At 64.0% G+C, this 56299-nt stretch carries 53 protein-coding genes, 1 other RNA gene and 2 pseudogenes (1 of these 56 running past the window's edge); 34 read left to right on the forward strand and 22 right to left on the reverse strand.

The annotated features are described in order from the left end of the window. Window positions 1-32: 32 nt before the first annotated feature. Together K426_RS32485 and K426_RS31215 are read right to left on the reverse strand one after the other, a co-directional pair. A complete protein-coding gene (locus tag K426_RS32485; RefSeq protein WP_237230042.1) occupies window positions 33-278 on the reverse strand; it encodes a NepR family anti-sigma factor in 246 nt (81 codons plus the stop codon). A gap of 70 nt (window positions 279-348) precedes the next feature. Then, window positions 349-543, reverse strand: coding sequence for a hypothetical protein (locus K426_RS31215; protein WP_140404534.1), 195 nt, complete (start codon window positions 541-543; stop codon window positions 349-351). An 82-nt stretch (window positions 544-625) separates the two neighbouring features. Here K426_RS31215 and K426_RS07985 point away from each other — a divergent pair, with 82 nt between their 5' ends. The 7 genes from K426_RS07985 to prsR all read left to right on the forward strand — a co-directional run bounded on the left by K426_RS07985 (window position 626) and on the right by prsR (window position 7724). Continuing rightward, window positions 626-1420, forward strand: a complete 795-nt coding sequence (locus tag K426_RS07985) for a response regulator (protein WP_066561517.1) — start codon at window positions 626-628, stop codon at window positions 1418-1420. Between the two features lie 94 nt (window positions 1421-1514). Next, window positions 1515-1649, forward strand: a complete 135-nt coding sequence (locus K426_RS32835) for a hypothetical protein (RefSeq protein ID WP_254911450.1) — start codon at window positions 1515-1517, stop codon at window positions 1647-1649. A gap of 113 nt (window positions 1650-1762) precedes the next feature. Then, window positions 1763-2419, forward strand: coding sequence for a sigma-70 family RNA polymerase sigma factor (locus K426_RS07990; protein ID WP_066555776.1), 657 nt, complete (start codon window positions 1763-1765; stop codon window positions 2417-2419). A gap of 48 nt (window positions 2420-2467) precedes the next feature. Further along, window positions 2468-2719, forward strand: a complete 252-nt coding sequence (locus tag K426_RS07995; RefSeq protein WP_066555778.1) for a hypothetical protein — start codon at window positions 2468-2470, stop codon at window positions 2717-2719. 183 nt (window positions 2720-2902) lie between these two features. After that, the gene (locus tag K426_RS08000) at window positions 2903-4291 is read left to right on the forward strand and encodes a TIGR03013 family XrtA/PEP-CTERM system glycosyltransferase (RefSeq protein WP_066555779.1); all 1389 of its coding nucleotides are present in this window, start codon (window positions 2903-2905) and stop codon (window positions 4289-4291) included. Continuing rightward, a complete protein-coding gene (prsK, locus tag K426_RS08005; RefSeq protein WP_066555780.1) occupies window positions 4288-6360 on the forward strand; it encodes an XrtA/PEP-CTERM system histidine kinase PrsK in 2073 nt (690 codons plus the stop codon). Before K426_RS08000 ends, prsK begins: the two co-directional genes overlap by 4 nt. Continuing rightward, window positions 6360-7724 carry a PEP-CTERM-box response regulator transcription factor gene (prsR, locus tag K426_RS08010; protein ID WP_066555781.1) on the forward strand — a complete coding sequence of 455 codons (1365 nt, stop codon included), beginning with the start codon at window positions 6360-6362 and terminating at the stop codon, window positions 7722-7724. Before prsK ends, prsR begins: the two co-directional genes overlap by 1 nt. Before the next feature lie 127 nt (window positions 7725-7851). Here prsR and K426_RS08015 read toward each other — a convergent pair whose 3' ends face one another. Both K426_RS08015 and K426_RS08020 read right to left on the reverse strand, forming a co-directional pair. Beyond that, the gene (locus K426_RS08015) at window positions 7852-8196 is read right to left on the reverse strand and encodes a GntR family transcriptional regulator (protein ID WP_066555782.1); all 345 of its coding nucleotides are present in this window, start codon (window positions 8194-8196) and stop codon (window positions 7852-7854) included. A gap of 72 nt (window positions 8197-8268) precedes the next feature. Next, window positions 8269-8847 carry a nitroreductase family protein gene (locus K426_RS08020; protein WP_066561519.1) on the reverse strand — a complete coding sequence of 193 codons (579 nt, stop codon included), beginning with the start codon at window positions 8845-8847 and terminating at the stop codon, window positions 8269-8271. A gap of 138 nt (window positions 8848-8985) precedes the next feature. On the opposite strand from K426_RS08020, the gene K426_RS08025 reads away from it, so the two are divergent. Continuing rightward, window positions 8986-10512: a peptide MFS transporter gene (locus K426_RS08025; protein WP_066555785.1), complete on the forward strand. Its 1527-nt coding sequence runs from the start codon at window positions 8986-8988 to the stop codon at window positions 10510-10512. A gap of 7 nt (window positions 10513-10519) precedes the next feature. Here K426_RS08025 and K426_RS08030 read toward each other — a convergent pair whose 3' ends face one another. Beyond that, on the reverse strand, window positions 10520-10990 hold the full coding sequence (locus tag K426_RS08030; RefSeq protein WP_066561521.1) for an SH3 domain-containing protein: 471 nt from the start codon (window positions 10988-10990) through the stop codon (window positions 10520-10522). Between the two features lie 119 nt (window positions 10991-11109). Between K426_RS08030 and K426_RS08035 the strand changes: the two genes are divergently transcribed. After that, window positions 11110-12108 (forward strand): 2-hydroxyacid dehydrogenase, encoded by a 999-nt coding sequence (locus tag K426_RS08035; RefSeq protein ID WP_066555786.1) that lies wholly within the window; start codon window positions 11110-11112, stop codon window positions 12106-12108. A gap of 200 nt (window positions 12109-12308) precedes the next feature. Here K426_RS08035 and K426_RS08040 read toward each other — a convergent pair whose 3' ends face one another. Continuing rightward, on the reverse strand, window positions 12309-14981 hold the full coding sequence (locus K426_RS08040; protein ID WP_066555788.1) for a hypothetical protein: 2673 nt from the start codon (window positions 14979-14981) through the stop codon (window positions 12309-12311). Window positions 14982-15061: 80 nt separating this feature from the next. Between K426_RS08040 and K426_RS08045 the strand changes: the two genes are divergently transcribed. From K426_RS08045 to K426_RS08060, 4 genes are all read left to right on the forward strand, one after another. Continuing rightward, on the forward strand, window positions 15062-15364 hold the full coding sequence (locus K426_RS08045) for an Hpt domain-containing protein (RefSeq protein WP_066555790.1): 303 nt from the start codon (window positions 15062-15064) through the stop codon (window positions 15362-15364). A gap of 77 nt (window positions 15365-15441) precedes the next feature. Then, window positions 15442-16608, forward strand: a complete 1167-nt coding sequence (locus tag K426_RS08050) for a hypothetical protein (protein ID WP_066555791.1) — start codon at window positions 15442-15444, stop codon at window positions 16606-16608. A 46-nt stretch (window positions 16609-16654) separates the two neighbouring features. Continuing rightward, a complete protein-coding gene (locus K426_RS08055) occupies window positions 16655-17752 on the forward strand; it encodes a DUF2336 domain-containing protein (RefSeq protein ID WP_082748474.1) in 1098 nt (365 codons plus the stop codon). Continuing rightward, window positions 17752-19134 (forward strand): sensor histidine kinase, encoded by a 1383-nt coding sequence (locus tag K426_RS08060; RefSeq protein WP_066555792.1) that lies wholly within the window; start codon window positions 17752-17754, stop codon window positions 19132-19134. The genes K426_RS08055 and K426_RS08060 overlap by 1 nt, the downstream gene beginning before the upstream one ends. A 255-nt stretch (window positions 19135-19389) precedes the next feature. Here K426_RS08060 and K426_RS08065 read toward each other — a convergent pair whose 3' ends face one another. Together K426_RS08065 and gltX are read right to left on the reverse strand one after the other, a co-directional pair. Continuing rightward, the gene (locus K426_RS08065) at window positions 19390-20676 is read right to left on the reverse strand and encodes a citrate synthase (protein WP_066561525.1); all 1287 of its coding nucleotides are present in this window, start codon (window positions 20674-20676) and stop codon (window positions 19390-19392) included. A 17-nt stretch (window positions 20677-20693) separates the two neighbouring features. Next, window positions 20694-22148 (reverse strand): glutamate--tRNA ligase, encoded by a 1455-nt coding sequence (gltX, locus tag K426_RS08070; protein ID WP_066555793.1) that lies wholly within the window; start codon window positions 22146-22148, stop codon window positions 20694-20696. A gap of 246 nt (window positions 22149-22394) precedes the next feature. Between gltX and K426_RS08075 the strand changes: the two genes are divergently transcribed. After that, complete coding sequence (locus tag K426_RS08075) at window positions 22395-24341, forward strand: ComEC/Rec2 family competence protein (protein WP_443018222.1); 1947 nt, start codon at window positions 22395-22397, stop codon at window positions 24339-24341. Here K426_RS08075 and lexA read toward each other — a convergent pair. Next, window positions 24332-25015, reverse strand: coding sequence for a transcriptional repressor LexA (gene lexA / locus K426_RS08080; protein WP_066555803.1), 684 nt, complete (start codon window positions 25013-25015; stop codon window positions 24332-24334). The genes K426_RS08075 and lexA overlap by 10 nt on opposite strands. Before the next feature lie 150 nt (window positions 25016-25165). Between lexA and K426_RS08085 the strand changes: the two genes are divergently transcribed. Beyond that, complete coding sequence (locus K426_RS08085; protein ID WP_145907217.1) at window positions 25166-25834, forward strand: hypothetical protein; 669 nt, start codon at window positions 25166-25168, stop codon at window positions 25832-25834. Between the two features lie 50 nt (window positions 25835-25884). Here K426_RS08085 and K426_RS30245 read toward each other — a convergent pair. Continuing rightward, window positions 25885-26770: pseudogene (locus K426_RS30245) on the reverse strand (IS1595 family transposase). Between the two features lie 143 nt (window positions 26771-26913). On the opposite strand from K426_RS30245, the gene K426_RS32100 reads away from it, so the two are divergent. Then, the gene (locus K426_RS32100) at window positions 26914-27072 is read left to right on the forward strand and encodes a hypothetical protein (RefSeq protein WP_169576135.1); all 159 of its coding nucleotides are present in this window, start codon (window positions 26914-26916) and stop codon (window positions 27070-27072) included. Window positions 27073-27180: 108 nt separating this feature from the next. Here the strand turns inward: K426_RS32100 and K426_RS08100 are convergent, their stop codons facing one another. From K426_RS08100 to K426_RS08130, 7 genes are all read right to left on the reverse strand, one after another. Further along, window positions 27181-28362 (reverse strand): molybdopterin molybdotransferase MoeA, encoded by a 1182-nt coding sequence (locus K426_RS08100; RefSeq protein WP_066555811.1) that lies wholly within the window; start codon window positions 28360-28362, stop codon window positions 27181-27183. Beyond that, entirely contained in the window at window positions 28359-28844 is a 486-nt protein-coding gene (gene moaC / locus K426_RS08105; RefSeq protein WP_066555813.1) for a cyclic pyranopterin monophosphate synthase MoaC, read from the reverse strand. The genes K426_RS08100 and moaC overlap by 4 nt, the downstream gene beginning before the upstream one ends. After that, window positions 28841-29632, reverse strand: a complete 792-nt coding sequence (gene trpC / locus K426_RS08110) for an indole-3-glycerol phosphate synthase TrpC (RefSeq protein ID WP_066555814.1) — start codon at window positions 29630-29632, stop codon at window positions 28841-28843. The genes moaC and trpC overlap by 4 nt, the downstream gene beginning before the upstream one ends. Further along, the gene (trpD, locus tag K426_RS08115) at window positions 29629-30621 is read right to left on the reverse strand and encodes an anthranilate phosphoribosyltransferase (protein ID WP_066561528.1); all 993 of its coding nucleotides are present in this window, start codon (window positions 30619-30621) and stop codon (window positions 29629-29631) included. Before trpD ends, trpC begins: the two co-directional genes overlap by 4 nt. Before the next feature lie 93 nt (window positions 30622-30714). Then, window positions 30715-31311, reverse strand: coding sequence for an anthranilate synthase component II (locus K426_RS08120; RefSeq protein ID WP_066555816.1), 597 nt, complete (start codon window positions 31309-31311; stop codon window positions 30715-30717). A gap of 212 nt (window positions 31312-31523) precedes the next feature. Then, complete coding sequence (gene wrbA, locus K426_RS08125; RefSeq protein ID WP_066555818.1) at window positions 31524-32123, reverse strand: NAD(P)H:quinone oxidoreductase; 600 nt, start codon at window positions 32121-32123, stop codon at window positions 31524-31526. A gap of 113 nt (window positions 32124-32236) precedes the next feature. After that, on the reverse strand, window positions 32237-32956 hold the full coding sequence (locus tag K426_RS08130) for a pirin family protein (protein WP_066555819.1): 720 nt from the start codon (window positions 32954-32956) through the stop codon (window positions 32237-32239). A 122-nt stretch (window positions 32957-33078) separates the two neighbouring features. Between K426_RS08130 and K426_RS08135 the strand changes: the two genes are divergently transcribed. Together K426_RS08135 and ctrA are read left to right on the forward strand one after the other, a co-directional pair. Then, window positions 33079-33972 carry a LysR family transcriptional regulator gene (locus tag K426_RS08135; RefSeq protein ID WP_066555821.1) on the forward strand — a complete coding sequence of 298 codons (894 nt, stop codon included), beginning with the start codon at window positions 33079-33081 and terminating at the stop codon, window positions 33970-33972. Between the two features lie 209 nt (window positions 33973-34181). Next, window positions 34182-34889: a response regulator transcription factor CtrA gene (ctrA, locus tag K426_RS08140; protein WP_007688543.1), complete on the forward strand. Its 708-nt coding sequence runs from the start codon at window positions 34182-34184 to the stop codon at window positions 34887-34889. Window positions 34890-34976: 87 nt separating this feature from the next. Here ctrA and K426_RS08145 read toward each other — a convergent pair whose 3' ends face one another. The 3 genes from K426_RS08145 to K426_RS08155 form a co-directional block, all read right to left on the reverse strand. Then, window positions 34977-35396, reverse strand: a complete 420-nt coding sequence (locus K426_RS08145) for a hypothetical protein (RefSeq protein WP_066561532.1) — start codon at window positions 35394-35396, stop codon at window positions 34977-34979. A 275-nt stretch (window positions 35397-35671) separates the two neighbouring features. Continuing rightward, window positions 35672-36334, reverse strand: coding sequence for a hypothetical protein (locus K426_RS08150; RefSeq protein ID WP_066555822.1), 663 nt, complete (start codon window positions 36332-36334; stop codon window positions 35672-35674). A 100-nt stretch (window positions 36335-36434) separates the two neighbouring features. Continuing rightward, window positions 36435-37727, reverse strand: coding sequence for a S8 family serine peptidase (locus K426_RS08155; RefSeq protein ID WP_066555823.1), 1293 nt, complete (start codon window positions 37725-37727; stop codon window positions 36435-36437). A gap of 91 nt (window positions 37728-37818) precedes the next feature. Here K426_RS08155 and K426_RS08160 point away from each other — a divergent pair, with 91 nt between their 5' ends. Continuing rightward, window positions 37819-38307: an RNA polymerase sigma factor gene (locus K426_RS08160; protein ID WP_066555825.1), complete on the forward strand. Its 489-nt coding sequence runs from the start codon at window positions 37819-37821 to the stop codon at window positions 38305-38307. After that, complete coding sequence (locus K426_RS08165; RefSeq protein WP_066555830.1) at window positions 38304-38999, forward strand: anti-sigma factor family protein; 696 nt, start codon at window positions 38304-38306, stop codon at window positions 38997-38999. Before K426_RS08160 ends, K426_RS08165 begins: the two co-directional genes overlap by 4 nt. 417 nt (window positions 39000-39416) lie before the next feature. Here K426_RS08165 and K426_RS08170 read toward each other — a convergent pair whose 3' ends face one another. Then, window positions 39417-40169, reverse strand: a complete 753-nt coding sequence (locus K426_RS08170) for an NRDE family protein (RefSeq protein ID WP_066561534.1) — start codon at window positions 40167-40169, stop codon at window positions 39417-39419. A gap of 23 nt (window positions 40170-40192) precedes the next feature. Between K426_RS08170 and ssrA the strand changes: the two genes are divergently transcribed. From ssrA to K426_RS08195, 5 genes are all read left to right on the forward strand, one after another. Then, window positions 40193-40539: a transfer-messenger RNA gene (gene ssrA, locus K426_RS08175) on the forward strand. A gap of 289 nt (window positions 40540-40828) precedes the next feature. Beyond that, window positions 40829-41212: a hypothetical protein gene (locus K426_RS08180; RefSeq protein ID WP_066555834.1), complete on the forward strand. Its 384-nt coding sequence runs from the start codon at window positions 40829-40831 to the stop codon at window positions 41210-41212. A 281-nt stretch (window positions 41213-41493) separates the two neighbouring features. Then, window positions 41494-43086 carry a hypothetical protein gene (locus K426_RS08185; protein ID WP_066555836.1) on the forward strand — a complete coding sequence of 531 codons (1593 nt, stop codon included), beginning with the start codon at window positions 41494-41496 and terminating at the stop codon, window positions 43084-43086. 89 nt (window positions 43087-43175) lie between these two features. After that, entirely contained in the window at window positions 43176-45860 is a 2685-nt protein-coding gene (locus tag K426_RS08190) for a TonB-dependent receptor domain-containing protein (RefSeq protein WP_066555839.1), read from the forward strand. Between the two features lie 156 nt (window positions 45861-46016). Beyond that, window positions 46017-47456, forward strand: coding sequence for a CYTH and CHAD domain-containing protein (locus K426_RS08195; RefSeq protein ID WP_066555841.1), 1440 nt, complete (start codon window positions 46017-46019; stop codon window positions 47454-47456). A 2-nt stretch (window positions 47457-47458) separates the two neighbouring features. On the opposite strand, the pseudogene K426_RS08200 reads toward K426_RS08195, so the two are convergent. Further along, window positions 47459-48194: pseudogene (locus K426_RS08200) on the reverse strand (prolyl hydroxylase family protein). Window positions 48195-48274: 80 nt separating this feature from the next. On the opposite strand from K426_RS08200, the gene K426_RS08205 reads away from it, so the two are divergent. The 9 genes from K426_RS08205 to gspK form a co-directional block, all read left to right on the forward strand. Next, window positions 48275-49105, forward strand: coding sequence for a type II secretion system protein N (locus tag K426_RS08205; RefSeq protein ID WP_066555842.1), 831 nt, complete (start codon window positions 48275-48277; stop codon window positions 49103-49105). Continuing rightward, window positions 49102-51288 (forward strand): type II secretion system secretin GspD, encoded by a 2187-nt coding sequence (gene gspD / locus K426_RS08210; RefSeq protein WP_066555844.1) that lies wholly within the window; start codon window positions 49102-49104, stop codon window positions 51286-51288. The genes K426_RS08205 and gspD overlap by 4 nt, the downstream gene beginning before the upstream one ends. After that, window positions 51288-52832 carry a type II secretion system ATPase GspE gene (gene gspE / locus K426_RS08215; protein ID WP_257721815.1) on the forward strand — a complete coding sequence of 515 codons (1545 nt, stop codon included), beginning with the start codon at window positions 51288-51290 and terminating at the stop codon, window positions 52830-52832. Before gspD ends, gspE begins: the two co-directional genes overlap by 1 nt. Continuing rightward, window positions 52825-54042: a type II secretion system inner membrane protein GspF gene (gene gspF / locus K426_RS08220; RefSeq protein ID WP_066555848.1), complete on the forward strand. Its 1218-nt coding sequence runs from the start codon at window positions 52825-52827 to the stop codon at window positions 54040-54042. Before gspE ends, gspF begins: the two co-directional genes overlap by 8 nt. Before the next feature lie 10 nt (window positions 54043-54052). After that, a complete protein-coding gene (gspG, locus tag K426_RS08225) occupies window positions 54053-54526 on the forward strand; it encodes a type II secretion system major pseudopilin GspG (RefSeq protein WP_066555850.1) in 474 nt (157 codons plus the stop codon). Window positions 54527-54617: 91 nt separating this feature from the next. Continuing rightward, window positions 54618-55067: a GspH/FimT family pseudopilin gene (locus tag K426_RS08230; protein WP_335339801.1), complete on the forward strand. Its 450-nt coding sequence runs from the start codon at window positions 54618-54620 to the stop codon at window positions 55065-55067. After that, on the forward strand, window positions 55060-55422 hold the full coding sequence (gspI, locus tag K426_RS08235) for a type II secretion system minor pseudopilin GspI (protein WP_082748478.1): 363 nt from the start codon (window positions 55060-55062) through the stop codon (window positions 55420-55422). Before K426_RS08230 ends, gspI begins: the two co-directional genes overlap by 8 nt. After that, window positions 55422-56060 carry a type II secretion system minor pseudopilin GspJ gene (gspJ, locus tag K426_RS08240; RefSeq protein ID WP_066555852.1) on the forward strand — a complete coding sequence of 213 codons (639 nt, stop codon included), beginning with the start codon at window positions 55422-55424 and terminating at the stop codon, window positions 56058-56060. The genes gspI and gspJ overlap by 1 nt, the downstream gene beginning before the upstream one ends. Beyond that, window positions 56053-56299: the start of a type II secretion system minor pseudopilin GspK gene (gene gspK / locus K426_RS08245; protein WP_066555854.1), read on the forward strand. 743 nt of this gene lie beyond the right edge of the window; 247 of the gene's 990 nt are visible here — the first part of the coding sequence; the start codon lies at window positions 56053-56055; its stop codon lies beyond the right edge, outside the window. Before gspJ ends, gspK begins: the two co-directional genes overlap by 8 nt.

Consider the following 56299-nt stretch of genomic DNA (forward strand, 5'->3'; position numbering starts at 1 on the left):
CCGGTTGTTCTGGTCCGGCTGATCAGGGAGAGTCAGTCCAGCTTGCTGAGAAGGTCGAGCATTTCGGCGGGAATATCCTCATCCACCGCCCGCTGGTAAACGGAACGCAGGGCGTTGGCGACCTGGCCGTCATCTTTCGCCGCGGATGCGCGTTTCTTGCGGGCGACGCCGCCCTTCACGCCAGAACCCGGAGTGCTGGTGCCGACATCTTTCTTGTCCCCTCCCGTCACATCCCGTTCCGTCGTTGAAGCAACCAAAACACGCCCCTCTGCAGCCATCAATATCATGCCAGCCTGCTCTTCTTGCGGCTTTCCCCTATGACGTCAATTCAACGTCTGGGAAATCAAATCACAAAATTCCAAAGATTTCGAAAAAACCGAACGGCAGTGAAACAAATCCCCCGGTTGTTGGTTCCCTTGGCGAAGCATTTTTTGCCCGCTGGGCAGGCCGGTGCAGGAATGGGGGAGCGATTTCGGCAAGCCTGCCGAAAGCCTTTCCGTTCTGAAAGGGGGAAGGGGGGCTTGCCACATCGGCATCGTCCATCCATCCTTCCGATCCGGCGAATGTTTCGACGCATATGTTAAGCCATGACAAGGCGCCCGATGGGCTGGGAGATTTTTTACAGATGTCGCTTGGTCAGCAACTCCACCCCCACCTTCCTTTCCTGCGTCGTTATGCGCGCGCGCTGACGGGCAGTCAGGCGCATGGCGATGCCTATGTCCGTGCCACGCTCGAAGCCATTGTGGCGGCGCCGGACGAATTTCCCGCAAATGTCGACCCGCGCCTTGGCCTCTATAAAACCTTCCATGCGATCTGGTCTTCCTCCCATCTGGAAGACGGGCCGGTGCTGACCGGCGTCGACGGGCAGGAAGCGATCGCGCAGGCGCGGCTGGCCCGCCTGACGCCGCTGCCGCGCCAGGCTCTGCTCCTCACGGCGCTGGAAGGGTTCACCGTCGACGATGTCGGCTATCTCATCGGTCTGGAGAGCGATGACGTCGAGGCGCTGGTCAAGGAAGCGCTGAGCGAGATCGAGTCTCAGACCCTCGCCAAGGTGCTGATTATCGAGGATGAGCCGATCATCGCGATGGACATTGAAACCATCGTCCGCGACCTGGGCCATGAAGTGACCGCGATCGCCGTCACCCGCGAAGATGCGGTGCGCGAAGCCTTGGCGGAACGGCCGGGCCTCGTGCTGGCGGACATTCAGCTTGCCGACGATTCGAGCGGGATCGACGCGGTGAAGGATATCCTTGCCGAATTTTCCGTGCCGGTGATCTTCATCACCGCATTCCCGGAGCGTTTGCTGACAGGCGAGCGTCCGGAGCCGACCTTCCTCATCACCAAGCCTTTCCAGCGGTCCACCGTCAAGGCGGCGATTTCCCAGGCGCTGTTCTTCGACGAAGCCACGGCTCCGGCCTGATCGTTGCTGTCAGCTTTCTAAAATTAGGCCGGAAAAAGCGGGAACCCCGATCCGCGACTCGCGTTATTGATGCGTAACGATCGGGAGAAGCTTGATGGCTGAACAGGAACAGCACATTGCGACCGAAGATGCCAGAGCGGGCTCTACGCGGCATAATGTGCGTTACGTCCTGGGCATTTCGCTGACACTCGCGATCATCGTGATGATTGTGATATTATGGGGCTATTGAATGCTGCGGCAATTGGTCCTTGAGAAGAAAAAAATTGGGATGCGGACGCACATATGGCTTTGACGACTTCCGTTCATGCAGCGAGGGCGACGGCCGGTGAGGGGGTTGTTTCCATGAGCGAGGGCATAAGCCAGGATGTGGAGCGCGAAACCCTGTCGGACGCGGATTTCAAGCGCGAGCTGGCAGCCGTGATCCCGCATTTGCGCGCTTTTGGCCGGTCGCTGTCGGGCAATCGCGATGTGGCGGACGATCTGGTGCAGGAAACGCTGCTGAAGGCCTGGGCCGCGCGCAGCCGCTTCCAGGCGGGCACCAACATGCGCGCCTGGACCTTCATCATCCTGCGCAATCACTATCTTTCCCAGATGCGCCGCTCCCGTTTCCGGGGCGACTGGGACGATCTGGCCGCCGACCGCCTGCTTGCCGCGCCTGCCGGGCAGGACAAGCATGTCGAATTGTCGGACATGCAGCGCGCTTTGCTGCAATTGCCGCAGCCGCAGCGCGAGGCGCTGATCCTGGTCGGCGCGGGCGGCTTTGCCTATGAGGAGGCGGCCGAGATTTGCGGCGTCGCCGTCGGCACCATCAAGAGCCGGGTCGCGCGCGGCCGCGCTGCGCTGGAACAGATATTGGAAAATGGCGAACTGCCTTCGCGCCGCAGCCATGAAACCAGCGACACGTCGGTGCTGGACGAGATCATGGACGATGTCGACCGGTTGAGCCGTGGCCGCGAAGCCAGGGAAGTGAGCGAAGATACCGACTCCGACCTGGAATGATCTGTGTTACACTCTCCACCTCTGGATGTGAGGATCGGGAGAAGGAGAATGGACGAGGGGCGTAAGGATGAATCCTACGAACCGGCTTCCGTACCGGGCCGGTCGCGCGGCAGCTTGATCATCTTCCTTTTGGTGGCCATCGCCCTGATCCTGGCGATCGGCTTTTTCTACATGACCAAGGAACGGGATGATCGCCGGGCCGATACTCTGACGGAAGCGGCCGGGTCTGTCGACAGCGCGGCCCATGTGGTGGGCGATGCGGCGAAGAATGCGGCGGATACGCTTCGAAATCATGATTGAAGCGTCCTTGCATGCCCATGCCCGCCGACACCATTTTGCGGCATTGATAAGACATAGGCTCCCGTTCAGAAAATCTTTGTGATTGTCGTGCATTGTCCCCGGCGGTGTCGGATCGCCTTACAGCACCTGTAAGGCGATCCGGCGATGGCCTGCCCGCCGGGCGCAGCGGGAAACGCGCGACGAATGATAAGATTGTTCAAACATTATGTGCCGCATGCGGTGTTGCTGCTCGGTCTGCTGGACTTCCTGCTGCTGATCGGCGCGGCGGAAGGCGGCTGGATTTTGCGCGCGCATCAGATCGGCATGAATGTCGATCATGTAACCACGCGCATCGGGCCGCTCGTCAGCTTCGGCATCGCGATCCAGACGGCGATGATCGCCGTCGGCGTCTATGGCCCGGAGGCGCTGCAATCGATCCGTTATGCACTGGCGCGGTTGCTGGTCGCGATTTCGCTGGGCGTGCTGTTCCTGTCGGTCATGCATTTCCTGCTTCCGGACATCACGCTCTGGCGATCCAATTCGCTCTACGCCATGGGGCTGGCCATCGCTATGCTGCTGGCGATCCGCATCCTTCTGGGGTCGATGCTGGGCGGCGAGGCGTTCAAGCGGCGGCTGGTCGTGCTGGGCGCGGGCAATCGTGCCGCCCGCATCAGGGAGATTGAACAGCGCAAGGGCTCGGGCTTTCTCATCGTCGGCTATATCGCGATGAACGACGGCTCGCAGGTCATCCCCGAAGCGATCAACCGCGGCGCCATTTACAATCTCGCTGATTTCGTGGTCCGCCTGGCCGCGAGCGAGGTCGTGCTGGCGCTGGAGGAGCGGCGCAACGCGCTGCCGCTGGGCGACCTGTTGCGCATCAAGACCACCGGCGTCCATGTGAACGAGATATCGACCTTTCTGGAACGCGAAACCGGCCGCGTCGACCTGGATAGCGTGAATCCGAGCTGGCTGATCTTCTCCGACGGCTTTTCCGCCGGCCGCCGGATTTCCAGCATCGCCAAGCGGCTGTTCGACATCATCGCCAGTTCCATCCTGCTGCTGCTGACCGGCCCCATCATCCTGCTGGCGGCGATCCTGGTGAAGCTCGACAGCAAAGGCTCCGCTTTCTACCGCCAGCAGCGCGTCGGCCTGTTCGGCGAGGAATTCTGGATCGTGAAGCTGCGTACCATGCGGCAGGATGCGGAATCGTCCGGCCAGGCGGTATGGGCGGAAAAGGACGATCCGCGCATCACGCGCCTCGGCTACTGGCTGCGCAAGCTGCGCATCGACGAACTGCCCCAGACCTGGACGGTGCTGAAGGGCGAGATGAGCTTTGTCGGCCCGCGTCCCGAACGCCGCCAGTTCGTCGAGGATCTGGAACAGCATCTGCGCTATTATGCCGAGCGGCATATGGTGAAGCCCGGCATCACCGGCTGGGCGCAGATCAACTATCCCTATGGCGCGTCGATAGAGGATGCCCGGCACAAGCTGGAATATGACCTTTATTACGCCAAGAATTACACGCCCTTCCTGGACCTGCTGATCCTGATCCAGACCCTGCGCGTCATCCTCTGGCCAGAGGGCGCGCGATGAGCATGCTGCTGCAATTCGTCGGGGATTGGGGCCATGCCCTGGCCGCCGTGCTGTTCGCGGCGCTGGGCATCTTCATCCTGCGCCGCCGGGAAGAGGCGGCCGAACAGCGGCTGCTGGCCGCCGCGCTGCTGCTCACTTCCTGCTGGTCGCTCTACGTCTCCTTCGGCGGGGTGGAAAAGCCGCTGACCGGCATTGGCGAGAACATCCGCAACGCCGCCTGGCTGCTGTTGCTGTTCGCCATGCTGCGGCGGAATGGGGCAACCCGCGGAGGATCGCTGGTGGCGATCGGATCGGTTTACGCCGCCGTGGCGGGAATCATCCTGCTCCAGACCTTCACCGACCTCATCTGGCGGCAATTGCCTTCGTCCAGCGACCTGCATCGCGCACTCACCCATGTTTCGCTGGTGCTGCACATGATGACCGCGATCGGCAGCCTGATGCTGGTCCATCATCTCTACATCAGTTGGCCGACGCGGGAACGGGGGCGGGTGGCGCTGCTGCTGGGCGCGTTGGCGGCGATGTGGACCTATGATCTCAACCTCTATGCCATCGCCACCTTCGCCATGCACCGCGCCAACGAGCTTTACGCGCTGCGCGGGCCGATGATGGCGCTGCTCGCGCCAGTAATCGCGGCGGGGATGCGCAACGACATGGCGGGGCGGCTGCAATTGTCGCGCGCGCTGACCTTGCAGTCGCTCTCGCTGGCGGCGATCGCGCTGTATGTCGTGGTGCTGGCGGCAGCGGCGGTGCTGGTGGAACTGGTCGCCGGCCCCTATGCGCGGGTCGTCGAAATCGGCTGCGTCTTCTTCATGGCGGTCAGCGCCTTGGTGCTGCTCCCCTCCCGCCGGATACGCGCCTTCTGGAAGGTGCAGGTGGCCAAGCATTTCTTCCAGCACCGCTATGATTATCGCACTGAATGGATGCGCTTCGGTGACACGATAGGGCGTCCGGGCGACAATGCCCTGCCTTTGGGAGAGCGGGTGGCGAAGGCGGTGGCCGACATCACCGATTCCCCCGCCGCCGTGCTGATGCTGCGGGCGGAGGATGGCGCGCTGGCGTTCGAGACGCAGTGGAATTGGCCCGGCGAGATGCCCGATGGGGCAGTGGTGCCCGCACCGCTCGCCGCACTGATCGAACAGAGCGGCTGGATCATCGACATCGATCGCCCGCCAAGCGGCGCGGGAGAAATCAGCGCGCCCGGCTGGATGAGCCTCGATCGCCGCGCCTGGGCGCTGGTGCCGCTCATTCATTTCGGTCGGCTGATCGGTGCCATCCTGCTCGCCCGGCCGCCGATCGACCGGCGGCTCGACTGGGAGGATTTCGACATGCTGCGCGCCGCCGGACGGCAGGCCGCCAGCTATCTGAGCGAGGCGCAGGGGCAGCAGGCGCTGGACGATGCCCAGCGTTTCGAGGAGTTCAACCGCCGCTTCGCCTTCATCATCCATGACGTGAAAAATCTGGTGAGCCAGCTTTCGCTGCTCGCCCGCAATGCGGAGCGGCATGCCGACAATCCGGACTTCCGCGCTGACATGGTGCTGACGCTGCAAGAGTCGGTGGGCAAGATGAACGACATGCTTGCCCGCCTGTCGCAACATAACAAGGGCCGGGCGGAAGAACCGCGTCCCATGGCGCTGCTCGAGGTGGCGCAGCAGGTGGCGCGCACCCGTTCGCGCCAGCATGAGATACGCGTCACGGGCGATGCGCCGCAGGTGCTGGCCGATCCGGCGCGGGTCGAGCAGATCGTGATTCATCTGCTCCAGAACGCAATCGACGCCAGCAGGCCCGATAGTCCTGTGGAATTGCGTCTGTCGGTTGAGGCCGAAAATGCAGCGTTAGACGTCGTGGACCAGGGCCGGGGCATGACTGCGGAATTCATCCGCCGCGAGCTGTTCAAGCCCTTTTCGTCCAGCAAGACGGGTGGTTTCGGTATCGGCGCGTTCGAGGCGCGGGCGCTGGCCCAGGCCATGGGTGGCCGGATCGACGTGGAAAGCAAGCCGGGGGTGGGGAGCCGTTTCACGCTGCGCCTGCCGCTGGCCTCGGGGGAAGAATTTAGGGGGAAGGCCGCCTGATGAGCGACATGCGACCGAAATTGCTGATCGTCGAGGATGATCCGGGGCTTCAGCGGCAGTTGCGCTGGGCCTATGAGGAATATCAGCTTTTCATCGCGGGCGACCGCGAGGAAGCGATCGAAATGCTGCGCGAGCAGGCGCCCGATGTGGTGACGCTGGACCTGGGTCTGCCGCCCGATCCCGACGGCACCAGCGAGGGTTTCGCCACGCTGGCGGAAATCCTGCGGATCAAGCCTGATACGAAGGTCATCGTGGCATCCGGCCATGGCGCAAGGGAAAGCGCGCTCCATGCCATTTCGGGCGGCGCTTATGATTTCTATCAGAAGCCGGTCGACATCGATGAGCTGGGCCTGATCGTCCGCCGCGCCTTCCACGTCCATGCACTGGAAAAGGAAAATGCGCGGCTGGCCGAAACCGCGCCGGAGGGCGGGCGCGTGCTGGGCCGCCTGATCACCGCCGCGCCGGAAATGATGAAGGTCGCCCGCACCATCGAGCGGGTCGCGGGGGCGGACGTCTCCGTCCTGCTGCTGGGGGCGAGCGGCACCGGCAAGGAATTGCTGGCGCAGGGGCTGCACGATGCCAGCCCGCGCCGCGAGGGTGCCTTTGTCGCGATCAACTGCGCGGCGATCCCGGAGACGCTGCTGGAAGCGGAACTGTTCGGGCATGAGAAGGGCGCCTTCACCGGCGCGATCAAGACCACGCCGGGCAAGATCGAACTGGCGCAGGGCGGGACGCTGTTCCTTGATGAAGTGGGCGACATACCGCTGGCTTTGCAGGTCAAGCTGCTGCGTTTCCTGCAGGAGCGGGTGATCGAGCGGATCGGCGGGCGCCAGCCCATATCGGTTGACACGCGGATCGTGTGCGCCACGCACCAAAATTTAGAGGAAATGATCGCGGCGGGCAGCTTCCGCGAGGATCTTTACTACCGGCTGGCCGAGATCGTGGTGCGCATTCCCGCGCTTCGGGAGCGGCCGGGCGATCCGGCGCTGCTGGCGCGGCATTTCCTCAACCGCTTCGCCAAGGATATGAATCCGCAGGTCAAGGGTCTCGCGCCCGATGCGCTGGCGGCGCTCGATGGCTGGGGCTGGCCCGGCAATGTGCGTGAGCTGGAGAACCGGATGAAGCGCGCTGTCATCATGGCGGATGGCAAGCATGTCACCGCCGCCGATCTCGATCTGGACGGGGATCGGGCCGAAGGGGGTGATGCGGTGAACCTCAAGGCGGTACGGGAAATGGCCGACCGCCGCGCGATCCGCCGGGCGATTGCGCGAACGGATGGGAATATTTCAGGCGCGGCGAAGGTGCTGGGGATCAGCCGGCCGACGCTCTATGATTTGTTGAAGCAATATCGGATGCAGAATTGAGGGTTCTTCCGATTGGCCCAAAAATGCAACGTGCTCCTGCGCAGGCAGGAGTCCAGTCCCGTCCTTTGGGGATTATCGCGCCGTTTGAACTAGGCTCCTGCCTTCGCAGGAGCACGGCGTGCTGGTCCTAAACCCTCTCAACTCCCAGATCCGCCGCGCTGATCCCCAGCCGCCTGATCTGCTCCGCCACCGGAGGCCACACGGCATCCAGGAATCGCGCCCGTTCCATATCCCGCAGCCGCCGCGTGGCGCCGTCCGCGACGAACATGCCGACGCCGCGCTTCACCACGACCAGTTCGTCATCCTGGAAACATTGATAGGCCTTGGCCACCGTCAGCGGATTGGCGCCCTGTTGCGCGGCCAGGGCGCGCACTGAAGGCAGCATGTCGCCGTCTCGAAATTCCCCGTCCAGAATCGAGGCGGCGATGATCTCCCGCAGGCGGAGATAGACGGGTTTGGAGTCGTCGGCCATGGTGCATCAGTGCCATAATACAGCCGTGCGGGTCAAGCCACGCTCTTGCGCCATGTCAGGCTGGATACGTAACTATCTATCCCAAACGGAAACTATATTGTCATATTCTGGCCGGGGCCGTTCTTCCTGTTCTCTTCCCGGCGTACCGATGAAGACGAAGCCCGCGATCCGTTCCTTGCCCTTTGCGAAGGCTGCCCGCACATCCTCATTATAGCAGGCCCAGCCGGTCAGCCAACCGCCAGCAAAGCCCAGGGCATGGGTCGCGTGGAGCAGGTTCATGATCGCCGCCCCTGCCGACAATTCCTGTTCCCAGAGCGGAATCTTGCTGCCCTCCACCGGCGCGGAAAGCGCGACGACCAGCGTCGGAGCCTGATGCGCGAACTGGTGCATCGCCTCTATTTCCAGCCGGCCCGCATCCGGCTTTTCGGCACGATAGGCGGTCTCCAGCAGCGCGGCGAGAGCCTCGCGCTTTTCCAGCGGCACGATCACGAAGCGCCAGGGCGTCAGCTTGCCATGATCGGGCGTGCGCTGCGCCACCTCCAATATCGTGCGGAGCTGGTCGGCATCCGGTCCCGGCGCGATCAGGTCGCGGGGCTTGCCGGATCTGCGGGTCTGGAGAAGCGAGAGCGGAGAGCTGAGGTCATTGAACATGGCGCTCCAGATGGCTCGCCCGCTGATCGGACGCAAGGGCATGGCCGCTCTTTGACAGATGAATAATTTCGGCTCTAGGCTGGCGGCGACAAGGGGTGCGTTCCGCAGGCCCCGCAACAAGATAGGATAAGGGGCCGGATGGCGACCTCCGTTACAACCGCCGCCGGGGCAGGGGCGGGCACAGGCAAGACCTGGCTCGGCCATCCGCGTGGGCTGTTCCTGCTGTTTTTCGTGGAGATGTGGGAACGCTTCTCCTTCTACGGCATGCGCGCGCTGCTGATCTTCTACCTGACGCAGCATTTCCTCTTTTCCGACCGCGACGCCAGCTACGCCTATGGCGCCTATATGTCGCTCATCTATATTTCGCCGCTGATGGGCGGCTATCTGGCGGATCGCTATCTCGGCCAGCGTAAGGCGGTGCTGTTTGGCGGCGTCGTGATCGCCATCGGGCATATCATCCTTGGCATGGAAAGCGACGATGCGGGCGCCATGGGCCTTGGCCTGTTCTGGTTCGGCCTGGCGACGGTGATCACCGGCACCGGCTTCCTCAAATCCAGCGTGTCGGCGCTGGTGGGGCAGCTCTATCCGCGTGACGATATGCGGCGCGACCCGGCCTATACGATCTTCTACATGGGCATCAATCTGGGCGCGACCATCGGTCCGGTCATTTGCGGCTATCTGGGTCAGACATGGGGCTGGCATTGGGGTTTCGGCGCGGCGTCGGTCGGCATGATCGCGGGCGTCATCGGCTTCATGCTGTGCAAGCCGCTGCTACAGGGCCGGGGAGAGCCGCCCGATCCAGCGCGCCTGAAGGAGCGCGTCGGCGGCGTCATCAGCCGCGAATGGCTGGTCTATCTGTCCAGCCTGGCGTCGATCGCGCTTTGCTGGTTCCTGATCCAGAGCCACGCAGTCGTCGGCTGGATGCTGGCGGCGGCGAGCGTCGCCGTCGTGCTGTACATCCTCTGGGAGGCTTTTGGCCGGATGGAGCGGATCGGCCGCGACCGGATGCTGGCGGCGCTGTTCCTGCTGGTCATCAACCCGATCTTCTGGGGCCTGTACGAGCAGACCGGATCGTCGCTCAGCCTGTTCACCGATCGCTACACGAACCGGCATATATTGGGTTTCCATGTCCCGGCGTCGATGTTCCAGTCGGTCAACGCCGCCTATATCCTGATGTTCGGGCCTGTGATCGCGGGTTTGTGGATCTGGCTGGCGAAGCGGGGATGGGAACCCTCCACCCCGGCCAAGTTCGGCATTGCACTGGCGCTGGTCGGCGCTGGCTTCCTGATCCTGGTGGCGGGGACCGGCGCGCCCGGCACGCTGACGCCGGTGCTGTTCATCTTCCTGCTTTATCTCTGCCACACGCTGGGCGAACTCTGCCTGTCGCCGGTCGGCCTTTCCGCCATGTCGAAGCTGGCGCCGTCGCGCATGATCGGCCTGATGATGGGCATCTGGTTCTTGGCCATGGCGCTGGGCGAATATGCCGCCGGGTTGATCGCGGCGGCTACGGGCGGAGAGGGGGGAGCGGCCTCCCGTGGCGATGTGCTGGCGGTCTACAGCCAGATCGGCTGGTGGTCCGTGGGCGCGGGCCTGGTGGTGATGGCGCTGGCGCCGCTGGTGAAGCGGCTGATGCACAGCGATCGCTTTGGAGAGGAAAACGCCTGAACGGGCGTTACTGCGTCGCCCCCCAGATATCGCTTTCGCGGATGAAGCCCTTCTGCCCGCCGACATCGAACGCGCACCAGCCCTTGCCGCAGGAGGAAAGCCGCCCCACCACGCCCTTCTGCGCGCGGAAGAGAGGACGGGCATCCTCGCGGGGGGAATTGCGCATCGGCGCGATGCCGGCAGTGACGATGGCGGTGGGCGTGTCGCTGAGCAGCCGGACATGCATCCAGCCCTGGGTGCCGGTGGAATCCTCGATCTTGCGCCACAGGCCCAGCACCTGCACCACCTTCACCGGCAGGTCGCGGCGGCGATAGACCCAGTTGGACGGGTAATCCAGGCTCGGCCCCACGCGCATGCGCGCCTCGGCCTGCGTCAACGACGCCCAATAGGGAACCGGCTTCGCAGGCGCGGCCCATGCCCCGCCCGTCCAGCACAGCGCGGCGACGATGCCCGCGCCCAGATAGCCCTTCATGCCCATATATTCCCCATCATGCGACCCCGCGACCATAGCCGCTCGCGCCTATGACCGACAACCGCTCTCTTGCACATTGGGGATAAGCGCTTGACCATCGCGCTTACGAAGAATAGCGGCCAGACATGGCCAAGAAACCGCGCCCCGCCAAGCCGCGCGTCATCGTCACGCGCCGCCTGCCTCCCAATGTCGAGGCGCGCATGGCCGATCTGTTCGATACAGTCTTCAATATCGGTGACGTGCCGATGGATCGCGCCGCGCTGACCCGCGCCATGGCGCAGTGCGACGTGCTGGTGCCGGCCGTCAGCGATCAACTGGACGCGGCGTTGATCGAGGCTGCGCCGGAGCGGCTGCAACTGATCGCCAGCTTCGGCAGCGGCGTCGACCATATCGACCTCAACGCAGCGCGGAAGAAGGGGATCATCGTCACCAACACGCCCGGCGTGCTGACCGAAGATACCGCCGACATGACGATGGCGCTGATCCTGACCGTGCCGCGCCGCCTGGCCGAAGGGGAAAAGCTGGTGCGTTCCGGCGCCTGGGCCGGCTGGAGCCCATCGGGGATGCTGGGCCATCGCATCGGCGGCAAGCGGCTGGGCATCATCGGCATGGGCCGCATCGGCCGCGCCGTCGCCCGCCGGGCCGTGGCGTTCGGCCTTTCCATCGCCTATCACAATCGCCACCGCCTGCCCTTCGAAGTGGAGCAGGAATTGCAGGCGCATTGGTATCCGGATGTGGATTCACTGCTGCGCGACTGCGACATCGTTTCCATCCATTGTCCGCTCAATGCCGACAGCCGGTGCATGATCGATGCGCGGCGGATCGCGCTGATGCGGCCTGATGCCTATCTGATCAACACGTCGCGCGCCGAGATCACGGATGAAGCGGCGCTGATCACCGCGCTTGCCGAAGGACGGCTCGCAGGAGCGGGGCTGGACGTCTATACCCATGAGCCGGCGGTCGATCCGCGGCTGCTGGACCTCTCCAACGTCGTGCTGTTGCCGCATATGGGGTCTGCGACGTTCGAGGGACGCGACGCCACCGGGGCGCGGGTGATCGCCAATATCCGGAGCTGGGTCGACGGTCACCGGCCACCCAATCAGGTGCTGGAAGGCTGGGTCTGAACCTGTCGCCGGTGGGATGGTGGAAAGGGTGGAGAGCGGACGCTTCCTGTTTTGTCATTCCCGCGAAGGCGGGAATCCATCTCCCAGCGTTGCATCAAGCGGTTAGGTCAGGAGATGGATCCCCGCCTTCGCGGGAATGACGAACTTCGAAAATGTCCGGAAATGGCCGTTACCGGAAGTGTTTCCAATCTCCAGGTCGCTTACTGCCTCAGCCTCTCAATCGCCTGAGCGAGCGCGACATAGAGCTTGCCCATATCCGACGATAGGATCGCAACGCCCAGCGCATTGCCGTCGCGGGCCGACAGGATGATCCGCAGCATCGATTCGAAATCGTGGATATAGCGGTTCACATGTTCCTGAAATTCAGGATCATTGTCGTAATGCAGGGCTATTTCGCGGGACTCGCCGGCGTCCAGCAGCTTGACCGCGCGCCGGGTGAAGACGCCGCGATCGCCCTTCAGATAGGCTGACCAGGCCGAATCCGTCACATCGTTGGACAGAATCTTGGACACGTCGATCGCCGTGCTGTTCAACGATTCGATGATCAGAGCGGAGCGGCGCGCAAAATGGTCGCGGTCGCGATCTTCGGTGGCGCGTTCGGCCTCTTCGATCCGCGCTTCGACGCTGGCGCTGGTGTCAGCGATGGTCAGAAGCTGGCGGGTCAGGCGATCGGAGGCCTGATGAGCGGCCTTCACGGCTTCCTCGGCCACCTTGGCGACCATCTCGATTTGCGCCGTGACCTTTTCACCTATGGCGCGCCGCATCGCTTCTTCGCTCGCGTCGGCAAGCGCCTCGGCCGCTTCGGGAATGGCTCGGCTGAGCGCCTGACGAGCGCGCTCGGCCGCCTGGTCGGCGGTGTCCTTGACGCGCAGCAGGGCGGTGACGAGCAGCGGGCCTGCGCCTTCGGTGATGCGGGTGGCGTCCTGATGCGCATTGTCGAGCGCGGTGCGCAGCTTTTCCACCAGCTCGCGATTGGCGTCGACGCCGCTCTGCGTGCTTTCCAGCCATTCGGTCAGGCGGCGGCCCTGGCCGCGCAGCAGTTCTTCCGCTTCCTGGGTGCGGCCGAGCAGCGCCTCGGAAATCGCCTCCAGCCGCTCCATTTCCGGCGCGGCGCTGTCGAGCAGGGTACGGCTGGTCTCGATTCGCCCGTTGAACCGCTGAAGCGCTGCGGGGAAGGTTTCATCAAGTTCGCGCACGCTGGAATCGAGCGCCATCATCAGCGTCTCCGCGCTGCCGATCAGCCTTTCGGCGGTCAGTCCGCCGGCGGCCAGCGCCGAGTCGATGCGTTGCGTTTCGGCGGTCAGACGGCTCAACGCCTCGGTCAGCCGCTCGTTGCGGGCCAGCGCAGATTGTTCCATCGCCGCGAAACGGGATTGTGCGGAATCGACCGCATCGTCGAGGCTGCCCTGCAGGCCGGAGACGAGCGCCCGCTGACCCTGCACCAGATCGTTGATCTGGTGCAGGCGGCTTTCGATTTCGCCCACATGATCCGCAAGATTGGTGACGGTTTCATCGCCAATGGCGGCGATGCTGTTGCGCGACCGGGCGATCAGCGTCTCCAGCGCCTCGGTCTGACGGGCGATGCCGTCGTCCGTCAACCTGATGCCTTCATGGGTTTGCGCAATGGCGGCTTCGACCCGCTGGCGCAGTTCCGCCTCGACGGTCTCGGCATCGCGAGACAGGATTGTGAGCGCGGACTGGCTGGTCGCGGCGATCCCGGCCTGCGCGCCTTCGATCAGCGATTTGAGCGACAGAGCCTGAGCCGTCAGATTGGCATCGACCGCCGCCATGGTTTCCTGCGCCCGGCCATGGGTGGTTTCCAGGCGATGCAGCACGTCGATTTCGACGCGGTTCAATTCCTGCGTCAGAAGGGCGATGACGGACTCAGTCGTCTCCGCGATGTCCGCCTTCGTTCGATCCGTCAGCCCGCTCAGGACGACAGACTTCTGCTCGATGTCGAGCCAGCTTTCCTCCATCGCCTTGCGGGCGCTTTGCGTTGTCGCTTCGATCCGGCCCGAAGCCAAGTCCGCCATGCCCGTGACCTCCTGCGTGGCGGAACGGGTGGCTTCCTGTAGCTGGGTGAGCTGGCTCGACAGGCTCTTGGTCGCGGACAGCGTGCGCGCGCGGGCGTCGTCCGACAGTTCGCCCAGCGCATGCAGCCGCGCCTCCAACGCGTCGATGCGTTCCGACAGCGCATGGCCATTGTCGATGATCTGCGCCGACACGCGGGTGGCGCGATCCTCCAGTTCGGGGATCGATGCGATCAGCGTTTCCATCCGCTGGACCAGGGCCAGTCCGGCGCGTTCGGCGGCTTCGGCGCGTTCGGCGGTGCTGTTGGCGCGGCTCGCGATCAGTTCGGCCGACGCTTCCATATTGCTGCTGGCCGCCGCGCCATAGCTGTCGAGCAGTTCCGCCTGATCCTGCATGGTCTGGCGCGCCGTCTCCAACTGACCGGCGATTCGGCCGAGGCGCAGTTCGAGCAGTTCCGCCTCGGTCCTGAGAGCCTGGGCGGTGTCGAGATAGCGGCGGGATTCGCTGCGGCTGTTCCGCAGCAGCAGCAGATAGCAGACGCCGAGCAGGATGAGCGGCACCAGGATCGTCGCGACCAGGCTCGGCCAGGCCGCCGGCCCCGCCCGCCATTGCCCGGACGAAAGCGTGGCCCAGCCGGCAAAGCCGATCCAGGCGATGCCTGCGGCTAGCAGCGCCCATTGGGTGCCGCGCACGCCGCGCTCGCCATTTTCGATGGGGATGCCTTCGTCCTCCAGATCCAAAACGGCCTGTTTCAATAGCAAGCTGTCGTCTGCCCGCGCCGTGTCATCGGCCGCTGCGTCCTTGTCCCGCCAGAATTCGACGATTGTGCTGCCCCCATTCATGGTTGCTATCCTAGCAGCTTTTACGCGCACGAAAATGCCCTGTTACCAAAACTTAACGCAAGCCAGATAGCGTTGACCCCATGTCCTATGACCCAGGCGCCCTGAATGCGGCTTTGGCCGCTGCTGTCGGTGACGACAGGCCGTTGATTGAGGATCTGCGCGTCGCCTTCATGGAAAGCGCGCAGCGGCATCTCGATTTGCTCGGGCGCGCCCGTTGCGACGCCAATTGGCAGCTTGCCGCATGGCGGCTGAAAGGGCTGGCGGCCAGTTTCGGCCTTACCAGCCTGATGACCATGGCCGATGAAGCGGTCGACGCCGCGCCCGGCGATCCGCGCATCCTGCGGCGCTTGCGGGCGTTGATTGACGATCTTGCGCGGGGGTGATGCGTGACGCTGCTTGCGTGAACGCGTCCGCCTTGTAACAAGGTGGCAGAACAACGATCGGGTCGGTTTCATCACGCATGACTTTTGCGGCTATTCTCAGCGCGAGCCGGGCCGGTGGCGATTCGGCCGGGTCGCTGCGCGGCAGTCTGCATTTCGCCGGGCAGACGCTGGTGGAATATCAGGCGCGGCAGGCCGTGCGCGCGGGCGCCGACCGGGTGATGATCCTGGTCAGCGTCATCACCCCGGCTCTGTCGCAGGTGGTCGACCGGCTGTCGGCGGACGGCATTGCCGTCGCGCTGGTGCGGGACATGGTGTCGATGGTGCGCGATGCGCCGCGTGACGCCGATACGCTGCTGGTCGCGGATGGAGCGATCATCGGACAGAACTATTTCGAGGCGATGGCGGGCCATGAGGGCAATGCCCTGCTGGTGACGGACGACAGCCGCGCCAGCGCGCCGTTCGAACGGATCGATGCCGGTCAGCGCTGGGCAGGGTTGGCGCGGGTCAGCCCGGACCTGTTGTTCAACACGCTCGACATGATCGGTGACTGGGATCTGGCGCTGACCCTGGTGCGGGCCGCGGTGCAGGCCGGGGCGCGGCGGGTCACCGTGCCGCAGGACGATCTGCTGGAAGGCCGGGTGGCGCTGGTCGAGGCGCAGGAACAGGCCGATCTGGCGGCCCAGGCGGTACTCTCCCACGGGCCGCGGCAACGGCGGGTAAGGGGCGCGGCGGAACATTATCTGCTGGGTCCGGTCGCGCGGTTGATCAGCCCGGCGTTGATGCGCATGCAGGTTCCCGCCCTGCAGGTGCGGATCGCGGCCATGGCGCTGGGTGCGATCGCGCTGGTGCCGATCGAACTGCTTTGGACCGGGGCGGGCTTTTGCCTGTTGCTGCTGTCGCTGTTGATGGCGGAAACCGCCGACCGGCTGGACGAAATGGCGTTGCGGCCGCTGCCCATGGGCTGGACGGCCTTTGTCGCGCCCGCTTTCGCGGTGGGCGGGATAGCGCTGGCGGCGCAAGGCGCCACGCCGCTTTATCTGGCGCTGCTGCTGGCGATCATCCAGTTGGCCGACCGCGGGCAAAAGATGGGCGCGGCGCGGCCGTGGACGATCTTTACCCCTGCCAGCGCGCTGCTGCCGTTGCTGGCGGGGGCGCTCTTGGGCGTGCTGCCGCTGATGTTCGATCTTGCGATGCTATGCGCCATTGCCTCTGCCGGAGCGATGATCCTGCTGCGGCGGGTTTGAGCGATTTTGCTCGTTACGGTTTAGTGCATTTTAACGACGTGCCATTATGCTGGCCGATATGAGCGCCTTTTCGTCCCTGATCGGACCGACCCAGGCGGACTGCTGGCCAATGGCGCAAGTCATGGCGGGCATGTCCGCCGTTCCTGTTGGTCATGCCATTGATCTGGCGTTTTTCTTTCCCGATGAGGGGCGGGAGCGGCACGATGCGCTGGTGGCGGAAACCCGGCGGCATCTGGGCGGATGCCTGACCGCGATCGAGATCGGATTGCGCTTGGCGCTGGAGGAAACGCCCGAAATCGCAGCAGCCCTGGCGCAATGGCCGCGGCCTGTCTGCTGGCCGACCCTGCGCGCGCAGCCGACCCTGCTGGGACCGGCGCTACTCGCCCATATGCAGATGCGGGGCGGGATCAGCCTGATGCTGCGCCAATTTGGCGTGTCCGATGGCAACGCTGGCGGCGAATCGGAAGCGGAGTCGCTGTTTCCCGCCGACGATCCTGCCTTGGGGAATGCGCTGGCGGCGCTGATGTTGGCCGAGGGGCGATGGCTGATGACGGCGGCGGAGGATCAGCCGATGCAGCCCGATCTGCCTGCGGATTTTTTCGCGGAATTGCTGTGGACGGCGGCGGCTTGCCTGGCGGCGATCGTCCAGCGGAGCGGCCTGATGGAGCCCGAGGCGGTGTTGCCCTTGGTCGAAGCGGCGGCGCAGCGGCTGCTCGCGCGGCATGATGAGGCTTTGGGACCGATTGCGGCGGCCGACAGGCTGGTCCGTCAACTGGGCGATGGGGCAGACGCGCCGGAATTGATGGGCGCGGCGCTGGGGCAGAGGCAATTTCTGTTGTTTGCGGCGCTGGCCGGACGGCGGTTGCGGATGGAGAGCGCGCAGGTCGCTGACATATTGGTCATGGGGCCGGTGGGACAGGTCGCCGCGCTCTGCCGCGCCCTCGGGGGATCGGATGCAGATTACCGGCATTTGCTGCTGGCGTTGCGGCCGGTGCGGCCGTCCCTGTCCGACGCGGCGATTGTCGGGGAAGCGGTGCGCTATCAGGATCTCACCATGGCGCAGGCGGATGCGGCGGTGAACGCCCTGCGCGCGCCCGCGGCGCTGCGGGCCAAGCTCGATCATCTGCTGCGGATTAGCGGTTGATGAACATGCCGGCGCATCCTGCCATCATCCGGGCGACAGTCGCTGCGGACGGTCGGCTGCTGAGTGCGGATGCGCCCTTGCTCGCCTTGCAGCAGGAGGCAGGGGGGGATTTGGGAACTATGCTGGCGATCCCGCAACTGGCGGCGATGGTTCGGCTGGCTGGACATCTGGGAATCGCGCTGTCGCGGCCTGTCGTCGCTGCGGCGGAACGCGGCGATATCGACATGTGGGTGCGCGCCAGGCCGGAAGCGGAACTGGTTCAGCTTGCCGTCATCGATTGGCATGAGCGGCAGCCGGCTGTCGCGCCGGTCGATCTGATGCGGCGGGATACCCACATCGCCGCCCTGTCGGACGGCTGGACATGGCAGATCGACACGCAATTGCGGTTCCAGATGGTGCTGGAGGGCTTTGGCGAAGAGGGCGCGCTGCCTTCGGCGGCGCCCGTGCCGGGCAGCCGCTTCACCAGCTATTTCGAATTGCGTCCGGATGCGGACGGCGATCTGTCGATCCTGCGCGGCTTTGCCCAGCGGCGCGCCTTTCGCGATCAGGTTGCGGCGCTGACCGGCGATGCTGCGCAGCGCTTCATGCTGTCGGGCTTTCCGATGTTCGATCTGGCCGGGCAATTGGTGGGCTATCGCGGGAAGGCGCTGCCGCTGGATCGCGCAGTGGCGGCGCCACTCGCCGCGCCGGAGCCGGTGGTGTTCTATCCCGCCGAGTTCGGCAAAAGGCTGGACCGCTCGTTGCGCCAGCCTTTGGGCCGGATCATCGCCAATGCGGATTCGATCGGTGCGCAATTGGAAGGGCCGTTGCGGCCGGATTATGTCGGCTATGCCCATGACATATCGGCGGCGGGGCGGCATTTGATGGCGCTGATCGACGATCTGGCCGATCTGCAAGCGATCGACCGGCCCGATTTCAGCGTGATAGCCGAAGAGATCGATCTGGCCGACATAGGGAGACGGGCCGCCGGGCTGTTCCTGGTCAAGGCGCTGGATCGCGGGATTTGCGTGGTGGCGCCCGCGCCGGAGGTGAAGCAGCCTGCGGTCGGGGAATTCCGCCGTGCCTTACAGATATTGATGAACCTTGTCGGCAATGCGGTCCGCTATGCGCCCGAAGGATCGACCGTGCGGATCGAGACTGGCCGGGAAGCCGGGCAAGCCTGGATTGCGGTGCTGGACCGGGGGGATGGCATTCCCGCGGACAGCCGTGAGCGCATCTTCGACAAGTTCGAGCGACTGGGCCGCAGCGATGCGGGCGGCAGCGGATTGGGGCTTTATATTTCGCGGCGTCTGGCGCGAGCGATGGATGGAGATATCCGCATCGACGACGCGCCGGAAGGGGGCGCGCACTTTACGCTTTTGCTTCCTGTTTTTGCGGGGTAGCCAAGGGGAAGGGCCGGTAGCGGACGTTCTGTTCCGCGCTGTTTTCCTTGAAGCGCAGCGTGCTCCTGCGAAGGCAGGAGTCCAGTTCCTACGGTGCGATGATCCACAAGCGGCGGAACTGGGTTCCTGCCTTCGCAGGAACACGGATGCGCTCAATGGCAGCTAATGGCTATTTTTGTAAAACATCACATGTTCCGGCTGAAAAAAAACGGCGCCTATCGGGCGCCGTTTCTCTTTTCTCATTGTCAGCGCCGCTTAGCGCTTTTCGACCGGGACATAGTCGCGCTGCGCGGGTCCAGTGTAGAGCTGGCGCGGACGGCCGATCTTCTGCGCGGGGTCCGAAATCATTTCGTTCCACTGCGCGACCCAGCCGACGGTGCGGGCGAGCGCGAACAGCACGGTGAACATCTCGGTCGGGAAGCCGATGGCCGAGAGGATCACGCCCGAATAGAAGTCGACATTCGGATAGAGCTTCTTTTCGACAAAATAAGGATCGTGAAGCGCGATCTGCTCCAGTTCCTTCGCCACGTCGAAGATCGGGTCGTTCACGCCCAGCTTGGCCAGAACATCCTTCGCGGTCTTCTGCATCACGGTCGCGCGCGGATCGTAATTCTTGTAGACGCGGTGGCCAAAGCCCATCAGGCGGAACGGATCGTCCTTGTTTTTGGCGCGGGCGATATATTCGGGAATGCGATCGACGGTGCCGATTTCGCGCAGCATGTTGAGCGCCGCTTCGTTCGCGCCGCCATGCGCCGGACCCCAGAGGCAGGCGATGCCGGCAGCGATGCAGGCGAAGGGATTGGCGCCCGACGAACCGGCCAGACGCACGGTCGAGGTCGACGCATTCTGTTCATGGTCGGCATGGAGCGTGAAGATCTTGTCCATCGCATCGACGATGACCGGATCGGGCTCATATTCTTCCGCCGGGACGGAGAAGGTCATGCGCAGGAAGTTGGCGGTGTAGCTCAAATCGTTGCGCGGATAGACGAAGGGCTGACCCACCGAATATTTATACGCCATGGCCGCGATCGTGGGCATCTTGGCGATCAGGCGGTGGCTGGCGATCTTGCGCTGTTCCGGATCGTTGATGTCGGTCGAATCATGGTAGAAGGCCGACAGCGCGCCAACCACGCCGCACATGATCGCCATCGGGTGCGCGTCGCGGCGGAAACCGCGGTAGAAGGTGGTGAGCTGTTCATGCACCATGGTGTGGCGCGTGATCGTGCGGGTGAAATCCTCCAGCTCCTTCTTGGACGGCAGTTCGCCGTTGAGGAGCAGGTAGCTGACTTCCATGAAGGTCGACTGCTCGGCAAGCTGGTCGATCGGATAGCCGCGATGCAGCAGCACGCCGGCGTCGCCATCGATATAGGTCAGGCCCGAATCGCAGCTCGCGGTCGAGGTGAAGCCCGGATCATAGGTAAACATGCCGGTGTTGGCGTAAAGCTTGCGAACATCGATGACCTGCGGGCCGACCGTGCCATTCAGAATGGCATAGTCTTTCGCGTCGCCTCCGACGGTCAAAGTGGCATTATTATCCGACATGCTGTTCTCCTGATACTTCAATCGGCCGATGCGTGCCTCACAGCGGCCAATCGTTCCAAGCTCTCCGCCTTCCCCAAAAGGAAAAGGACGTCGAAAATTCCCGGCGAAACCGTGCGACCGGTCAGCGCCGCGCGCAAAGGCTGCGCGACCTTTCCAAGCCCGAGGCTGGCATCCTCTGCCACGCGGCGTATTGCTTCCTCGATCGCTTCGACCGTCCAGGACTGGATGGGTGCAAGAGCGTCGGCTGTCTGTCCCAGCAGCGCGCGCGCCGAGTCGTCTAGCAGAGCAAGAGCCTTCTCGTCAAAATCGAGCGGGCAATTTTTGAACAAGAATTCGGCCCCCTCCGCAATTTCGTTAAGCGTCTTGGCGCGGGGTTTCAGCGACGCCATGGCGTCGGTCAGCAGCTTTTCGGCGCCTTCGGGCAAGGGAGTGCCCAGCCTTTCCCCGATTCGCGGCGCGACCAGCGCAGCCAGGCGCGCATCATCGGCTTCGCGCAGATAATGGCCGTTCAGATTTTCCAGCTTCTTGATGTCGAAGCGTGAAGGTGAGCGGCCGACGCCCGTGATATCAAAAAGTTCGACGGCGCGGTCGAGGGAGATGATCTCTTCATCGCCATGGCCCCAGCCGAGTCGCAGCAGATAGTTGAGCACCGCTTCGGGCAGCATGCCCATTTCGTCGCGATAAGCGTCAACGCCCAGCGCGCCGTGGCGCTTGGAGAGTTTCGCGCCATCCGATCCGTGGATCAGCGGGATATGGGCGTAGACTGGCTCTTCCCAACCCATGGCTTTGATGATGCCAAGCTGGCGGAACGCATTGTTGAGATGGTCGTCGCCGCGAATGACATGAGTGACGCCCATGTCATGATCGTCGACCACCACGGCCAGCATATAAGTAGGCGTGCCGTCGGAGCGCAGCAGGATCATATCGTCCAGCTCCGCATTTTGGACGACGACGCGGCCCTGCACGGCGTCCTCGATCACCGTTTCGCCTTCGCGCGGCGCTTTCAGGCGGATGACGAAGGGTGCGCCTTCAGGCGCCTCCTCGATCGAGCGGTCGCGCCAGCGCCCGTCATAGCGCATGGGTTGCTTCGCGGCGCGCTGCTGCTCGCGCAGTTCCGCCAGTTCCTCGGGCGACGCATAGCAGCGATAGGCATGACCGGCGGCGAGCAACTGGTTCGCCACTTCGGCATGGCGGGGGGTGCGCTCGAACTGGAAGACCGCGGGTTCGTCGCCGCCCAGACCCAGCCATTCCAGGCCGTCGAAAATCGCGGTCACGGCTTCCTCAGTGGAACGCGCCCGGTCCGTGTCCTCGATCCGCAGCAGGAACTTGCCGCCATGATGACGCGCGAACAGCCAGTTGAAGAGCGCGGTGCGCGCGCCGCCGATATGAAGAAAACCGGTAGGCGAGGGCGCAAAACGGGTTACTACCTGTTTGTTCGAACCCGTAGCACTCACCGCTTCATTCCCTGACATTCGCCCTGATATCCACCCGGCCTATCCATGATCGCGACGCCCCCTAGCATGGCTTTCGAGCCACGACAAACCTCCGTTGTCACTTCCGCCCGGGCAAGGGCGGAACGGATTCGGCGCGGCTTGGAACTTTGGCTGGAGGAAGAGCGCGAGCGGCTGCCGCTTTGGGTTCCGGTTGCCTTGGCTGTTGGTATTGCGGCCTGGTTCGCCTTGCCTAATAGATTGCAATGGCTTGCCTTTTGCTGCGCCATGTTGGCGGGGGCATGCGCCGCGCTTGTTTTGCCGATCGGCGGACGGGTGCGTCAGGCGATCCTGGCGGGCAGCCTTTTGGCCTGTGCAGGATGCCTGCTGGTCTGGGCAAAGGCGATGATGTGGGGCGCGCCGCCCTTGCCTCGGGCGGCTTTTGTCGAGCTGACGGGGGAGGTCAGATCGGTCGACCGGCGCCCTGCGCAGAAGATGAGTCGCGTGCTGGTTCGTCCGATCGGCATGCCCGCGCTGCCGTCTCTGATACGCGTCAATCTTGACGATGCGCTGATGCCGGCGGGTATCGGGGAGGGGGCGGTCCTGCGCTTCCGGACGAGGCTGATGCCGCCTGCACCACCCAGCCTGCCGGGCGGCTATGATTTCGCGCGCCGGGCCTATTTTGACGGGATCGGTGCGACCGGGCGCGTGCTGCGGCCGATCACCGTCCTGCGGCCCGCGACGGCGGGGCCGCCGCTCAGGGCTCGGCTGTTCGCGCATATTCTGGAACGGGTTCCGGGGAAGGGCGCAGGCATTGCCGCCGCTCTGGCTACGGGGGATCAAGGCGCGATTTCCGAAGTCGATGCCGCGGCGATGCGGCGGAGCGGGCTTGCTCACCTTCTGTCCATCAGCGGCCTGCATGTCACGGCCTTGATCGCGGCGGTGATTTTCCTGCTGATGCGGGCGATGGCGCTGAGCCGTCGGGCGGCGCTCGACTGGCCCCTGATGCTGGTCGCGGCGGGCGGCGGGGCTTTGGCGGGTATCGGTTATACGCTTCTGACGGGTGCGGAAGTGCCGACCGTGCGGTCATGCGTCGCTGCCTTGCTGGTCCTGGGCGGGCTGGCAATGGGGCGGGACGCGATCACGCTCAGGCTGGTGGCGGCGGGCGCGTTGGTGGTGCTGATCCTCTGGCCCGAAGCGCTGGTGGGGCCGAGTTTCCAGATGAGTTTCGCCGCGGTGGTCGCCCTGGTGTCGCTGGGTGAGCATCCGCGCTTTCGTGCTTTCCTGTCGGCGCGGGACGAAGAAATATGGCGCCGGATCGCCCGCAATCTTATGGGCATGCTGGCGACGGGACTGGTGGTCGAACTGGTGCTGGCCCCCATCGCGCTTTTTCATTTCCACAAGGCGGGCATGCTGGGTTCGGTCGCCAATCTAGTGGCCATACCGCTCACCACTCTGGTCGTCATGCCGTTGGAGGCGATGGCCTTGCTGTTCGATATGGGCGGATGGGGCGCCCCCTTCTGGTGGCTCACCGCCCGCTCGCTGGACCTGTTGCTGCTGGTTGCGCATGGGGTGGCGTCCAGCCCCGGGGCGGTGGTTCTGGCGCCCGGGCAATCGGGGGTGGTGTTCGGCTTCATCCTGTCAGGCATGTTGTGGTGCCTGTTATGGCGAAGCCGGTGGCGCTGGGCGGGTTTGATGCCAGTGACGGCTGGCGTGGTGATGATCGTGACCAGTTCGCCACCCGCCATCTTGATAACGGGAGATGGTCGCCATGTCGCGGTCCGGACTGCGAATGACGGCATGGCGACGCTGCGCGGGCGGGCGGGCAGCTATGTGCGGGAGGTCATGGCGGAAAGCGCGGGCTATGACGGCACGCTGGAGGCAATGGCGGCGTTGCCGCAAGCCCGCTGTTCTCCCGATCTTTGCGCCGTTCGCGTGACGGGCGGAGGCCGGAACTGGAACCTGCTGCTGACGCGAAGCAGCATGAAGATCGACAATGCCATATTGGCGCGGGATTGCGCGCGCGTCGATATCGTCGTCAGCGATCGGCGCCTGCCGGGGGTCTGCCGACCGCGCTGGTTGAAGGTGGATCGACGATCCCTGGCCGCAACGGGCGGCCTTGCCATCGATCTCGACCATGGCTCCATCCGCAGCGTGAAGACCGGGAATGACGAGCATCCCTGGGTCGCGCGGCCTTTGGGTCGACCGCGCGGATTGCCGGGTCGTCAGTTATAGCGCCGCAATAACCCCGCCAGCTTTCCCTGTATCCGGACCTGCTGCGGATTGTAGATTTGCGGTTCATAGGCACTGTTGGCGGGATCGAGCCGAACCTTCTGTCCTTCGCGGTGGAAATATTTGAGGGTGGCCTCATTCTCGTCGATCAGCGCGACCACGATCTGTCCTTCGCGCGCCACCTCGGTGCGCTGGATGAGCGCGAAGTCGCCGTCGAGTATTCCCGCCTCGACCATGGAATCGCCTGCCACTTCCAACGCATAATGATCTCCGGTCCCGAGCAGCGCCGCGGGGACGGAGAGCATATTCTGCCCCTCCAACGCTTCGATCGGCACGCCCGCCGCGATGCGGCCGTGCAGCGGAATCTCAAGGATGTCATTGGCGGCAGGCGGCGTGATCAACGCCGGTCCGGTCGCCAAGGGGGCTTTGAGCGGCGCAATGAGCTTGGGCGCGCGATGCATGGCGTCGGGAAGCTTGAGCACCTCCAGCGCACGGGCGCGATTGGGCAGGCGGCGAATGAAGCCGCGCTCCTCCAACGCGTTGATTAGGCGGTGAATGCCGGATTTGGACCGCAGGTCCAGCGCTTCCTTCATCTCCTCGAAAGAGGGGGAGACGCCTCCCTCCTCCAGCCGGGTCTGAATGAAGCTCAGCAATTCCTGTTGCTTGGGTGTCAACATCTCGCCTTGCCCTCCTTGGAACGTATGGGGAACGCATAGGAAACGGAAAGGGGTAAGTCAAGCGCCTGGTTATTATCCCTTTCCGACAAGTAGCGATATCCGCTATATGCGATCCCCATGCCGAAGGAGATTCGGCATGAAGGGGGCAAGATGGCAAAGTTCAGCCAATCAATGGAGCGCCTACTCTCGGTGGCTTCATCGCTATTCACTTTTTCAGGCTCCATCGTTCCGGGCACGATTTTGGGCATCGTGATGGCCTATCTTTCTCAGGGCGTGGGCCTCATCAATCAATTCGGCGCTTTTGGATGGATAGCCTGCGGCTTGGTGACGTTCTTACTTACCAGCATGTCCTTCGCACTATTCGCCAAGACGCAGCTCTGGAGAGTCGAAAGAAGGCATCGGGCACGACTGGACGGGGAGGGCTTAGATTTTGATCCAATGGCGCGGGTTTATCAGAATAAGAGGCTGTATTTACGCGATCTGGCGCCGCTTGGACGTAAGCGTGTCAACGGTAAGAAGTTTATTAATTGCGAGATAATCGGCCCCGGAACTGCTATCATAGGAATGAACACCGATCCTTCTAAAAGGATGAGTGTCATGAGTGATTGCAATACCTATGATGTGGATTGCATCGAGATAGACCCAAGCAGCCAGTCAAACTTGGCTATTGGATTTTGGGATTGCGACTTTGAAGGTTGTAACTTTTACCACATGACCTTGCTTTTCATGGGTAGATCCAACGACACGTTAAATTGGATAACTCCTGATTTTCGCCAAGGAAATTTGCTAGAGGCTCAAGAGCATGAACAGCAGAGTTAACGATCGCTTCGACCGCCTGCTAGACGCGATGGCCCACGGCCACGCGCCTGTTAGCGGGAAAAAGAAACCATCAGGCGATCCAGCATCAGATGCGGAACGTCGCGCATATTGTGACGAAACTCAAACTCAGCGAGATACTTCGGGAGATGCTTCGCGCTGACATGAATGTGGGTGCCGTTAATCCCGCGCTTTAGCTGCGCCCAGAAGCCTTCAATGCCGTTCACGGTGGTTCCGGTGGCGCTGACATATTGATCGGCGCTGTGGTTCACGGTCTTGTGCCCGTAGCCCTTGAACTCGCCCAGATCGCGATAGCTGATCAGTTCGTCCGTGTGGATTTCGGTATGCGGCTTTACGTTGGCGAAAACATGCGGCTCCAGCGTAGATTTCTTACGGTTCGGAACGACGCGGGTGATCACGTCGCCGTTGCGCTCACGCATACCGATCACAATGGCCTTGTTGTCGCGGTAGTTGCCCGCGCCTTTACCTTCCTGCTTACCGCCGATGTAGGTTTCATCAACTTCCACGATCTTACCGAAGCCCGCCCACCGGATCGTCGCCGTCAACCTGCCCCATATATTCGCGGATCATGTGGCACATGCGCCAAGCGGTCTTGTAGGTCACGCCTAGCTGACGCTCGACTTCCTTGGCGGCAACGCCGTTTCGCGAGGCGCAGAACTGGAACATGACGAAGAACCAATCGCGCAGGCTCGTGCGAGTGCGGTCAAAGGGGGTGCCAGCGGTCGGGTAAATCTGAGCGCCGCAATATTCGCAAGCGTAGGAGCGGCGGCCCTTCACGCGGTAGAAATGGGCCGACTTGCCGCACTTCTCGCAATTATGGCGATCCCCGTAGCGAACGCGCATCAGGTGATCGAGGCAACTATCTTCGGTCGGGAAGCGATCTTGGAACTGGCGCAGCGTGGGGGCTTTGTTGCTCATGCCCATCATATGCCATATTCGGCTACTTGTTTAAAGGGGATAATCACCAAGCGCCTAACGGTTTGCCGCATTTGCGGGAACGTGGCGGCGGGCGGGCCGTTTAAACGGCTGCCTTTCCCGAAGAAGGCGAATAGGAGAGTAAGATGGCCAACCAGAACAAGCAGGGCGGTGATCAACGCCGCGATCAGCAGGGCGGCGACCGGTCCAGCCAGGGCGGACGCCAGCAGCAGCAGGAGAACCGCCAGGGCCAGATGGGCGACGAACGCCGCCAGGACAAGGCGCCGGGCAAGCAGCAGCGCTGAACAGCCTGGCTGCCATTCAGTATATGATCTGAATGCCGCAACTAGTCATCAGGACTGCACTGGAAGGGGTCGCTCGTCGGCCCCTTTCCTTATGCGAAGAGGATGAGCTTAGGCGAGGGGGAGGACCGTGACGGCCTCGCCCGCCAAGGCTGCGGGTGAGCCGGCGGGGCGCAGGATGAGGCAGTCGGCCATCGCCAGGGCGGCCGTGGCGGCGCTGTCCTGCGAGGTCACGGAAACGATGCCCGCTTCGGTGCGGAAGGCGCGCAGATAATCGTCGCGTTCTCCGGTGGCGGGAAGGGGCGCGGCAAGCGTTGCCAGCGTGGTGCGGGGCAGGGGCGATGCGGAGCCCATCAGATGGCGGACCAGGGGGAGCAGGAACAACGTCGCAGTGACGAAGGCCGATACGGGATTGCCGGGCAGGCCGAGGAAGATGGCGGAGCCCAGCGTGCCAGCCATGAGCGGCTTGCCCGGCCGCATGCGGATCTTCCAGAAATCGAGCGAGCCCCCAGCGCGGGCGAAGGCGGGGCGGACGATGTCATGATCCCCCACCGACGCGCCGCCGGTCGAAACGATGATGTCGGCGTCCCCTGCGCGGGTGAAGGCCTGGGTCACGCTGCCGAGATCGTCGGACACGATCCCCAGATCGATAATATCGCAAGGCAGGCCGCCGAGCAGCGCGGCCAGCATGGGGGCGTTGGAGGAAGGGAGTTGGCCTGGCAGCGCAGGCGCGCCGGGCGGGACCAGTTCATTGCCGGTGGAGAGCAGGGCGATGCGCGCACGCCGGGCGACGGGCAAGCTTCCATGGCCGCCCAGCACGGCAAGGGCGATCTGTGCAGGGCCGAGAGCGGTGCCCGTCTTCAGCAGAAGGCCGCCTTTGCCGAAATCGGATGCAGCGGGGCGAACATTGCGGCCATGGGCCAGAGCGTCGCCCAATCCCTGCAGGATCGTTTCTTCCCGGACCGCATCCTCCTGGATCAGAACGCTGTCCGCGCCTTGCGGCAGGGGCGCGCCGGTAAAGATGCGGCAGGCTTCGCCGGGACCGAGCGGTGGAGGAAGCGGGCCGCCAGCCGCGCTTTCGGCCGTGACTCTCCATGGCCCCGGCCATTCGTCCGCGCGGATCGCATAGCCATCCATGGCGGAAAGATCGGCCCAGGGCTGATCGCGCAGCGCGGCGATATCCTCGGTCAGCCAACGTCCGGCGCAGGCGGGAATGGCCGCCTGCTCGGTCGGCAGGGGCGCCGCGAGCGCCATCAGGCGGCTTTGCGCCTCCGCGACCGGGAGCAGGCTCATGCCGCGCGCCCGTCCCCGGCAGTCCAGTCGCCGGACTTGCCGCCGGTTTTGGCGAGCAGGCGGACGTCGCTGATGACCATGGCTTTATCGAGCGCCTTTGCCATGTCGTAGACGGTCAGCAATGCGACCGACGCGGCGGTGAGCGCTTCCATCTCGACACCCGTCTGGCCTGCGGTTCTGGCGGTGGCGGTGACGGTGACGCCGCTGTCGTCGAGGTCGAATGCGATACTGACGGAACTGAGCGGGATCGGATGACAGAGCGGGATCAGTTCGGCGGTGCGCTTGGCGGCCATGATGCCCGCGACACGGGCGACTGCCAGTACGTCGCCCTTTTTCACCAGGCCTTGGGCGATGGCGGCGGCGGCTTCCCCGCTCATGGTGATGCGGCCGGTGGCGATCGCCTCGCGGGCCGTGACTGCCTTGGCCGAGACATCGACCATATGGGCCGAGCCGTCCTTGTCCAGATGGGTGAGCTTGCTCATTGCCCCGTCAGCAGGTTGCGGGTCGCGGTTTCGACATCGGCCTGCCTCATAAGGGTTTCCCCGACTAGGAAGCAGCGCACCCCATGGTCCGACATGGCGATCAGGTCGTCATGGCTGCCGATCCCGCTTTCCGCGACGAAGGTGCAGCCTTCCGGAGCCTGGCCGACCAGTTCATAGGTGCGGGCGAAATCGACGGTGAAGTCGCGCAGGTCGCGATTGTTGACGCCGATCAGGCGCGATCGGAGCTTCATCGCCCGTTCCAGTTCCTGCGCGTCATGCACTTCGATGAGAGCGTCCATGCCGAGGCCGAGGGCAGCGTCCTCGATTTCCGCCATCTGACCGTCGTCCAGCGCGGCGGCGATGATGAGGATGGCGTCGGCGCCCAGCGAGCGGCTTTCCAGCACCTGCCAGGGGTCGACCATGAAATCCTTGCGAAGCACCGGCAGGGCGCAGGCGGAGCGGGCGGCCATCAGATAATCGTCATGGCCCTGGAAATAAGGCTCGTCGGTCAATACCGACAGGCAGGCCGCGCCGCCCGCCGCATAGGCCTGGGCATGGGCGGGGGGGTCGAAATCGGGACGGATCAGGCCTTTGGACGGGCTGGCCTTCTTGATCTCCGCGATCAGGCCGAAGCCGGAGCGGGCGGCATCGTCCAGCGCCTTGCGGAAACCGCGCGGGGGCGTCTGTTCGGCGGCGCGGGCGTGGAGCGTGGAGACGGTGATCGCGGCCTTGCGCCGGGCGACTTCATCCCGCTTCACATCGCAGATTTCGATCAGCTTGTTGGTCATTGATAGGCAATCCAGCAATTGAGGAGCGCGTTGGCAAGCCCGCGATCGATGGTTTCGGCGGCTTCCTCCACACCTTCGCGAAAATCGGATACGGCATCCGCGACGACAAGGGCTGCGGCGGCGTTCAACAGCACGGCATCCCGATACGGCCCCGTTTCGCCTTGCAGCAGGGCGCGGAGCGCGGCGGCATTATAGGCGGGGTCGCCGCCCCTGATCGCTTCCACCGGATGGGTGGAGAGGCCGAGTTCGGCGGACGTCAGGCGGCGCATCGCGATCAGGCTGTTGCCTTTCACTTCCGCCAGATCATTGCCGCCTGCCAGCGACAGTTCGTCCAGCCCTTCGTCGCCGGAGACGATCATGGCATGGTCGACGCCAAGGTCCGCCAGCGCCTCCGCATAGATGGGGACATAGGCAGGGCGGGCGATGCCGATTAATTGGCGGCGCACTTGGGCTGGATTGGCGAGCGGGCCCATCAGGTTGAAGACGGTGCGTTCGCCTATCGCCTTGCGGATCGGACCGAGGCGTTTGAGCGCGGGGTGGTAGTTCTGCGCAAAGAGGAAGCAGATGCCGAGATCGGCCAGAGTCGCTTCGGCTGTCGCGGCTGCGCGGTCGAGGTCGAGGCCGAGCGCTTCCAGCGTGTCGGCAGCGCCTGCCTTGGAGGAGGCGGCGCGGTTGCCATGCTTGGCCACGGGGATGCCCGCGGCTGCGACCACCAGCGATACGGCTGTCGAGACGTTGAGCGTATGGTGCCCGTCGCCGCCGGTGCCGCAGACATCGATTGCGCCCGCAGGAGCGCTGACCGGGATCATGCGGCTGCGCATGGCGCGGGCGGCGGCGGCGATTTCCGTGGCCGTCTCTCCACGGCGGGCCATGGTGACGAGGAAGCCGGCAATCTCCTCTTCAGGGAGGTCGGCGTCGAACAGCAGGTCGAAGGCTTTGGCGGCCTGTTGCGCGTCGAGGGGGCCAGTAGGATCGGGCAGGCGGGTCATCGACGCTGCCTTAATCATGGGATGGCGCCGGAGTCGAGATGGGCAAGCCTGAAATTCACTATGCGAGCGGCATTCAGGGTGACGCAGGTGGCACTATGAAAGCGCGGCGGCGCGTTCCTGAACCGGGATGCCCGCGATCCGCATGAAGTTCGCCAGCATGTCATGGCCATGTTCGGTGGCGATGCTTTCCGGGTGGAACTGGACCGAATGGATCGGCAGGTCGCGGTGGCGGAAGCCCATGACCGATCCGTCTTCGCTGGTGGCGTTGACGATCAGGCTGTCGGGAATGTCCTCGACGATCAGCGAGTGATAGCGGGTCGCGGTGAAGGGCGAGGGGAGCCCTTCGAACAACCCGGTGCCGTCATGGCTGACGGGGGAGGTCTTGCCATGCATCAGGCCGCCGCGCACCACCTTGCCGCCGAAATGCTGCCCGATCGACTGGTGGCCAAGGCATACGCCCAGCAAAGGCGCGCCCGCGTCCGCGCAGGCGGCGACGAGATCAAGGCTGACGCCCGCCTCATTGGGGGTGCAGGGGCCGGGCGACAGCAGGAAGGCCTGTGCGCCGGTGGAGAGCGCCTGACCGGCGGAAATGGCGTCGTTGCGGACGACCTCCACCTGCGCGCCCAGTTCCATGAGGTAATGGACCAGGTTCCAGGTGAAGCTGTCGTAATTGTCGATGACGAGGATCATGGGGAAGCTTTAGCGCGGGATTGGGAGTTGGGGAAGTGGGGGTGGGGCGTGGGATTTGCCCGTTCGCCTATTTGGCTTGAGGCAAAAAAGAAAGGGAGCCGGCGCGCAGTCCATGCGCCGGCTCCCCCGCTTGCGTTGATGCCTGGCGACCCAAGGCTCTCAACGACTGCACCGCTTAGACGGCGCAGCAATGCATTTTCCGTTCGGCTGTCTTAGCCGTGCAGCTTCAGCGCCGTTTCCGCGATGCGGCGGCCCTGATAGCGCGCGCCTTCCAATTCTTCCTCGCCCGGTTGGCGGCTGCCGTCGCTGTCCGCCAGCGTGGTCGCGCCATAGGGCGATCCACCACGGACCTTGTCGACGCCCATCTGCCCGGCAAAGCCATAGTCGAGGCCGACGATCACCATGCCGAAATGCAGCAGGTTGGTGATGATCGAGAATAAGGTGGTTTCCTGTCCGCCATGCTGGCTGGCGGTTGAGGTGAAGGCTCCGCCGACCTTGCCGTTCAGCGCGCCGCGTACCCAGAGGCCGCCGGCCTGGTCCAGAAAAGCCGCCATCTGGCTCGACATGCGGCCAAAGCGGGTGCCGGTGCCGATGATGATCGCGTCATAATCCGCCAGATCCGCGACGGTCGCGACCGGCGCTTCCTGGTCCAGCTTGAAATGCGCGGCCTGCGCGACTTCCAGCGGCGCCGTTTCGGGGACGCGCTTGATATCGACTTGCGCGCCAGCGGCGGCGGCGCCTTCCGCCACGGCCTTCGCCATCGTCTCGATGTGGCCGTAGGAGGAGTAATAGAGAACCAGAACCTTAGCCATGAGTGTCTCCAATCGCGTTAACGTATTGATCGTAAAAAGGTTTCGAAAAAATTTGGCCGCCCGCGCGGGGAGGGGGGATTGCGCGGGTGGCCTTGGCCCCGGGGGGGAGGAGCCTATTCGCTGTCGACCAGGACGATTTCGGCGTCCTCGATCGCCTTGATGGTGATGGGCGCGCCGCCGATGATCGCGGCGCCATCCCGCGCCTCGAAAATCTGGCCTTCGATCTCGATCCGGCCCGTTGCGGGGACCAGATAGAGGTGACGCCCTTCGCCACTCTCATAGGTCACGCTATCGCCCGCCTTGACGGTGCCGCCCAGCAGGCGGGCGTTGGCGCGGATTCGCAGCGCTTCCTTGTCGTCGTCATGGCCGCTGGCCAGCACCACCAGCTTGCCGGACCGGTCGCCCTTGGGGAAAGGCTTGGCGCCCCAGCTCGGCTGGCCGCCCCGGCTGCGCGGAATGACCCAGATCTGGAAGAGCGTCGTCGTCTCGTCCTCCAGATTATATTCGGCATGGCGGATGCCGGTCCCCGCGCTCATCACCTGGACGTCGCCCGCTTCGGTACGGCCCTTGTTGCCCAGGCTGTCCTGATGGGTGATCGCGCCCTTGCGGACATAGGTGATGATTTCCATGTCCGCATGGGGATGCGGCGGAAAGCCGGACCGCGGGCCGATTTCATCGTCGTTCCATACCCGGATCGCGCCCCAGTGCATGCGGGCGGGATCATGATAGTCCGCGAAGGAAAAATGATGCCGCGCATTCAGCCAGCCATGGTCGGCATGGCCGAGCGAGGCGAAGGGGCGGCGCTCGATGCGGCTCCCGACTGTCGTGCTCATATGCTTGCCTTTCTAATATCTTGCCGTCCGCTTCCCAAACGGGCGCTTCCGGCTTGCTTTCCGATAATCTAGCGATCAGGATCGTTTCTTGAATAAGCAGCATTGAAACGGATTGTTTCCTTATGCGTCTTCCCGATTTCGAGGCCTGGGCGATGTTCGCCGCCGTGGTCGAGCATCGCAGCTTCACCGACGCCGCCAAGGCGCTGAGCGTTTCCAAGGCTACCGTGTCCAAGGCCGTGTCCCGGCTGGAGCAGCATCTCGACACCAGCCTGTTCAGCCGCACCAGCCGCCGCCTTGCCCTGACCGAAAGCGGCAAGCGGCTGGCGGATCATGCCGCGCGCATCCTCTCCGAAGGACAGGCGGCGGAGGAGGCGGCGCGGGATGAAACGGCGGAACTTTCCGGCACGGTTCGTCTGGGCGCGCCGATGACCTTCGGCCTGCTCCGCGTTGCGCCGCTGATCGCGGAATTCACCAAGCAGAATCCGCAGGTGGACATTGATCTGCACCTGTCCGATGCGCAAATCGACCTGGTGGAAATGGGGCTGGACGCCACCATCCGGATTGCCGACATGCCCGACAGTTCGCTCCGCGCCCGGCGGCTAGCGGATGTCAAAGTGCATGCCGTCGCTTCGCCAGCCTATCTGGCGGAGCGGGGGCGCCCGACTCACCCGTCGGACCTCGGCGGCCATGACTGCCTGTGCTATTCCAATACGCCGACGCCCGATGTCTGGCGCTTTTCTGGCCCCGGCCAGCAGAATGTCGTGGTGCAGGTCCGCGCCCGCATCACGGTTAACAGCGGAGAGGCGATGCTGCCCGCCTTGCGCGCTGGCGTTGGCATTGCCCGGCTGCCCGACTTCATCGTCGGCGAAGCGATGGCGTCAGGCGAACTGGAAGAGATTCTGGTGGATTGGCGGCCGCCGCTCTTGGGCATTCATCTGGTCACGCCGCCGTCGCGACTGCGGCCCGCGCGGGTCGACGCCGTGCTCGACTTCCTGACCCGCCATCATGGCTGTTGAAGGCTCGTTTCGAAGACGAATCTATATTGACTCTATCTGAATCATTTCGACCTCAAAACATTGCAAACTGATTCAAAATCGCGCGACTCGTGGATTTCTGCCGGTTAGCGAAAAATTAACCTTTGTCCTTCAGAAGTTTTTTGGTTAATGAATTGGAGCGGCTGCCGTTCTCTGGGGGTGAACGGGACTGCTACGCAAAGGGGCTTCACATGCGCGTGCTGCTAATCGAAGACGAACCGACGACCGCCAAGGCGATTGAGCTGATGCTCACGACCGAGGGGTTCAACGTCTACACGACCGACCTTGGCGAAGAGGGTCTCGACCTCGGCAAGCTCTATGACTACGACATCATCTGCCTGGACCTGAACCTGCCGGACATGCACGGCTATGACGTGCTCAAGAAGCTCCGCGCGGCCAAGGTGCAGACGCCGGTGCTGATCCTGTCCGGCGTGGCGGAGATGGACAGCAAGGTCCGTTCCTTCGGTTTCGGCGCCGACGATTATGTGACCAAGCCGTTCCACCGCGAGGAACTGATCGCCCGCATCCATGCCGTGGTGCGCCGGTCGAAGGGCCATTCGCAGTCCGTCATCCGCACTGGCAAGCTGGCGGTGAATCTGGACGCCAAGACCGTGGAAGTGGACGGCAACCGCGTTCACCTGACCGGCAAGGAATATGCGATGCTGGAGCTGCTCTCGCTCCGCAAGGGCACGACGCTGACCAAGGAAATGTTCCTGAACCACCTCTATGGCGGCATGGACGAACCTGAACTCAAGATCATCGATGTCTTCATCTGCAAGCTGCGCAAGAAGCTGGCGCTGGCCTGCAATGGCGAAAATTATATCGAGACCGTCTGGGGCCGCGGCTATGTGCTGCGCGATCCGGACGAGGCGGAAGAGTTCGCCACCAAGGTCGCCTGACGCATCCCACATTCGTCCCGGAAACAGAAAAGGCCGCCGATCCGCAAAGGATCGGCGGCCTTTTCTATTTACCGCCTCAAAATGGGGTCAATCCCATTTGAAGCGGGTGTCCAGGCCCGGCAATCGGGTTCTGAAACCCGGCCTTTTCGTGTCGACCGAGGGTCGGAAGTTTGCGGGAACCCGATAGGATGTCTCAACCGGCTTGTCGGCCGGGGCGGGGCTTTTTACGCTTGCGGGATTGATCGAAGCGTTGAGATGTACGCCGAAGGCCTGACCCTTGCGCCAGACGATCCTGCCCTCCGCAGGCGCGCAATCGGGCAGTTCGATGATCACGCTGTCGTCCAGGGCCAGTTCCAACTCGCATCGTCCGCCGATGCCCAGTTCCGAAACGTCGCGGACCAATATGTCGATTTCGCCGTGACGCGGATGGCGCATGCGCGCCTTCAGCAGCCGGCGCTGCCGGTCATGCAGGCGCTTTGACAGAAATTCCGGATCGGAATCGGGCATGAACTCCCGCAACTCTTCCTTCTTGGCGTCCTGACGACCCCGATTGCGACCTCATTCCGTTCGGGCCGTCGCCCGGCGGAATGCCTATAACTTTGGTTTAACCCTTTTGCAGGGCAATGGAAAGTTGGATGATGACAACCCAATTGACAGGCCGTTTCGGCCCGATCTGACAGGAAAAGGCCGGCCATCCCGATGGGAGGACCGGCCTTTGGATCGAGCGGTGGGGCGGAAGGGGGGTGGCTGAAAGCCGGCTGTGGGGCCGCCCCGTCGGGATGTTATTGGTCCGCTTGATCCGACGTGGAAGAACCGTGCGATCCTGAAGCTTGGCCCGACGCCTGGCCACTGCCCGAAAGCTGCCCAGCGGCATCGATCGAGGCTGCTCCATTGGCGGTGTTCGCGATGCCGCTTGCAGTCCCGGCCGTGCTGCCGGCTGCGTTGGCGGCCCGATCATGGGTCGCGCTGACCGTGGAGTCCGCACGGGCGCGGGTGTTGGCGACGGCGCTGGCGGTGCGTTCCCTCGCTGCGCCCGCCGTGCTGCCGGCCTGATCGCGCACGCCGCCCACGGCGTTGCTGACGTCGCTGGTGCCCAGCGTATCGGCGGTCAGACTGCCGCCGGCCGATCCGCTCGCGGAGCCGGACGCGCTGCCGCTATGGCTCTTGCCATGACGGCTGACCGATCCCGTGGCGGAACCGCTGCCGCTGCCATGACCCGAACCGCTGGCGCCCACGCGGCCATTTTCCAGGTCGATGCTGCGGTCGAGGCCGATGCCGCCCGAACCGCCAAGCGTGCCGCCCAGCGATCCGCCGACACCACCCAGCGCACCGCCAAGGCCGCCGCCGAGCGCGCCGCCACCCCCGCCGCCCAGCAATTGGGCCGAGGCGGGCGCCGCCGTCAGGGCGGCAAGAGCGGCGGTAGCGAGTAGGAATTTGACTTTCATCGATCGTCTCCTTGTTCGTTGTCGATCCGATGAAAGGACAACGGAAGGGCGATTCAATTTAATCCCAATCCGCCGAAAGAATTTTGCAAAACATTGAAATTCAATCAATATTTCTGCATTCGCTGCAAATGACCGCTGGCCCTGCGCCGCTCTTCGCTTCCGAGCGCAGGGCGCGAACGCTGCCGGTGGCGAACAGCCGCCCTGCCACCAGCGGCGCCGCGAAGGAGGTGCCCCGCACCCTGCCTTTGCCGCCATCGGGACGCGCCGCATTCATGTCCGCTCCCGGCGCGGCGAAATCGACATGGCGCGCTCGCCCGGCTTCGGGCAGGACGCGCCCGCGCCCGTCAATGCCGGTGACGGCGATCACGTCGGGATAGGAGGCGGGATAGGCGGGAGGGGCCGCCGGTCCGTCATTGCCGACCGCCGCGACCACGGTCACGCCCTTGTCCCGCGCCAGACGGATCGCGCCCGCCAGCAGCGGATTATCCGGCCCCACCAGACTGACCGTCACCACGCTGGCCCCACGCGCCGCCATCCATCCGAGCGCCCGCGCTATCGCAAAGGCGCCGCCGCCAGCCGGATCGTCGCCATAGACATCGGCCACCAGCAGCGGCACGCCAGGCGCTGCGCCGCGCACGCTGCCCGCCCCGCTGATGAGCGACGCCACCGCTGTCCCATGGGAGCTGGCGCGGGGAGCGCCACGGGCAAAGCCCTGTTGCTCGACCGGGCCGCTTAGCGCCGGGTGGCGCGCTACGCCTCCATCGATCAGTCCCGCTGCCTTGCCCCGCACCGGACCAGCTTCCGCAAGCGCGGGAGCCGTCATTCCGATCGAGGGACCGCTGGGGAAATAGAGATTGTCGGCGCTGGCCTGCGCTTCGGGGGCGATCGACCGCACCTGTTTCAATGCGCGGGACAGGCTGCGGCCCTGCGGCACGATCAGGCGGGCAATGCTGAGGTCGAGCCCCTCAATCGCCGCATTTTCGACCCCATAGCCCGCTGTGCGCAGCGCCTCGATGCTTTTCACTCCCGCGCCGGTCAGCAATATGACGCCCCGCCGTGCCGGTTCGCGCCGGTCGTCCAGTTCCACCGAGTCCGCATGTCGCCGCAGCAGATCATCGATCCGCGCCGCTCGCACCGCCACCAGCCGGTCTGCCAGACGAGCAGGCGACAGCCGGTCCAGGCCGGACTGGTCCAGCGTTCCTTCCACCCGGTTCAGCACATTGGGCACGATGCCGCCCACCTGCCCCAGCGCGTTGCCGGAGGAAGAGAGCAATTGAGCCTGTGCGCCGGGCGCGGTCAGCAGTAGACCGGCGACGATCCATGGTCGTGCGAATTTCATCTCGACCTCTCTACCACCGGCGCGTCCCGTCCTTTCGCTCTCAAAATGATTCATCGCGAAAAAATTTCCGATACAAGATCCATCTTCAGGGATGAAACGGCGGGCGACGCTCGTTTCATCCCTGACGGACAGAAATGGAGACCGGATGTCGTTCGAAAGCGATCTGTTGGCGATCCTGCCCCGGCTGCGGCGCTTTGCCGCCAGCCTGTCGCGGGACCGCGCCGATGCGGACGATCTCTGTCAGGCGGCGCTGGAAAAGGCGCTCAAGGCACGCGATCAATGGCAGCCGGGGACGAGACTGGATAGCTGGATGTATCGGATCATGCGCAATCTCTGGATCGATGAGGGCCGCTCGCGCCAGCGCGCCGCCCGGACTTTCGCGCCGGAAGAAGCGGGAGAGCATGTCGGCCATGCGGGTGACCGCGATATGGAGGCGCATGTCATGCTGTCCGATGTGGATCGCGCCATGCATGCCTTGCCCGACGAGCAGCGGGAGGCGATCGCGCTCGTGCTGGTCGAGGGGCTGTCCTACAAGGAAGCGGCTGATGTGCTGGGCGTTCCCATGGGGACGCTGACGTCGCGGCTGGTGCGTGGGCGCGGGGCGCTGATCGAACTGCTGGGGGAAGCGGCATGACCGACATCGATGAAGCCATGTTGATCGCCTGGGTCGATGGCGAACTGGACGAAGTCACGCGGCGGCGCGTCGATCGCGCCGTGGCGGAGGATCCGGCCCTGGCCGAGCGGCTGGAGATGCACCGTCGCTTGCGGGAGCGGCTGTCGGGCCATTATGCCCCGGTGGAGGCGGAGCCGGTGCCTGCCGGACTGCGAGCGCTGCTGGAGGGGAATGAGAAGGTCGTCCCGCTCGTTCGTCCTACGGCCCCGCGCTGGCGTCATTGGGGAACAGGCGGCGCCATTGCCGCGAGCCTCCTGCTGGGTCTGGGAATTGGGCATTTGTCGGGCGGGCCCGAAGGGCCGGTCGCGGTCGAGAAGGGCGCCATGGTCGCCAGGGGCGAACTGGCGTCAGCGCTCGAAACCCAACTCGCTTCCGCGCAGGAGGACGCGCCGATCCACATCGGTCTCAGCTTCCGGCGCAAGGGGGGCGGCTGGTGCCGCAGCTTCGAAGGGCAGGCAGTTTCGGGCGTCGCCTGTCGCGAGGGGGAAGGCTGGCAAGTGCAACAACTTGTGCCGGGTGCTGGGCAGCAGACGGCCTATCGTCAGGCATCCTCGGGCGATGCGCGTATCATGGCGACGGTCGATGCGTTGATCGATGGCGCCCCGCTCGACGCCGCGCAGGAGAAGGCGGCAAAGGACAAGAAATGGCGTTAGAATAGCGGCTGCTTTTGGGTGGATTTCGGCCCTTACCATAGTCGTCATTCCCGCGAAGGCGGGAATCCATCTCTTGAACTAACCGCTTGATGCCACGTTGGGAGATGGATTCCCACCTTCGCGGGAATGACGGAAGCAGATAGTCCCCTATTGGCCATTTTCAGACCCTCCTTCCCATCATCCGATCCTGAACGTGGAGGACTGGCTAAGGATCATGCGTTGCCCAATGGCTACGGAATCCAAAAAAAACATCCTATTCCGCCGACGGGGCAGGATTGCACCTGTCCTATTCCGCGCCAACGGGTCTATCCGGCATCCCTCTTTGAAACGTCCGACATATCGCGTGACCACGCATACGCGCGCGCAGGCACGCGCGCGCGTACACCGTGAACTTCGGCGTGAAATGGTCGGTTGTCGTTATTTCTCCGCCGCAGGCCATGCGAAGGGGAAGCTGCTCTCTCCCGTTTGCGTACCCTCCGGATCGAAGCGGCGTTCGGTGATGGTTCCATGGCCTTGCGCGTCGATAGCGATGATCGTGCTGCAGAGGGTGCCATAAGCCGGATTGCGGATGAAGATGGGGGAGATCAGGGCTTCGGCGGGAACGTCGGAGGGGCTGTCGGGAGCGATACCCGCGTGGGGCAGGCTTTCCAGGCGGAGGGCATCGAACAGCGTCAGGGGATCAACGGCCTCAGCCATCAACCAGTCGAGCAGGGCCGATTTAAGCGCCAGCGTCTTGGGCCAGGGCGCGTCGAGCGTGCCGTTGGAGAGGCCGTAGAGGCCGGGGGTGAGTTCAGTCCGCAAGGGGGCGGGGCGATTGGTAAGGAAATGGGCCCGATTCCGGTCGAGCAGGATGAGGTTGAAGGGATTGAAATCCTCCAGCGCAACAGCTTCGCGGCCTGCCAGAAGATCCGTCACCAGCGCGCCGCGAGAGGCGCGATCGGGGCGGGGGTCGCCATAGCCGCGCAAATTGGTGACGATAGCGGCGCGGCCTTGCTCCGACACGCCCAGCCAGGTTCCACCCGAAAGCAGGTCGCGGCCCGCGATCAGATGGTTCGGCGGCTCCCAGCGGGCGAGCGGTGCGGCGGGACGGGCGTGCAGTTCGTCGCGATTGCCGATCAGGATCAGCCGCCAGCGCGGATGTGCTTTCCACGCCATTGCCATGATGCACATGCCTTCATCCTCCTGATCTGCGACGGCTTGATAAACCGTCCGCGCCTCTCCATATAGGCCCGTGCCGGGTTCGCCCGGCTATGGTGATAAATCGTGTCGTGCAATAGGCGCAGCGGACCCGGGGGCGGTACCCGGCGGCTCCACCACATATCCCGGCTTTGCGCGGGGTGTTTGACGGGGCCGAACTAGGATCGACGTGTGTTGAAAAGCGATATTTTCACCCGGCCTGAGTACGCCGTAAAAAGGTTCAAAACACGTAAGTGCCAACGATAACGAGGCTCTTGCTCTTGCTGCGTAATTGATGGCCTCACGGCCGGACATTACTCAAAAAGAACGCGGTTGAACCCACCGGGCAACAGAAGGGAATTCAGCGGCCTCCGGAGGGGCCGGGCAACAGAACCCTCCGGACCTTCAGACATTGTTCGGATTTCGCGGCGCGGGCGCTCAATGGGCCTCATGCGCCCTTTTTGCGATTCGAATCGAGCATCGGATAACCTGTTCATTCGATTACATTTTTATGACACTATTGCGTAAAATTTGTAAGTCATTGTTTTAAAATAAGTAAAAATCCTTTTTTAGCCTTTGTTCGTATCTTGTCCCCATGTCATCAAAGTGAAATACTCATCGCTATTATAGAAAGTTTTTTTGGGAGAATCGGGATGAAGATGGTGGCTGCGACTTTCGGTCTGGCGCTGCTTGCGTTTTCGCCGGCCGTGGCTTTCGCGGCACCTGACGAGGTGGTCGTCGTTGGGGTGCCTGATGGCCACTTGGCCGCGGGCGCTCTGGTATCGGGCGATTATGCCCATGCTGCGCAGCGGTTGGCAGTCGTGCGTCCCGACGCAGCCAACGATCCCGCGCGGCTTATCAATCTGGGTAACGCCTATGCCGGCATGGGCAAGATGAAGGCAGCGCGCGCGGCCTATAAGGCGGCCCGTTTCGCGCCGGATTCACTGCTGGTCACGGCCGATGGCAATGAGTCCTCCTCGCGGGATATCGCGCGGCGGGCGATGGGCCGTCTGGAAGCGCAATACGCCATGCGCTGAAACTGCATGGCGAAGCCCTGGGTGCAGGGAGAGGGGGCGTCATCCCAGCATAGGGGTGGCGCCCCTGCTTTATGTTACGCGCCATGCTCTGTCGCAAAAATGAAATAACTGTCTTTAAACTGTCATTTTAAAGACGCCATTTCGTCACTAAATCAAAATCATGCTGTCATGCGCGCGTCCTAGCTGCCCCCTCTGAGGGCGACAGGGGGCGTTGTCCGATTCGAGTTCCCCTTGCGCTCCGCATCCCATCACAAGCCGGCCTGGGCCGGAGCGGAGACGACATGGCCAAGATTAACCGTTTTCAAACGATCCTGATGGCGGGCTGCGCCTGCGCGGCGCTGAGCGCTTGCGGCGCCGACGACATCGCTTCGCCCGGTGAGGGCACGATCGTCCTGCCGACGCCCACCCCCACGCCGACTCCGACCCCCACGCCGACGCCTACACCGACGGCGGTGACGCCGGCTTCGGGTTGCCCGACGATCGCCGGTTCCGACCAGTTGCAGGATCTGGGCACCATCACCGATGGCAGCAACACCTGGCGGAACTGCGGCTTCCCGGCCCGCTTCAACAGCACGACGGCGATCGCCAAGACCACGGGCGTTATCTACTCGCTGCCCGGCCGCGTCGATGTCGGTACTGACCAGGGCGCCGCGAGCACCGGCACCAACGTCACCCTGTCGATCGATCCGGGCGTCGTGGTCTTCGCCAGCACCGGCAACGCCTATCTGGCGGTCAATCGCGGCAACAAGATCAACGCCGTCGGCACCGCCGCCAGCCCGATCGTCTTCACCAGCCGCGAAAACGTGACCGGCGCCGCGACCGACCAGTCGTCGGGCCAGTGGGGCGGCATCGTGCTGCTCGGCCGCGCGAAGATCACCGATTGCGACGCACCGGCCGCCGCGCCGGGCACCACCGCCTGTACACGTGACACCGAAGGCACCAGCAACGCCATTTTCGGCGGCGCGGACGATGCCGACAACTCCGGCCGCCTGAGCTATATCCAGATCCGCTATTCCGGCTTCGTGCTGGCGAACGGCAAGGAATTGCAGGGTCTGACCCCCTCGGGCGTCGGCACCGGCACGCAGATCGACCATATCCAGGTCCACAACAGCTCCGACGACGGTATCGAGGTCTTCGGCGGTTCGACCCATATGAAATATCTGGTTCTGACCGGCAACGAGGACGACAATCTCGACACCGACGTGGGCTTCCGCGGTACGGCTCAGTTCATCATCTCGATCCAGCGCGCCAACGCCAATATCGGTGACACCTTCACCGAGACGGACTCCAACCCGATTGCCGGCGCGGCCAGCAATGCGAGCGAGGACGCGTTGCCCCGCCAATATCTGAAGGTGGCCAACTTCACCCATATCCAGCGGTCGAACACCGGCGACGATGGCGCGGCCATGATGCTGCGCGGCGGCGCCGACCTCGCCATGGTGAACGGCATCATCGTCAGCCCCGACCAGAGCTGCCTGCGCATCAACAGCGCGTCGACCGTGCGGGATGCCGATCCGGCGCTGCAGGACGCCGGCAAGCCGCGCTACCTGTCGGTGGTGATGCAGTGCAACGCCACGCCGTTCAAGGGCACCGGCGGCGCGGACGTGGCGCTGGTCCAGTCGATCTTCACGACCGATCCGAACAGCAGCTTCAGCTACACGCCGTCGCTGACCAGCCTGTTCATCAACGGCGCGACCGAAACCGCCCGCACCGCGATCGACCCCAAGACGATCGACAGCAACTTCACCACCACCAACTATATTGGCGCGGTGAAGGACAGCAACGACACCTGGTATGCCGGCTGGACCTGCAACTCGGTGACGGCGAGCTTCGGCAGCACCAGCAAGAACTGCACGGCCATTCCGACCACCTGATCGGTTCCTGACCTCAACAGGGGCGGGGAAGCGTGCATCCGGCGCTTCCCCGCCTTCTTTGCACTGAATTTCCTTTGGGGGACATTTTCATGTCACAGCCGCTGAACATGGCGCGCCTGCTCCTGATTTCCACCGCGCTGGTCGCGCCTGCGGCCATGGCCCAGAACGCTGCGCCCACGCCGCCTGTCACCTCCGGCACGCCCACGCAATCCGAGGAAGAAGATGCGCAGGCCGGCCGGATCGACGTTTCCATCCCCGGTTCCGACATCATCGTCACCGGCCGCCGCACCAGCAATGTGTCGCAGGCAGCGCCGCAGGTGGTGAACGTGCTGTCCGCCGCCGACATCAAGCGCACGGGCGAGGGCGATATCGCTGGTTCGCTCCAGCGCGTGACCGGCCTTTCGGTCGTGTCGGGCGGCTATGTCTATGTGCGCGGCCTTGGCGACCGCTATTCGCTGGCGCTGCTCAACGGTTCGCCGCTGCCCAGCCCCGAACCGCTGAAGCGTGTCGTGCCGCTCGACATCTTCCCGACCAGCGTCATCGCCTCGACCCTGGTGCAGAAGAGCTATTCGGCCAACTTCCCCGGCGAATTCGGCGGCGGCGTCATCAACCTCACCACCAAGGCGATTCCGGTAGAGAGCTATCTGGAACTGAGCGTCGGCAGCTCGGCCAATACGGAGACGTCGGGTCAGCTCGGCTATACCTATTATGGCGCCAAGTCGGACTGGACCGGCTTCGACGACAGTTCCCGCGACGTGCCGCCGCTGCTGGCGGAGGCGTTCAAGAGCGGCGTGCCCTTCTCGAACATTCCGCGTGGCGACCTGCAGGCGATCTCGATGCAGTTCCTGAACGCCAAGACCTCCGTGTTGCAGCGGACCAACAGCCTGCCGTTCAATTTCTCCGGGTCGCTGAACGGCGGCACCTCCTTCGACGTTGGCAGCGACGGGCGCATGGGCTTGTTGCTGACCGCCTCCTACAGCAACAAGTGGCGGACGCGCGAAACGCTCCAGCAAGCATCGACCGACCTCAGCCAGGCGCCCGGCAAGACCGGCACGCAGGTCAACACGGACAATGAGATCACCGTAAACGCGCTGTTCGGCGTCGGGCTGGAACTGGGCGAGCAGAAGATTCGCTGGACCAATGTCTATATCCGCGACACGCTGAAGCGCGGCGCGCTTTCGCTCGGCCAGAATAATGGCGAGATCGAGGGCGCGGATTATATGAAGCAGAACACCGCCTGGTATGAACGGCAGTTGATCGACACGCAGTTGGTCGGTGAGTTCAAGCTGGGCGATGCCCTGAGCCTGGACATGCGCGGCGGCTATGCCAATTCGCAGCGCGAGGCGCCCTATGAGCGCGAGTTCGAATATGTGCGGACCAACCGCCCCCTTGCCATCGATCCGGTGGGGGATCGCTTCATCAACGCGCTCAACCGCCAGCGGGGCGACGCGTCGATCACCTTCAGCGATCTGACCGAGGATCTGTGGTCGGCGGGCGCTGACCTCAGCTACAAATTCTCGCCTGCCTTGACGCTGACGGCGGGCTATGCCTTTAGCGATACGAAGCGCAGTTCGTCCCGCTATGAACTGCATTTCGATGCGACCAACCTGCCGATCGGGGCGCAGCAGATGCGGCCCGACTATCTTCTGTCGGACGCCGCGATCCAGCTTTACGATATGACGCTGCTCGATTTCTCGGGCAATTATCCGGTCTATGACGCCGCGCTGCGCGTTCATGCCGGCTATGGCCAGGTGAAGGCGGAGCTGGTGCCGGGCGTCACCGTTGATGCGGGTGTGCGCTATGAAAAGGGCAAGCAGTCGGTCACGGGCATCGACGTCTACAATACGGGCGTGACGCCGGTGAACAAGATCGACAAGAGCTACTGGCTGCCCGCCGCGACAGTGACGTTCGAAGCGGCCAAGGGTCTTCAGTTCCGCATCAGCGGGTCGAAGACCATCGCCCGCCCGCAGTTCCGCGAACTGATCGCGCAACCCTATATCGACACGGAATCCAACCGCTTCTATCGCGGCAACCCGTTCCTGCAGGACAGCATATTGTGGAATGCCGAAGCGCGGGCCGAATGGTATATGGGGCGCGACGAGCGGCTGACGCTGGCGGGTTTCTGGAAGAAGATCGACAATCCGATCGAAACCTACACCACGATCAACGACAAATATGACGTGACCACCAGCTTCGCCAATGCGCCCGAAGCGACACTGTATGGCGCGGAGATCGAGGCGCAGAAATATCTGCCGCTGGACGGCTGGTCGGATGCCGCCTTCTTCCAGAGCCGCCGGATCGTGCTGATCGGCAACTATACCTATACCCAGTCGAAGCTGAAGGTCAGCGACGGCGACACCACCATTCCCTATAGCTACACCACCGGCGCGCTACCGGCGGCATCGGACTATTTCCAGGATGGCGTGCCGCTGACCGGGCAGTCGGATCATCTGGTGAACTTCCAGATCGGTCTGGAGGATACCGACAGGCTGTCGCAGCAGACGCTGTTGCTGACCTATGCCAGCCCACGCGTGACCAGTCGTGGGCCGAACCTTCAGCCCGACATCAAGGAAAAGCCGGGCCTGACCCTTGATTTCGTGGCGCGTCAGGCGGTGAAACTGCCGGGCGGGATCAACAGCGAGTTCAAGTTCGAGGCCCGCAACATCACCGGCCGGAAATTCCAGGAGTTTCAGGAACTGGACGGCAACAAGGTGTTCTATAACCGGTATAAGATCGGCACGACCATAGCCGCCTCACTGACGGTCGCTTTCTAGGCGTAGTTCTTACTTCGCTCCCAAGGCATCGAACGGCCGATCCGCGTCTGGCGGGTCGGCCGTTCTGATTCTGGAACGATTCGCCTGCGCAACCGGTTCATGGTAAAGGCTCCGCTCCATCGGTCATGACCATGGAGTGCGCGGAGGCGGCGGCGCGTGAAACGGGAAGTCGAACTGAAGCTGGAACTGGCGCCTGACGCGGCGGACGCGTTCGGACTGTTGGCTTTTCTTCCGGCGGACAGCGACGTGGCGCATTTGCACGCGATCTATTTCGACACAGCCGATCGGGATCTGGCGGGGCGTGGGATGAGCCTTCGCATCCGGCGGGCGGACGGTGCACGGGTCCAGACGGTCAAGGATGACGGGAAAGGCGGGGCGGGGTTGTTCGCCCGAGCGGAGTGGGAAATGCCGGTCGCGGACGACGTGCCCGTTCTGGATGCGCGCACGCCGGTCGCCGCGCTGCTGGGGGAGGCAGTGCATGCCATCGAACCGGCCTTTCATGTCGATGTCGAACGGCGCAGATGGATCGTCGAGCAGGATGGGGCTGTCATCGAACTGGTGCTCGACCGGGGGCAGGCCAGCGCGGGGGACCGGCAGGCGGCGATTTGTGAGGTCGAGCTGGAATTGAAATCGGGCGCGCCGGATGCCCTCTTCCTCCTGGCGCGGCGGATCGATGCCGAAATTCCGGTGCGGCCCGGCGTGCTGACCAAGGCCGAAAGAGGATATCGGCTGCGCGATGCGGTCGCCGCCTCCGTCAAGGCGGAGCCGGTGGCGCTGGACCCATCGATGACGGCGGAGGAGGCATTTTCACGGATCGCCGGAAGCTGTCTGCGCCATTATCGGCTGAACGAGGCGCTGCTGCTCGATCATTATGACGCCAGGGCGCTGCATCAGGCGCGGGTGGCGGTCCGGCGTCTGCGGTCGGCCCTTTGGCTGTTCAGGCCGATGCTGGAGGAGGCGGACGTTGCGCGCTTTCAGGGCGAGTTGAAATGGTTGGCGGCCATGCTGGGCGAGGCGCGCAATCTGGATGTCCTGGCGGATCGGGCGGAGGAGGGCGATCTGCGCGACCGGCTGGATGCCGCGCGGACAGAAGCGCATGGCCGGGTCAGGCAATGGCTTGAATCGGCGCGGGTGCGGACGTTGCTGATCGATCTGGTCGAATGGCTGACATTGGGGATGGGACAGGCTGAGGGCGAGCGCGCTGAGCCGGCCGTGGACTTCGCCGCGCGCCGGTTGCAGCGGCTGCACAAGCGGATCGCGAAGCAGGGCGCGCATCTTGCGAAGCTGACCGACGAGGCGCGTCATGAAGTGCGCAAGGATGCGAAGAAGCTGCGATATGCCTCCGAATTTTTCGCCGGGCTATTCGCGGGTAGGAGACAGCGGCGGCGGCAGGCGAAGTTCATCGCTGCGTTGGAGGAGGTGCAGACAGGTCTGGGCGAACTGAACGATCTGGTCGCAGCGCCGGGGCTGTTGGCGCATTATGGGCTGAACGGCGAGCACGGGATGCAGGCCCGGCCGAAGAAGAAGCGCAAGCTGATTGCCGAGGCGGCCGACGCTCATGAGCAATTGGTGGAGGCTCCGCGTTTCTGGCGCTGAATTCAGGTCCAGCGCCGTTCGCGATACCATTTGGTGATGACATGCTTGACGCCGCTGCGGACCTTCATGCCGTGATGAATGCTGGCGGAATTATATTCGCCCGGACCTAGCCGGTTGTTCCAGGCGAGCAGCTTGCCGGTTTCGGGCTGCACCGTCTTGCCGATCTTGACGAAGCGGGTTGCGCCGCCTGCCGCCGGTTCATTGAGATAGACCATCAGCGTCCAGGTGCGGTTGCCCGCGACCGTGCAAAAGCGTTCGAAATCGGAGCCTTTTGGTTCGAAATAGTCGGTATGCGCCTTGAATTCCTGGCCCACGGCATAGCGCTGGCCCTGGATCGGTTCGCCATGCGCGGGATCGATGCCTGCAAAGGCCGCCAGTTTCGCGTCGATCGTCGCGACGAACGGATCGGCGGCGTCCAGGTCGCATGTCTCGCTGGTGCGGAAATATCCGTCGCCATTGGCGTCCGCGATAGTGGAAGGGCGCCTGTGAGCGTCGATCCGTTCGATCAGCTTCGCGCATTCCTCCGCCGAGAGGAAATTGCGCTGAATGAACAGGGTGAGATCGCGGTTGGGGACGCGCTGGCGCGGGGATGGGCGGCGATCCAGGCCGGATCGGCGTCCGGGGCGGATGGAGGGGGGCTGTTGGCCATCATGGGTCCAGGATGCGGAAACTGCGCCCGTTGCTATCGCTGGCCGCGCGAAATGCAAGCACCGTCGTTTCCGGCGTTGCGATTGTCATTAAAGCGTCACAATAGTGTCATCCGGCAGTAAAACCAATTTTCTAGCAGGCGCAGATATCAAGGGGGATGAACGACGCGCATGCGTGTGGCTTTTGGCGACAATATCCGGACTATGAGCGGGCGGCTGCGGCCCATCGACTGGTTGTCGCTGGTCGAGAAGCTGCTGCTGGGTTTTCTGGCGTTGCAATGTGCGGCGCTGGTCTGGGCGGTGCTGACGCCCGCCGGCAGCTTCGGCCCGTGGGAAGGGCGTCAGGCGCGCTTCCTGTCCGTCGCGGAGCGGCAGGCGCTGTTTTCTGGCTTCGACCCTTTTTATCGCGGCGGCCCGCAGCAGGCCGGCGGGGGCGTCGTGACCTCTCTGGCGCTGACGGTTTACGGCATTCGGTTGAACGAAGGGTCCGGGCTGGGTTCGGCCATCGTCGCCGGGCCGGACGGGGTGCAGAACAGCTTTGCCGTGGGCGAGGAGATCATGCCCGGAGTGGTGCTGAAGGCCGTGGCCTTCGATCATATCACCATCGATCGCGGCGGGGCGGAGGAGCAGGTGTTCCTCGACCAGTCGCAGCCCGCGCCGACCGCCATACCGGACGGTGGAGCGCCCGCGGGCTCGCTGCCCTCGGCGGTGGTGGGGATGGACAATCCGACCGCCGACATATTGAAGCGCGACGTCGGCTACACCCCCCGGATGCAGAATGGGCGCGTCACCGGCCTTATCCTGACCGCCAAGGGGCCGGGTTTCCAGCAGGCCGGTTTCCAGCCCGGCGACATCGTCACCCAGGTCGACGGCCAGCCGGTCGGATCGGTGAGCGATCTTCAGGCGTTGCAAGGCAAGATCATGCCGGGCGCGCGTATTTCCCTGACGGTGGAGCGCGGCGCTGCCACGTCTTCGGTCAATCTGACACTGCAAGGCCAATGACCAGAAAATTGCTTCTTTCCGCCGCCATGGCCCTCGCTCTGGCGGCTCCCATCGCATCGCCGGTCATGGCGCAGCAGACGCTGAACGTGCGCGATGCCGATATCCGGGCCTTCATCCAGGACGCGGCGCGGGTGACGGGGCGGACCTTCATCATCGACAATCGCGTGGCGGGGAAGGTGTCGGTCGTGACTGATCGGCCCCTGTCGCGGTCCGAATATTTCGAGATTTTCCTGTCGACCTTGCGCGCCAATGGGCTGGTGGCGGTTCCGGCGCCGGGCGGAGCCTATCGGATTCAGTCGGCGGATGGCGCGGCGGGACAGCCTAGCGCCGTCGGGCGGGCGGCCAATCGAAACCAGTTCGTGACGGAGGTGTTCCGGTTACGCTCCATCGATGCGGCGAGCGCGCTGGAAACGCTGCGGCCGCTGGTCAGCAAGGACGGATCGGTGACCGCGAACCGGGCCGGAAACAGCGTGGTCGTGGCGGATTATGCCGACAATATTGGACGTATCCGGCAGGTGATTGCGCGGATCGACCGGGATACGGCCTCGACCACCACGGTCGTGCTGAAAAATGCCGGGGCGCGGGAAATTGCGACCTCTTTGCAGGCTCTGGTGATGACGGGTGGAGAGGGGGCGGCGAAGCCCGCGACCATCGTGCCGATCGATAGCAGCAATGCCGTCGCGATCCGGGGCGACGCCGGGACGGTAGCGCGGCTGGCGCAGATGGCGCGGGAGCTTGACCGGCAGGCGGCAAGCGGGACCGAGATCCGGGTTTATTGGCTGGAACATGCCGATGCCGAAAAGCTTTTGCCGGTGTTGCAGCAGCTTGTCGGGCAATCGACCAGTTCGGCGGTGATGTCTTCAACGCCGGCGGCGGGAGGGGCGCCTTCGGCAGTGCCCGCTGCCGCTTCGTCGGTGGTGGCGAGTGCAGGTGGGGCTGGCGGGAGCGGAATTTCAACCCGTGGCCCAGCGATCGTGACGCGCTATGAGGGCGCCAATGCGATCATCGTCGCCGCCAATAGCGACGTGCAGCGGATGCTGGGCGAGACGATCCGCCAGATCGACACGCGGCGCGAGCAAGTGCTGGTGGAGGCGATCATCGTCGAGATCAGTGATGCCGCCGCCAAGAAGCTGGGCGTGCAATTCCTGATCGGCAGCACCAAGACGGGCTTTGCTGCGACCAATTATTCCAATGCCTCGCCCAATATCCTGACGCTGGCGGGAGCGATTGCGGCCGACAGGCTGGGCGAGACGACGACGACCGTCGTGGCGCCGGACGGTACCCGGACGGAGACGAGGACGCGGGAAAATGGCGACCTTGCCAATACGCTGCAACAGGCGGCGGTCGACAGCCTGATGAATGCGACGGGCGGCTTTGGCGGGGTAGCGACCTCGCTGGGCAGGAACGGGATTTTCGGGGCGATCATCAATGCGGTGAAATCCGATACCGACAGCAATATCCTGTCCACGCCTTCGGTGATGACGCTGGATAACCAGAAGGCGTCCATCCTGGTCGGCCAGCAGGTGCCGGTCACGACGGGCGAGGCGCTTTCCCAGAATTTCGACAACCAGTTCCGCACCGTCCAGCGGCAGGATGTCGGCATCAAGCTGGAGGTGAAGCCCCAGATCAACACCGGCGGCGCGATCAAGCTGTTTCTGAAGCAGGAAGTGTCGAGCGTCGCCGGGCCGGTTTCCAACGGCAACAGCGACCTCATCATCAACAAGCGCGAGATCGAGACGACCGTGACGGTCGATGATGGCGAGATATTGGCGCTGGGCGGCCTGCTGGACGACAATGAGCGCAAGACGATCGAGCGGATTCCGCTGCTGAGCGACATTCCCGGCATTGGCGAGCTGTTCAAGTCGCGCAGCAAGAGCCGGACGAAGACGAACCTCATGGTCTTCATCCGGCCTACCATATTGCGCTCCAAGGAAGACGCGCAAAAGCTGACGCAGCAGCGCTACGGCTATATTCGCGGCATGCAGTTGCAGCGCAATCCGGATCAGGAGCCGAGCATCGATGAGCTGGTGCGCGACTATATGGGCGCGACGCCGCCCGCCGCCACGCCGCAACCGGGCGATGCGGTGGTGCAGCCGCCGGCCGAAATCATCGAGCCGACCGCCCGCCAATCGAGCGGCGTCGTGCGTCCGCTCGAACGCCCTGCAGGCGGAGAGAAACGGTGATTGAAGCAGCCGGACAAGAGCCTGATCCCATTCCCCCGCATATGGCGCCGCGTGCGGTCGACATACCCTATGTCTTTGCGCGCAAGCATGGCGTCGTCATGCTGCCGCTGGAGGGAGAACGGCTGACCATCGCGGTACGCGAGGGCAGCGATCCGCGCGTGCTGCTGGAAGTGCGGCGGCATCTGGCGCGCAGCTTCGATGTCCGTTTCGTAGATGCGCCGCAATTCGACCGGCATCTGTCGGATCATTATGCGATGGAGGGCAGCGCCGCCGCCATGGCGGGTTCGCTCGATGTGGGAGCGGATGAACTGGACATTCTCGCCGCCGATATTCCGACCGCCGACGATCTGCTCGACAGCGCCGACGATGCGCCCGCGATTCGCCTGATCAACGGTATCATTGCCGAGGCGGCGCGGCAGGGCGTGTCGGATATTCATATCGAGCCCTATGAGACGGGCCTGATCGTGCGGATGCGCGTCGATGGAGTGTTGCGTGAGACGCTGCGCATGCCGCCGCATGTCGCGCCGGTCGTCGTCAGCCGCATCAAGGTCATGGCGCGGCTCGATATTGCCGAGCGGCGCGTGCCGCAGGATGGGCGGATCGGGCTGACCCTGGGCGGCAAACTGCTCGACGTGCGCGTGTCGACATTGCCGAGCCGGGCGGGAGAGCGGGTGGTGTTGCGCATTCTCGACAAGGAGAATGCGGGCATGAACCTTGACCTGCTGGGCATGACGGGCGCTCCGGACCGGATTTTCCGGGAAGGTTTGCAGGAGCCCAATGGCATCATTCTCGTCACCGGGCCTACGGGGTCGGGCAAGACGACGACGCTTTATGCAGGGCTGCGGCAGCTCAATGACGGGACGCGCAATATCCTGACCGTCGAGGATCCGGTCGAATATGCGATCGAGGGCGTCGGGCAGACACAGGTGAATGCCAAGGTCGGGCTGACCTTCGCGGCAGGGTTGCGGGCGATTTTGCGGCAGGATCCCGATGTGGTGATGGTGGGCGAAATCCGCGATCGCGAGACGGCGGAGATCGCCGTGCAGGCTTCGCTGACGGGACATCTGGTGCTTTCGACCGTGCATACCAACGATGCCGTGGGCGCGATCACCCGGATGCGCGACATGCGGGTGGAACCGTTTCTGCTGGCCTCGACCCTGCGCGCGGTCATTGCGCAGCGGCTGGTGCGGCGGCTCTGTCAGCATTGCCGGGAGCCGGTGCAGGCGGACAAGTCGGCCAGCGCTTTGCTGGGCTTCGATCCCGGCACGATCATCTACCGGGCGCGTGGGTGTGAGGAGTGCAATGGCTCCGGGTACAAAGGCCGGATCGGCGTGTTCGAGGCGATCCGGGTGGATGATACCATCCGGCGGCTGATCAATGACGGCGGCGATGAATCGCTGATCGCGCGCCATGCTTTCCTGAATGCGCCCAATCTGGGATCGGCGGCGCGGGCTTTGGTGCGCGACGGGCAGACCACGGCGGAGGAGGCCATCCGTGTGTCGCGGCGCGATGCGGCGGAGGCGGAAACCATCGCTGATGGCTGAGTTCGATTATATTGCGATCGACCCCGCGGGGAAGGAGCGCTTGGGGCGGGTCAAGGCCGACACGATGGATGATGCCCGTGCCCGGCTGGATGCGCGCAAGCTGTTCATCGTCCGGATTGAGCCGGGAGCAGTCGAGCGGGCGCGCAAGCGGACGGGGTTGTCGCTGCGATCGCCGCGCCTGTCGGCCAAGGAACTGACGCTCTTCACGAGGCAGCTTTCGACGCTGATCCAGGTCAGCCCGCTGGAGGAAGCGCTGCGCACCATCGGGCGGCAGAGCGAGCAGGCGCATGTGCGCGCCATCGTCGCCAAGGTGCATTCGGGCGTGCTGGAAGGGCGACGGCTGGCGGATGCGCTGGGCGCGGAACCAAAAAGCTTTCCGCCGCTCTATCGCGCGATGGTTTCGGCGGGTGAAAGTTCAGGCAGCCTGCCGACGATCATGGAGCGGTTGTCGGATTTGATGGAACGGCAGGCGGTGATCCGGTCCAAGGTGCTGACCGCCATTGCCTATCCCAGCGTGCTGGCGGCCTTTGCGGTATGCGTGGTCGCGGCGCTGATGATCTTCGTCGTGCCCAAGGTGGTTGAGCAGTTCGATACGGTCGGGCAGCAATTGCCGTTGCTGACGCGGATGGTGATGGGGATTTCGGCCTTTCTTGCCGGTTACTGGTGGCTGTTGCTGATCCTGACCGGGTTGGCGGGTTTGGGCTTCTGGCGGGCGTTGAAGGTCGAGAATTTTCGCTATCGCTTTGATTCCATGCTGCTGCGTCTGCCGCTGTTGGGGCGGCTGATCCGGGATCTTCACGCGGCGCGGATGGCGCGGACGCTCTCGACCATGGTCGCCAGTCGCTTGCCGCTGATGGAGGGGCTGTCGCTGACCACCCAGACCGTCCACAACAGGGTGCTGCGTCAGGCTTCGGAGGAGATTGTCGAGGCCATTCGCGGCGGTGGCAGCCTGTCAGCGGCTTTGCGGCGAGGGGGGGTGTTTCCGCCGCTGCTGGTCTATCTGGCGGCGAGCGGGGAGAGCGCGGGGCGGCTGGATACCATGCTGGAGCGGGCGGCGGATTATCTGGAGCGGGAATTCGACAGCTTCACCTCCACCGCGCTCGCCCTGCTGGAGCCGGTCATCATCATTTTGATGGGCGGAATCGTCGCCGTCATCATCCTGTCCATCCTGCTGCCCATCCTGCAATTGCAGAGCCTTACCGGGGCCTGAAGGAGTGTTTATGCGTAAATTCCTCTCTCTCCGTCATTCCCGCCTTCGCGGGGATGACGAAAATGATGGAGAAAGTGGCTTCACCCTTGTCGAACTGATGGTCGTCATCGTCATCATCGGCCTGTTGGCGACGATCGTGGCGATCAACGTCATCCCGGCGACCGATACGGCGCGGGTCGAGAAGGCCAAGGCCGACATCGCCACCATCGAGCAGGCGCTGGAGCAATATCGGCTGGATAATCTGACCTATCCGGCGGGGACCGATGGCTTGCCGGCGTTGATCAGCCCGCCCGCTTCACTCGCCCAGCCGCAGCGTTACCGGCGCGGAGGCTATATCAAGAAGCTGCCGAACGATCCCTGGGGCCGCCCCTATATTTATGCGGTGCCGGGGCGGAAGGGCGCGTTCGACATCAGTTCGCTGGGCGCGGATGGCCAGCCAGGCGGCGAGAATGAGAATGCCGACATCTATTCCAGCGAGCTTTGATCGCTCGCCGTCAGGATTGAAGTCCTTGAGGCGATCCGCCGAACACGGCTTCGGGCCTTTGAGACGTTCCGCCGAACACGGCTTCGAGTCTTTGAGACGCTTCGCCGAACACGGCTTCACGTTGATCGAGCTGATGGTCGTACTGACGATCATCGGCTTCATTTCGGCTGCGGTCGTGCTCGCCATGCCCGATCCGCGTGGCCGGGTGATCGAGGATGCCGACCGCTTCGCCGCGCGTGTTGCCGCCGCGCGCGACGAAGCGGTCGTCACTGCGCGCCCTATGGGGGTGTGGGTTTCGGCTTCGGGTTATGGTTTCCAGCGCCGCGATGGCGCGCAATGGGTGCCGCTGGAGGACAAACCCTTCGTCACCGCCAACTGGAAAGCGGGAACGCGGGCTCTGGTCGGCAAGGATGGGCGACAACAGATCGGTTTTGACGGCACGGGCCTGCCGACCGATCCGATGACGGTGACGTTGGCGCGTGATGGCGAGCGGGTATCGGTGACGGTCGATATGGCCGGGAAGGTGGCTGTCGGTGGGTAAGCGCGCCAACGGCTTTACGCTTCTGGAGATGCTCGTCGCGCTGGCGGTGTTCAGCCTTGCCGCGCTGGCGCTGGTGCGCTTGCAGGGGGTGACGCTCCACACGGCGGCGGACCTCGACAGCAAGGCCATGGGGCAGATCGTTGCCCGCAATCTGATGGTCGAGTTGCAGACCGATCCCGCGCCGCCTTCGCTCGGCAGCGAGGAGGGCGAGGTCGACAATGGCGGGCGGCGCTGGCACTGGACGCGTGAGGTCAAGGTGACCGATGACAAGCGGCTGTTGCAGGTTAATCTGGCGGTAGATGGGCAGGCGGGATCCTCGCCGGTCGTGCTGAGTTTTGTGCGGGTGGTGCAGTGATGCGCACATTCGCTCATGATGGGGCTGGCTTTACGCTGATCGAACTGCTGGTTGCGCTCATGATCTTCGCCATGTTGGCGGCGGCGGGCGTGCTGCTGCTCGGCAACAGCGTGTCGGCGCAGGCGCAGATCAAGCTGCGACTGGACGATATGGCGGCGGTGCAGCGGGCGGGCGGCGCTCTGGCCGCCGATCTGGGGCAGGCGGTGCCACGCATCAGCCGCACCGAGGCGGGGACGCTCGCGCCAGCCTTCTGGTCGCATCGGGAGGGCGAGAGCGTCCCCCTGCTTCAATTCGTGCGCGGTGGCTGGGACAATCTGGGCGATCTGCCGCGCCCTTCCTTGCAGAAGGTCGAATATTGGGTGCGGCAAGGGCGGCTGGAGCGGCGGACCTATGCGCAGGTCGATGGCGCGGCGGGAGATGAACCGGCGGCGCTGCTGGATCATGTCGAAAATGTCGCGCTGCGCTTTCGCGATGCCAAGGGCGATTGGCGAGACGATTGGGCGCCGACCCAGCCCGACCTGATGCCGCGCGCCGTGGAGATGATGGTGACGCGGACGGGCGAGCCGCCGGTGACTTTGCGCTTTCTGGTCGGGCCGGGTCCGGTGGAGAAGCTGGAAGGGGAGGCCGTCGGTGGCTGATCCCCGGAAAGCGAGCGAGCGCGGCGTGGCGTTGCTGACGGTGCTGCTGCTGGTGGCGGTGATGGCGGTGGTCGCAGCGACCGCGCTGGAGCGGCTGGCGCTGGCGACGCGGATGACGGGCAATGGCGGCGCGGTCGATCAGGCGCGCGCCTTTGCCGATGCCGGAGCGGAGATTGCGCGCCTGCGGATCGGTGATCTGGTGGCGGCCAATCCGGGCAAGACGACGCTGGCCGGGAACT

Origin of the sequence: Sphingobium sp. TKS (assembly GCF_001563265.1) — a bacterium.
Classification (GTDB): Bacteria; Pseudomonadota; Alphaproteobacteria; order Sphingomonadales; family Sphingomonadaceae; genus Sphingobium.

Coding starts and splice junctions, on each gene's coding strand:
- K426_RS32485 (WP_237230042.1), bottom strand. CDS start 278: ATGGCTGCAGAGGGGCGTGTTTTGGTTGCTTCAACGACGGAACGGGAT.
- K426_RS31215 (WP_140404534.1), bottom strand. CDS start 543: ATGGACGATGCCGATGTGGCAAGCCCCCCTTCCCCCTTTCAGAACGGA.
- K426_RS07985 (WP_066561517.1), top strand. CDS start 626: ATGTCGCTTGGTCAGCAACTCCACCCCCACCTTCCTTTCCTGCGTCGT.
- K426_RS32835 (WP_254911450.1), top strand. CDS start 1,515: ATGGCTGAACAGGAACAGCACATTGCGACCGAAGATGCCAGAGCGGGC.
- K426_RS07990 (WP_066555776.1), top strand. CDS start 1,763: ATGAGCGAGGGCATAAGCCAGGATGTGGAGCGCGAAACCCTGTCGGAC.
- K426_RS07995 (WP_066555778.1), top strand. CDS start 2,468: ATGGACGAGGGGCGTAAGGATGAATCCTACGAACCGGCTTCCGTACCG.
- K426_RS08000 (WP_066555779.1), top strand. CDS start 2,903: ATGATAAGATTGTTCAAACATTATGTGCCGCATGCGGTGTTGCTGCTC.
- prsK (WP_066555780.1), top strand. CDS start 4,288: ATGAGCATGCTGCTGCAATTCGTCGGGGATTGGGGCCATGCCCTGGCC.
- prsR (WP_066555781.1), top strand. CDS start 6,360: ATGAGCGACATGCGACCGAAATTGCTGATCGTCGAGGATGATCCGGGG.
- K426_RS08015 (WP_066555782.1), bottom strand. CDS start 8,196: ATGGCCGACGACTCCAAACCCGTCTATCTCCGCCTGCGGGAGATCATC.
- K426_RS08020 (WP_066561519.1), bottom strand. CDS start 8,847: ATGTTCAATGACCTCAGCTCTCCGCTCTCGCTTCTCCAGACCCGCAGA.
- K426_RS08025 (WP_066555785.1), top strand. CDS start 8,986: ATGGCGACCTCCGTTACAACCGCCGCCGGGGCAGGGGCGGGCACAGGC.
- K426_RS08030 (WP_066561521.1), bottom strand. CDS start 10,990: ATGGGCATGAAGGGCTATCTGGGCGCGGGCATCGTCGCCGCGCTGTGC.
- K426_RS08035 (WP_066555786.1), top strand. CDS start 11,110: ATGGCCAAGAAACCGCGCCCCGCCAAGCCGCGCGTCATCGTCACGCGC.
- K426_RS08040 (WP_066555788.1), bottom strand. CDS start 14,981: ATGAATGGGGGCAGCACAATCGTCGAATTCTGGCGGGACAAGGACGCA.
- K426_RS08045 (WP_066555790.1), top strand. CDS start 15,062: ATGTCCTATGACCCAGGCGCCCTGAATGCGGCTTTGGCCGCTGCTGTC.
- K426_RS08050 (WP_066555791.1), top strand. CDS start 15,442: ATGACTTTTGCGGCTATTCTCAGCGCGAGCCGGGCCGGTGGCGATTCG.
- K426_RS08055 (WP_082748474.1), top strand. CDS start 16,655: ATGCTGGCCGATATGAGCGCCTTTTCGTCCCTGATCGGACCGACCCAG.
- K426_RS08060 (WP_066555792.1), top strand. CDS start 17,752: ATGAACATGCCGGCGCATCCTGCCATCATCCGGGCGACAGTCGCTGCG.
- K426_RS08065 (WP_066561525.1), bottom strand. CDS start 20,676: ATGTCGGATAATAATGCCACTTTGACCGTCGGAGGCGACGCGAAAGAC.
- gltX (WP_066555793.1), bottom strand. CDS start 22,148: ATGTCAGGGAATGAAGCGGTGAGTGCTACGGGTTCGAACAAACAGGTA.
- K426_RS08075 (WP_443018222.1), top strand. CDS start 22,395: ATGTTGGCGGGGGCATGCGCCGCGCTTGTTTTGCCGATCGGCGGACGG.
- lexA (WP_066555803.1), bottom strand. CDS start 25,015: ATGTTGACACCCAAGCAACAGGAATTGCTGAGCTTCATTCAGACCCGG.
- K426_RS08085 (WP_145907217.1), top strand. CDS start 25,166: ATGGCAAAGTTCAGCCAATCAATGGAGCGCCTACTCTCGGTGGCTTCA.
- K426_RS32100 (WP_169576135.1), top strand. CDS start 26,914: ATGGCCAACCAGAACAAGCAGGGCGGTGATCAACGCCGCGATCAGCAG.
- K426_RS08100 (WP_066555811.1), bottom strand. CDS start 28,362: ATGAGCCTGCTCCCGGTCGCGGAGGCGCAAAGCCGCCTGATGGCGCTC.
- moaC (WP_066555813.1), bottom strand. CDS start 28,844: ATGAGCAAGCTCACCCATCTGGACAAGGACGGCTCGGCCCATATGGTC.
- trpC (WP_066555814.1), bottom strand. CDS start 29,632: ATGACCAACAAGCTGATCGAAATCTGCGATGTGAAGCGGGATGAAGTC.
- trpD (WP_066561528.1), bottom strand. CDS start 30,621: ATGACCCGCCTGCCCGATCCTACTGGCCCCCTCGACGCGCAACAGGCC.
- K426_RS08120 (WP_066555816.1), bottom strand. CDS start 31,311: ATGATCCTCGTCATCGACAATTACGACAGCTTCACCTGGAACCTGGTC.
- wrbA (WP_066555818.1), bottom strand. CDS start 32,123: ATGGCTAAGGTTCTGGTTCTCTATTACTCCTCCTACGGCCACATCGAG.
- K426_RS08130 (WP_066555819.1), bottom strand. CDS start 32,956: ATGAGCACGACAGTCGGGAGCCGCATCGAGCGCCGCCCCTTCGCCTCG.
- K426_RS08135 (WP_066555821.1), top strand. CDS start 33,079: ATGCGTCTTCCCGATTTCGAGGCCTGGGCGATGTTCGCCGCCGTGGTC.
- ctrA (WP_007688543.1), top strand. CDS start 34,182: ATGCGCGTGCTGCTAATCGAAGACGAACCGACGACCGCCAAGGCGATT.
- K426_RS08145 (WP_066561532.1), bottom strand. CDS start 35,396: ATGCCCGATTCCGATCCGGAATTTCTGTCAAAGCGCCTGCATGACCGG.
- K426_RS08150 (WP_066555822.1), bottom strand. CDS start 36,334: ATGAAAGTCAAATTCCTACTCGCTACCGCCGCTCTTGCCGCCCTGACG.
- K426_RS08155 (WP_066555823.1), bottom strand. CDS start 37,727: ATGAATCATTTTGAGAGCGAAAGGACGGGACGCGCCGGTGGTAGAGAG.
- K426_RS08160 (WP_066555825.1), top strand. CDS start 37,819: ATGTCGTTCGAAAGCGATCTGTTGGCGATCCTGCCCCGGCTGCGGCGC.
- K426_RS08165 (WP_066555830.1), top strand. CDS start 38,304: ATGACCGACATCGATGAAGCCATGTTGATCGCCTGGGTCGATGGCGAA.
- K426_RS08170 (WP_066561534.1), bottom strand. CDS start 40,169: ATGTGCATCATGGCAATGGCGTGGAAAGCACATCCGCGCTGGCGGCTG.
- K426_RS08180 (WP_066555834.1), top strand. CDS start 40,829: ATGAAGATGGTGGCTGCGACTTTCGGTCTGGCGCTGCTTGCGTTTTCG.
- K426_RS08185 (WP_066555836.1), top strand. CDS start 41,494: ATGGCCAAGATTAACCGTTTTCAAACGATCCTGATGGCGGGCTGCGCC.
- K426_RS08190 (WP_066555839.1), top strand. CDS start 43,176: ATGTCACAGCCGCTGAACATGGCGCGCCTGCTCCTGATTTCCACCGCG.
- K426_RS08205 (WP_066555842.1), top strand. CDS start 48,275: ATGCGTGTGGCTTTTGGCGACAATATCCGGACTATGAGCGGGCGGCTG.
- gspD (WP_066555844.1), top strand. CDS start 49,102: ATGACCAGAAAATTGCTTCTTTCCGCCGCCATGGCCCTCGCTCTGGCG.
- gspF (WP_066555848.1), top strand. CDS start 52,825: ATGGCTGAGTTCGATTATATTGCGATCGACCCCGCGGGGAAGGAGCGC.
- gspG (WP_066555850.1), top strand. CDS start 54,053: ATGCGTAAATTCCTCTCTCTCCGTCATTCCCGCCTTCGCGGGGATGAC.
- gspJ (WP_066555852.1), top strand. CDS start 55,422: ATGCGCACATTCGCTCATGATGGGGCTGGCTTTACGCTGATCGAACTG.